The organism is Cedecea sp. (genome assembly GCF_036500665.1).
In the GTDB taxonomy this organism is placed as follows: domain Bacteria; phylum Pseudomonadota; class Gammaproteobacteria; order Enterobacterales; family Enterobacteriaceae; genus Cedecea.
The window spans coordinates 114,745-170,769 of record NZ_DASYBS010000065.1; the positions used below are offsets into that span (position 1 = coordinate 114,745).

General features: G+C 54.2%; 60 protein-coding genes (2 of these 60 cut by a window edge). 48 read left to right on the top strand and 12 right to left on the bottom strand.

Annotated features, from left to right (window positions below; translation table 11 throughout):
* The 4 genes from VGM55_RS11135 to VGM55_RS11150 form a co-directional block, all read left to right on the top strand.
* Positions 1–55: the final stretch of an amino acid ABC transporter substrate-binding protein gene (locus VGM55_RS11135; protein ID WP_331635477.1), read on the top strand. 851 nt of this gene lie to the left of the window's left edge; 55 of the gene's 906 nt are visible here — the last part of the coding sequence; its start codon lies off the left edge, out of view; its stop codon occupies positions 53–55.
* A 200-nt stretch (positions 56–255) separates the two neighbouring features.
* Positions 256–996: an amino acid ABC transporter permease gene (locus VGM55_RS11140; RefSeq protein ID WP_008456073.1), complete on the top strand. Its 741-nt coding sequence runs from the start codon at positions 256–258 to the stop codon at positions 994–996.
* The gene (gene gltK / locus VGM55_RS11145; RefSeq protein WP_154185187.1) at positions 996–1,670 is read left to right on the top strand and encodes a glutamate/aspartate ABC transporter permease GltK; all 675 of its coding nucleotides are present in this window, start codon (positions 996–998) and stop codon (positions 1,668–1,670) included. Before VGM55_RS11140 ends, gltK begins: the two co-directional genes overlap by 1 nt.
* Positions 1,670–2,395, top strand: a complete 726-nt coding sequence (locus VGM55_RS11150) for an amino acid ABC transporter ATP-binding protein (RefSeq protein ID WP_038474702.1) — start codon at positions 1,670–1,672, stop codon at positions 2,393–2,395. Before gltK ends, VGM55_RS11150 begins: the two co-directional genes overlap by 1 nt.
* A gap of 44 nt (positions 2,396–2,439) precedes the next feature.
* Here the strand turns inward: VGM55_RS11150 and VGM55_RS11155 are convergent, their stop codons facing one another.
* Positions 2,440–2,922 (bottom strand): zinc ribbon-containing protein, encoded by a 483-nt coding sequence (locus VGM55_RS11155; protein ID WP_154185188.1) that lies wholly within the window; start codon positions 2,920–2,922, stop codon positions 2,440–2,442.
* 262 nt (positions 2,923–3,184) lie between these two features.
* Here VGM55_RS11155 and leuS point away from each other — a divergent pair, with 262 nt between their 5' ends.
* The 16 genes from leuS (at position 3,185) to lipA (ending at position 20,369) form a co-directional block, all read left to right on the top strand.
* Entirely contained in the window at positions 3,185–5,767 is a 2,583-nt protein-coding gene (leuS, locus tag VGM55_RS11160; RefSeq protein WP_331635478.1) for a leucine--tRNA ligase, read from the top strand.
* A gap of 14 nt (positions 5,768–5,781) precedes the next feature.
* Positions 5,782–6,399: an LPS assembly lipoprotein LptE gene (gene lptE / locus VGM55_RS11165; RefSeq protein ID WP_331635479.1), complete on the top strand. Its 618-nt coding sequence runs from the start codon at positions 5,782–5,784 to the stop codon at positions 6,397–6,399.
* Positions 6,396–7,427 carry a DNA polymerase III subunit delta gene (holA, locus tag VGM55_RS11170; protein ID WP_154185190.1) on the top strand — a complete coding sequence of 344 codons (1,032 nt, stop codon included), beginning with the start codon at positions 6,396–6,398 and terminating at the stop codon, positions 7,425–7,427. The genes lptE and holA overlap by 4 nt, the downstream gene beginning before the upstream one ends.
* Entirely contained in the window at positions 7,420–8,067 is a 648-nt protein-coding gene (gene nadD / locus VGM55_RS11175; protein ID WP_154185191.1) for a nicotinate-nucleotide adenylyltransferase, read from the top strand. The genes holA and nadD overlap by 8 nt, the downstream gene beginning before the upstream one ends.
* A gap of 317 nt (positions 8,068–8,384) precedes the next feature.
* The gene (gene rsfS / locus VGM55_RS11180; RefSeq protein WP_038474720.1) at positions 8,385–8,702 is read left to right on the top strand and encodes a ribosome silencing factor; all 318 of its coding nucleotides are present in this window, start codon (positions 8,385–8,387) and stop codon (positions 8,700–8,702) included.
* A gap of 3 nt (positions 8,703–8,705) precedes the next feature.
* On the top strand, positions 8,706–9,176 hold the full coding sequence (gene rlmH / locus VGM55_RS11185) for a 23S rRNA (pseudouridine(1915)-N(3))-methyltransferase RlmH (protein WP_008456055.1): 471 nt from the start codon (positions 8,706–8,708) through the stop codon (positions 9,174–9,176).
* A 27-nt stretch (positions 9,177–9,203) separates the two neighbouring features.
* Positions 9,204–11,105 (top strand): peptidoglycan DD-transpeptidase MrdA, encoded by a 1,902-nt coding sequence (mrdA, locus tag VGM55_RS11190; RefSeq protein WP_154185192.1) that lies wholly within the window; start codon positions 9,204–9,206, stop codon positions 11,103–11,105.
* A 2-nt stretch (positions 11,106–11,107) separates the two neighbouring features.
* Positions 11,108–12,220, top strand: a complete 1,113-nt coding sequence (gene mrdB / locus VGM55_RS11195) for a peptidoglycan glycosyltransferase MrdB (protein WP_154185193.1) — start codon at positions 11,108–11,110, stop codon at positions 12,218–12,220.
* Positions 12,221–12,236: 16 nt separating this feature from the next.
* Positions 12,237–13,454 carry an endolytic peptidoglycan transglycosylase RlpA gene (gene rlpA / locus VGM55_RS11200; RefSeq protein ID WP_331635480.1) on the top strand — a complete coding sequence of 406 codons (1,218 nt, stop codon included), beginning with the start codon at positions 12,237–12,239 and terminating at the stop codon, positions 13,452–13,454.
* 222 nt (positions 13,455–13,676) lie between these two features.
* Entirely contained in the window at positions 13,677–14,459 is a 783-nt protein-coding gene (modA, locus tag VGM55_RS11205; RefSeq protein WP_154185195.1) for a molybdate ABC transporter substrate-binding protein, read from the top strand.
* 1 nt (position 14,460) lies between these two features.
* A complete protein-coding gene (locus tag VGM55_RS11210) occupies positions 14,461–15,237 on the top strand; it encodes an ABC transporter permease (RefSeq protein ID WP_331635481.1) in 777 nt (258 codons plus the stop codon).
* A 113-nt stretch (positions 15,238–15,350) separates the two neighbouring features.
* Positions 15,351–16,562, top strand: coding sequence for a D-alanyl-D-alanine carboxypeptidase DacA (dacA, locus tag VGM55_RS11215; protein WP_154185196.1), 1,212 nt, complete (start codon positions 15,351–15,353; stop codon positions 16,560–16,562).
* Positions 16,563–16,822: 260 nt separating this feature from the next.
* Positions 16,823–17,086, top strand: a complete 264-nt coding sequence (gene ybeD / locus VGM55_RS11220; protein ID WP_008456041.1) for a DUF493 family protein YbeD — start codon at positions 16,823–16,825, stop codon at positions 17,084–17,086.
* Between the two features lie 223 nt (positions 17,087–17,309).
* Positions 17,310–17,954, top strand: a complete 645-nt coding sequence (gene lipB / locus VGM55_RS11225; RefSeq protein WP_154185197.1) for a lipoyl(octanoyl) transferase LipB — start codon at positions 17,310–17,312, stop codon at positions 17,952–17,954.
* Positions 17,955–18,207: 253 nt separating this feature from the next.
* The gene (locus VGM55_RS11230) at positions 18,208–19,164 is read left to right on the top strand and encodes a YbeF family transcriptional regulator (RefSeq protein ID WP_154185198.1); all 957 of its coding nucleotides are present in this window, start codon (positions 18,208–18,210) and stop codon (positions 19,162–19,164) included.
* A gap of 239 nt (positions 19,165–19,403) precedes the next feature.
* Positions 19,404–20,369, top strand: coding sequence for a lipoyl synthase (gene lipA / locus VGM55_RS11235; protein ID WP_331635482.1), 966 nt, complete (start codon positions 19,404–19,406; stop codon positions 20,367–20,369).
* An 86-nt stretch (positions 20,370–20,455) separates the two neighbouring features.
* On the opposite strand, the gene tatE is transcribed toward lipA, so the two are convergent.
* Complete coding sequence (gene tatE, locus VGM55_RS11240; RefSeq protein WP_154185200.1) at positions 20,456–20,653, bottom strand: twin-arginine translocase subunit TatE; 198 nt, start codon at positions 20,651–20,653, stop codon at positions 20,456–20,458.
* Between the two features lie 129 nt (positions 20,654–20,782).
* Positions 20,783–21,571: a deaminated glutathione amidase gene (locus VGM55_RS11245; RefSeq protein WP_154185201.1), complete on the bottom strand. Its 789-nt coding sequence runs from the start codon at positions 21,569–21,571 to the stop codon at positions 20,783–20,785.
* Positions 21,572–21,674: 103 nt separating this feature from the next.
* Between VGM55_RS11245 and crcB the strand changes: the two genes are divergently transcribed.
* Positions 21,675–22,058: a fluoride efflux transporter CrcB gene (gene crcB, locus VGM55_RS11250; protein ID WP_331635483.1), complete on the top strand. Its 384-nt coding sequence runs from the start codon at positions 21,675–21,677 to the stop codon at positions 22,056–22,058.
* A 217-nt stretch (positions 22,059–22,275) separates the two neighbouring features.
* Here the strand turns inward: crcB and cspE are convergent, their stop codons facing one another.
* The 7 genes from cspE to VGM55_RS11285 all read right to left on the bottom strand — a co-directional run bounded on the left by cspE (position 22,276) and on the right by VGM55_RS11285 (position 29,965).
* The gene (gene cspE / locus VGM55_RS11255; RefSeq protein ID WP_004100146.1) at positions 22,276–22,485 is read right to left on the bottom strand and encodes a transcription antiterminator/RNA stability regulator CspE; all 210 of its coding nucleotides are present in this window, start codon (positions 22,483–22,485) and stop codon (positions 22,276–22,278) included.
* A 197-nt stretch (positions 22,486–22,682) separates the two neighbouring features.
* Positions 22,683–23,258, bottom strand: coding sequence for a lipid IV(A) palmitoyltransferase PagP (pagP, locus tag VGM55_RS11260; protein ID WP_331635484.1), 576 nt, complete (start codon positions 23,256–23,258; stop codon positions 22,683–22,685).
* 199 nt (positions 23,259–23,457) lie between these two features.
* Entirely contained in the window at positions 23,458–26,577 is a 3,120-nt protein-coding gene (locus VGM55_RS11265) for an efflux RND transporter permease subunit (protein ID WP_331635485.1), read from the bottom strand.
* Positions 26,574–28,016 carry an efflux RND transporter periplasmic adaptor subunit gene (locus tag VGM55_RS11270; protein ID WP_331635486.1) on the bottom strand — a complete coding sequence of 481 codons (1,443 nt, stop codon included), beginning with the start codon at positions 28,014–28,016 and terminating at the stop codon, positions 26,574–26,576. Before VGM55_RS11270 ends, VGM55_RS11265 begins: the two co-directional genes overlap by 4 nt.
* The gene (locus VGM55_RS11275) at positions 28,016–29,269 is read right to left on the bottom strand and encodes a TolC family protein (protein WP_154185204.1); all 1,254 of its coding nucleotides are present in this window, start codon (positions 29,267–29,269) and stop codon (positions 28,016–28,018) included. Before VGM55_RS11275 ends, VGM55_RS11270 begins: the two co-directional genes overlap by 1 nt.
* An 11-nt stretch (positions 29,270–29,280) precedes the next feature.
* Complete coding sequence (locus tag VGM55_RS11280) at positions 29,281–29,658, bottom strand: copper-binding protein (RefSeq protein WP_154185205.1); 378 nt, start codon at positions 29,656–29,658, stop codon at positions 29,281–29,283.
* 67 nt (positions 29,659–29,725) lie between these two features.
* Positions 29,726–29,965 carry a hypothetical protein gene (locus tag VGM55_RS11285; protein WP_331635487.1) on the bottom strand — a complete coding sequence of 80 codons (240 nt, stop codon included), beginning with the start codon at positions 29,963–29,965 and terminating at the stop codon, positions 29,726–29,728.
* Between the two features lie 579 nt (positions 29,966–30,544).
* On the opposite strand from VGM55_RS11285, the gene dcuC reads away from it, so the two are divergent.
* The gene (gene dcuC / locus VGM55_RS11290; protein ID WP_331635488.1) at positions 30,545–31,924 is read left to right on the top strand and encodes an anaerobic C4-dicarboxylate transporter DcuC; all 1,380 of its coding nucleotides are present in this window, start codon (positions 30,545–30,547) and stop codon (positions 31,922–31,924) included.
* Positions 31,925–31,963: 39 nt separating this feature from the next.
* Here dcuC and dpiA read toward each other — a convergent pair whose 3' ends face one another.
* Positions 31,964–32,650, bottom strand: coding sequence for a two-component response regulator DpiA (dpiA, locus tag VGM55_RS11295; protein WP_331635489.1), 687 nt, complete (start codon positions 32,648–32,650; stop codon positions 31,964–31,966).
* A gap of 585 nt (positions 32,651–33,235) precedes the next feature.
* Here dpiA and citC point away from each other — a divergent pair.
* From citC to VGM55_RS11340, 9 genes are all read left to right on the top strand, one after another.
* The gene (gene citC / locus VGM55_RS11300) at positions 33,236–34,309 is read left to right on the top strand and encodes a [citrate (pro-3S)-lyase] ligase (protein WP_154185208.1); all 1,074 of its coding nucleotides are present in this window, start codon (positions 33,236–33,238) and stop codon (positions 34,307–34,309) included.
* On the top strand, positions 34,306–34,602 hold the full coding sequence (gene citD / locus VGM55_RS11305) for a citrate lyase acyl carrier protein (RefSeq protein WP_154185209.1): 297 nt from the start codon (positions 34,306–34,308) through the stop codon (positions 34,600–34,602). Before citC ends, citD begins: the two co-directional genes overlap by 4 nt.
* The gene (locus VGM55_RS11310; RefSeq protein ID WP_154185210.1) at positions 34,599–35,507 is read left to right on the top strand and encodes an aldolase/citrate lyase family protein; all 909 of its coding nucleotides are present in this window, start codon (positions 34,599–34,601) and stop codon (positions 35,505–35,507) included. Before citD ends, VGM55_RS11310 begins: the two co-directional genes overlap by 4 nt.
* A 9-nt stretch (positions 35,508–35,516) precedes the next feature.
* Positions 35,517–37,037 carry a citrate lyase subunit alpha gene (citF, locus tag VGM55_RS11315; protein WP_331635490.1) on the top strand — a complete coding sequence of 507 codons (1,521 nt, stop codon included), beginning with the start codon at positions 35,517–35,519 and terminating at the stop codon, positions 37,035–37,037.
* Positions 37,038–37,040: 3 nt separating this feature from the next.
* Positions 37,041–37,592 (top strand): citrate lyase holo-[acyl-carrier protein] synthase, encoded by a 552-nt coding sequence (gene citX / locus VGM55_RS11320; protein ID WP_331635491.1) that lies wholly within the window; start codon positions 37,041–37,043, stop codon positions 37,590–37,592.
* Positions 37,564–38,475, top strand: a complete 912-nt coding sequence (citG, locus tag VGM55_RS11325; protein ID WP_414648247.1) for a triphosphoribosyl-dephospho-CoA synthase CitG — start codon at positions 37,564–37,566, stop codon at positions 38,473–38,475. Before citX ends, citG begins: the two co-directional genes overlap by 29 nt.
* A gap of 21 nt (positions 38,476–38,496) precedes the next feature.
* On the top strand, positions 38,497–39,960 hold the full coding sequence (locus VGM55_RS11330) for an anion permease (RefSeq protein ID WP_154185214.1): 1,464 nt from the start codon (positions 38,497–38,499) through the stop codon (positions 39,958–39,960).
* 130 nt (positions 39,961–40,090) lie between these two features.
* Complete coding sequence (rna, locus tag VGM55_RS11335; protein WP_154185215.1) at positions 40,091–40,897, top strand: ribonuclease I; 807 nt, start codon at positions 40,091–40,093, stop codon at positions 40,895–40,897.
* Positions 40,898–40,990: 93 nt separating this feature from the next.
* Positions 40,991–41,149 carry a hypothetical protein gene (locus VGM55_RS11340; protein ID WP_154185216.1) on the top strand — a complete coding sequence of 53 codons (159 nt, stop codon included), beginning with the start codon at positions 40,991–40,993 and terminating at the stop codon, positions 41,147–41,149.
* Between the two features lie 96 nt (positions 41,150–41,245).
* Here the strand turns inward: VGM55_RS11340 and VGM55_RS11345 are convergent, their stop codons facing one another.
* Positions 41,246–41,407, bottom strand: a complete 162-nt coding sequence (locus tag VGM55_RS11345; RefSeq protein WP_167549831.1) for a hypothetical protein — start codon at positions 41,405–41,407, stop codon at positions 41,246–41,248.
* 496 nt (positions 41,408–41,903) lie between these two features.
* On the opposite strand from VGM55_RS11345, the gene VGM55_RS11350 reads away from it, so the two are divergent.
* The 17 genes from VGM55_RS11350 to VGM55_RS11430 form a co-directional block, all read left to right on the top strand.
* Positions 41,904–43,280, top strand: coding sequence for a GntP family permease (locus VGM55_RS11350; protein WP_331635492.1), 1,377 nt, complete (start codon positions 41,904–41,906; stop codon positions 43,278–43,280).
* Positions 43,281–43,440: 160 nt separating this feature from the next.
* Positions 43,441–43,851 (top strand): nucleoside diphosphate kinase regulator, encoded by a 411-nt coding sequence (rnk, locus tag VGM55_RS11355; protein WP_154185218.1) that lies wholly within the window; start codon positions 43,441–43,443, stop codon positions 43,849–43,851.
* A gap of 311 nt (positions 43,852–44,162) precedes the next feature.
* Positions 44,163–44,549 (top strand): hypothetical protein, encoded by a 387-nt coding sequence (locus VGM55_RS11360; protein ID WP_154185219.1) that lies wholly within the window; start codon positions 44,163–44,165, stop codon positions 44,547–44,549.
* A gap of 73 nt (positions 44,550–44,622) precedes the next feature.
* Entirely contained in the window at positions 44,623–45,684 is a 1,062-nt protein-coding gene (locus tag VGM55_RS11365; protein ID WP_154185220.1) for a methyltransferase, read from the top strand.
* 70 nt (positions 45,685–45,754) lie between these two features.
* A complete protein-coding gene (locus VGM55_RS11370; RefSeq protein WP_331635493.1) occupies positions 45,755–46,477 on the top strand; it encodes a beta-ketoacyl synthase chain length factor in 723 nt (240 codons plus the stop codon).
* Positions 46,456–47,289 (top strand): lysophospholipid acyltransferase family protein, encoded by an 834-nt coding sequence (locus tag VGM55_RS11375; RefSeq protein ID WP_331635494.1) that lies wholly within the window; start codon positions 46,456–46,458, stop codon positions 47,287–47,289. The genes VGM55_RS11370 and VGM55_RS11375 overlap by 22 nt, the downstream gene beginning before the upstream one ends.
* Complete coding sequence (locus VGM55_RS11380; RefSeq protein WP_038474790.1) at positions 47,270–47,527, top strand: phosphopantetheine-binding protein; 258 nt, start codon at positions 47,270–47,272, stop codon at positions 47,525–47,527. Before VGM55_RS11375 ends, VGM55_RS11380 begins: the two co-directional genes overlap by 20 nt.
* A 12-nt stretch (positions 47,528–47,539) precedes the next feature.
* Positions 47,540–47,791, top strand: coding sequence for an acyl carrier protein (locus tag VGM55_RS11385; RefSeq protein ID WP_154185223.1), 252 nt, complete (start codon positions 47,540–47,542; stop codon positions 47,789–47,791).
* A gap of 6 nt (positions 47,792–47,797) precedes the next feature.
* Positions 47,798–48,379: a hypothetical protein gene (locus tag VGM55_RS11390; protein ID WP_154185224.1), complete on the top strand. Its 582-nt coding sequence runs from the start codon at positions 47,798–47,800 to the stop codon at positions 48,377–48,379.
* Complete coding sequence (locus VGM55_RS11395; RefSeq protein ID WP_154185225.1) at positions 48,376–49,737, top strand: AMP-binding protein; 1,362 nt, start codon at positions 48,376–48,378, stop codon at positions 49,735–49,737. Before VGM55_RS11390 ends, VGM55_RS11395 begins: the two co-directional genes overlap by 4 nt.
* A complete protein-coding gene (locus tag VGM55_RS11400; protein WP_154185226.1) occupies positions 49,724–50,077 on the top strand; it encodes a hydroxymyristoyl-ACP dehydratase in 354 nt (117 codons plus the stop codon). The genes VGM55_RS11395 and VGM55_RS11400 overlap by 14 nt, the downstream gene beginning before the upstream one ends.
* Positions 50,068–51,759 (top strand): glycosyltransferase family 2 protein, encoded by a 1,692-nt coding sequence (locus tag VGM55_RS11405; protein WP_154185227.1) that lies wholly within the window; start codon positions 50,068–50,070, stop codon positions 51,757–51,759. Before VGM55_RS11400 ends, VGM55_RS11405 begins: the two co-directional genes overlap by 10 nt.
* Before the next feature lie 3 nt (positions 51,760–51,762).
* The gene (locus VGM55_RS11410; RefSeq protein WP_331635495.1) at positions 51,763–52,185 is read left to right on the top strand and encodes a thioesterase family protein; all 423 of its coding nucleotides are present in this window, start codon (positions 51,763–51,765) and stop codon (positions 52,183–52,185) included.
* Entirely contained in the window at positions 52,182–52,787 is a 606-nt protein-coding gene (locus tag VGM55_RS11415; RefSeq protein WP_331635496.1) for an outer membrane lipoprotein carrier protein LolA, read from the top strand. Before VGM55_RS11410 ends, VGM55_RS11415 begins: the two co-directional genes overlap by 4 nt.
* On the top strand, positions 52,756–55,080 hold the full coding sequence (locus VGM55_RS11420; protein ID WP_331635497.1) for an MMPL family transporter: 2,325 nt from the start codon (positions 52,756–52,758) through the stop codon (positions 55,078–55,080). The genes VGM55_RS11415 and VGM55_RS11420 overlap by 32 nt, the downstream gene beginning before the upstream one ends.
* Positions 55,077–55,661 carry a DUF3261 domain-containing protein gene (locus VGM55_RS11425; RefSeq protein WP_154185230.1) on the top strand — a complete coding sequence of 195 codons (585 nt, stop codon included), beginning with the start codon at positions 55,077–55,079 and terminating at the stop codon, positions 55,659–55,661. Before VGM55_RS11420 ends, VGM55_RS11425 begins: the two co-directional genes overlap by 4 nt.
* 1 nt (position 55,662) lies before the next feature.
* Positions 55,663–56,025, top strand: the beginning of a protein-coding gene (locus VGM55_RS11430; RefSeq protein WP_154185231.1) for a beta-ketoacyl-[acyl-carrier-protein] synthase family protein. Its footprint extends 807 nt past the window's final position; only the first 363 of its 1,170 coding nucleotides appear in the window; the start codon lies at positions 55,663–55,665; the stop codon falls past the right edge of the window.

Below are 56,025 nucleotides of genomic sequence, written 5' to 3' on the forward strand. Positions count from 1 at the left end.
TTCTGACGAAATGAAAGCGCTGTTCAAGGAACCAAACGACAAAGCTCTCAACTAATTAGAAACACAGGGGCCGGAAAAATCCGCCCTCCCGATTGACGAACTGAAGCCAGGACAGACTATGCGTCGGATGGTCGTTCCCCATCCGGCGTGAAGGTGCCCAAAAACGCAGGCAAAGATCTGCTTAAAGGCACCGGCTTCTCATCAATCTTCGAGGGTAGCAAGCGCTACCCTCTTTTTTTTATCTCGGAGTAAGTTATGTCTATAGACTGGAACTGGGGAATTTTTTTACAGCCCGCCCCGTTCGGCAACACAACCTATCTGGGCTGGATTTGGAATGGCTTCCAGGTCACGGTCGCCCTGTCAATTACCGCATGGATCATTGCTTTTCTGGTGGGGTCTCTGTTTGGTATTTTGCGTACAGTGCCTAACAAATTCCTGTCCGGACTCGGTACGCTATACGTTGAACTGTTTCGCAACGTTCCCCTGATAGTCCAATTCTTTACCTGGTATCTGGTGGTGCCTGAACTGCTGCCGGAAAACATCGGTATGTGGTTTAAGTCAGAGCTGGATCCCAATATTCAGTTCTTCCTCTCCTCGATGATTTGCCTTGGGCTGTTTACCGCCGCTCGCGTTTGCGAACAGGTTCGTGCAGCGATTCAGTCGCTGCCCCGTGGGCAAAAAAACGCAGCATTGGCTATGGGGCTAACCCTGCCACAGGCCTATCGCTATGTGCTGCTGCCTAACGCCTATCGCGTCATCGTGCCGCCAATGACGTCAGAAATGATGAACCTGGTGAAAAACTCGGCCATCGCTTCAACCATTGGTCTGGTGGATATGGCTGCACAGGCAGGCAAGCTGCTGGATTACTCGGCGCACGCCTATGAATCCTTTACGGCGATTACCCTTGCCTATGTCCTGATCAACGCCGTCATCATGGGCGTGATGTACGTAGTTGAACGTAAAATTCGCCTGCCTGGCAATATGGGGGGCAAATAATGCTCGATCTTGACTGGAGTTCTATTTTACCGGCCCTGCCTTACTTAATGCAGGGGCTGGTCATTACGCTCAAAATCACCGTTACCGCAGTGGTGATTGGTATTGTCTGGGGCACGCTGCTGGCAGTCATGCGTCTGTCGAGCTTCAAGCCGATTTCGTGGTTCGCTACCGCCTACGTCAACGTTTTCCGTTCCGTGCCGCTGGTGATGGTGCTGTTGTGGTTCTACCTCGTCGTGCCGGGTTTCCTGCAATCGGTACTTGGCCTGTCGCCGAAGACCGATATTCGCCTGATTTCCGCGATGGTCGCCTTCTCTATGTTTGAAGCCGCCTACTACTCAGAAATCATTCGCGCCGGTATTCAGAGTATTTCCAGAGGGCAGTCAAATGCCGCCCTGGCGCTCGGCATGACCCAGTGGCAGTCGATGAAACTTATTATTCTGCCGCAGGCCTTCCGCGCGATGGTGCCCCTGCTGTTAACCCAGGGCATCGTTTTGTTTCAGGATACCTCGCTGGTGTACGTCTTAAGCCTGGCAGACTTCTTCCGTACCGCTTCCACCATCGGTGAGCGCGACGGAACCCAGGTCGAGATGATCCTGTTTGCCGGTCTGGTTTATTTTGTGATTAGCCTTAGCGCATCGCTGTTGGTCAGCTACTTGAAGAAAAGGACTGTTTAATGATTACCCTGAAAAATGTTTCTAAATGGTATGGTCACTTTCAGGTGCTGACCGAGTGCTCAACCGAAGTGAAGAAAGGCGAAGTGGTGGTGGTTTGTGGGCCTTCTGGCTCCGGTAAGTCCACGCTCATCAAAACCGTTAACGGCCTGGAGCCGGTGCAAAAAGGCGAGATCCTGGTAAACGGCACCCAGGTGAATGATAAAAAAACCAATCTGGCGCAGCTCCGCTCCCACGTTGGCATGGTGTTCCAGCACTTTGAGCTGTTCCCGCACCTGTCGATTATCGAAAACCTGACGCTTGCCCAGGTCAAAGTGCTGAAGCGCGATAAAGCGGCTTCCCGTGCGAAAGGGTTAAAGCTACTGGAGCGTGTAGGGCTTTCCGCACATGCCGATAAATATCCGGCCCAGCTCTCCGGCGGCCAGCAGCAGCGCGTCGCCATTGCTCGTGCCCTGTGCATGGATCCTATTGCAATGCTGTTCGACGAACCCACCTCCGCGCTCGATCCGGAAATGATCAACGAAGTGCTGGACGTGATGGTTGAGCTGGCAAACGAAGGTATGACGATGATGGTTGTGACCCATGAAATGGGCTTTGCCCGCAAAGTGGCGAACCGTGTGATCTTTATGGATGAGGGGAAAATTGTAGAAGACTCTAACAAAGATGATTTCTTCAATAATCCGCAGTCTGAGCGCGCCAAAGACTTCCTGGCGAAGATCCTGCACTAACCCACTGAAAAGTAAAAAGGCCTTCCTGTGAGAAGGCCTTTTTTTCAGGGTTCGAATGGGCGCCTGTGGAATTGATTATGGCCGCATTTCGGGCAAACCGGTAACACTTCTGGCGTGTAAATCGCAATGTGATAATGGCAATTCTCGCAGACCAGATTACCCAGCCCAACGACCTCGCCGCTGTGATATACGCCGTGGTGGCTAAGATCTTTAAAGACTTCACGCCACTCAAGCTGGGTTTTATCGGTAATGTCCGCCAGCTCCTGCCACAGGCTCTCTTTAATCACCCGCATAAAGACGCTATCGGTAAATTCCTCATGGCTTTCACCGTAGCTGCGGGCAAACTCCTCCAGATCGCGGCGCACTGCCCGCGTCACCTCTTCTATCTCCGTTCGGGTCAGTTCGCCGGTATCGCTCATCTGTTTGCGCGCGCTTGCAACCAGCGAGTCGATATCACGCTCCCCCTTGCGCAGCCGCTCGCTCAGCGACTCAATCAGTTCCCGGTAAAATTGAGCAACCTTGTTCATCGTTAGCCTGCCTCCTTGAAGGATTCCTGCATTCGCGGTGTGGTAACTAACTCTAAGAGTAGACGTTAATCCGCCAACGCTTTGTTAGATTAACCACACCCTGGGTAAAAAACTGCAAGTTACTTAGAACAGTGAAATGGTCACCGAGGGCGTCGAAAGGCTGTTTTGCCGCGGTCTAATCGGCTATGCTATGCCTGTCTGAACTCAAATCACTAAAGGCTACTTTCGTAGCTGTCTTTCATTAACAGGACTACTGGCTGCCATGCAAGAGCAATACCGCCCGGAAGAGATAGAATCCAACGTCCAGCAACACTGGCAAGAGAACCGTACTTTTGAAGTGACCGAAGACGAAGGCAAAGAAAAATACTACTGCCTCTCAATGCTGCCCTATCCTTCCGGCCGACTACATATGGGCCACGTCCGTAACTACACCATCGGCGACGTTATCGCACGCTATCAACGCATGCTGGGTAAAAATGTCCTGCAGCCGATTGGCTGGGATGCGTTCGGCCTGCCGGCGGAAGGGGCTGCGGTAAAAAACAACACCGCACCTGCTCCGTGGACCTACGACAACATCAACTACATGAAGAACCAGCTGAAAACGCTGGGCTTTGGCTACGACTGGAGCCGTGAGCTGGCAACGTGCACTCCTGAGTACTACTGCTGGGAACAGCAGTTCTTTACTCAGCTGTATAACAAAGGCCTGGTTTATAAGAAAACCTCCGCGGTTAACTGGTGCCCGAACGACCAGACCGTACTGGCTAACGAGCAGGTTATCGACGGCTGCTGCTGGCGCTGCGATACCAAGGTTGAGCGTAAAGAGATCCCGCAGTGGTTCATTAAAATCACCGCCTACGCTGACGAACTGTTGAACGACCTGGATACGCTGGATCACTGGCCGGATCAGGTCAAAACCATGCAGCGCAACTGGATTGGCCGCTCTGAAGGCGTAGAAATCACCTTCGACGTTGAAAACAGCGCCGAGAAGCTGACCGTTTACACGACCCGCCCTGATACCTTTATGGGCGTGACCTACCTGGCCGTTGCCGCCGGTCACCCTCTGGCGCAGCAGGCTGCGATAAACAACCCAGAGCTTGCCGCCTTTATTGAAGAGTGCCGTAACACCAAAGTGGCCGAAGCCGACATGGCAACCATGGAGAAGAAAGGCGTCGCGACCGGCATTAACGCCATTCATCCACTGACCGGTGAAAGCGTTCCGGTTTGGGTGGCCAACTTCGTGCTGATGGAATACGGCACCGGTGCCGTGATGGCCGTTCCGGGGCACGATCAGCGCGACTGGGAATTCGCCACTAAATACAGCCTGCAAATCAAACCAGTAATCCTGAACGCCGACGGTAGCGAGCCGGATCTTTCCACCTCCGCAATGACCGAAAAAGGCGCGCTGTTTAACTCTGGCGAGTTCGACGGACTGGACTTCCAGCAGGCGTTTAACGCCATTGCCGATAAGCTGGCCGCTAAAGGCGTGGGCGAGCGTAAAGTGAACTTCCGTCTGCGCGACTGGGGCGTTTCCCGTCAGCGTTACTGGGGCGCACCAATCCCAATGGTTACCCTGGAAGACGGCACCGTGATGCCAACCCCGGAAGATCAGCTGCCGGTTATTCTGCCGGAAGACGTGGTTATGGACGGCATCACCAGCCCAATTAAAGCCGATCCTGAGTGGGCAAAAACCACCGTAAACGGGATGCCTGCGCTGCGTGAAACCGACACCTTCGACACCTTTATGGAATCCTCCTGGTACTACGCGCGCTATACCTGCCCGCAGTACGACAAAGGCATGCTGGACTCTAAAGCCGCTAACTACTGGCTGCCGGTAGATATCTACATCGGCGGGATTGAACACGCCATCATGCACCTGCTCTACTTCCGCTTCTTCCACAAGCTGATGCGCGATGCGGGCATGGTAACCTCCGACGAACCGGCTAAACAGCTGCTGTGCCAGGGCATGGTGCTGGCGGACGCCTTCTATTACACCGGCGTTAACGGTGAGCGTAACTGGGTTTCTCCGGTAGACGCTATCGTTGAGCGCGATGATAAAGGCCGCATCGTCAAAGCCCGTGACGCAGAAGGCCGTGAACTGGTCTATGCTGGCATGAGCAAAATGTCGAAGTCGAAAAACAACGGCATCGACCCGCAGGTGATGGTTGAGCGCTATGGTGCTGATACCGTACGCCTGTTTATGATGTTTGCTTCCCCGGCGGATATGACGCTTGAGTGGCAAGAATCCGGCGTAGAAGGGGCAAACCGCTTCCTTAAACGCGTCTGGAAACTGGTCTACGAACACACCAACCGTGGCGGGGCACCAGCGCTGGACGTTGCCGCCCTGAGCGAAGATCAGAAAGCGCTGCGCCGCGACGTGCATAAAACGATTGCCAAAGTGACCGACGATATCGGCCGCCGTCAGACCTTTAACACCGCCATCGCTGCCATCATGGAGCTGATGAACAAACTGGCAAAAGCTCCGCAGGACGGCGAGCAGGATCGTGCGCTGCTGAACGAAGCGCTGCTGGCCGTTGTGCGCATGCTGTATCCGTTCACCCCGCACGTTTGCTTCGACATGTGGCAGTCGCTGGGCGGTGAAGGCGATGTGGACAACGCACCGTGGCCACAGGCTGACGAGCAGGCAATGGTTGAAGACTCTCGTCTGGTCGTGGTTCAGGTTAACGGCAAAGTGCGCGGTAAAGTGACCGTGCCTGCTGATGCCACTGAAGCACAGGTGCGCGAGCGCGCCGGTCAGGAACACCTGGTCGCGAAATATCTTGAGGGTGTAACCGTGCGTAAAGTGATTTACGTCCCGGGTAAACTGCTCAACCTGGTTGTGGGCTAAGCGCAGGAGGAAGCGTGCGACATCCCTTTGTCACCCTGTTAGTAACCCTGGCGGTGCTGGTCACCGCCGGATGTGGTTTTCACCTGCGTGGCAACACGCAGGTTCCCTCAGAGATGAAGACGCTGATCCTCAACTCTGGCGATCCTAACGGTCCGCTAACGCGTGAAATCCGTAAACAGCTGCGCTTAAATGGCGTCACGATTGTGGACGATACCGGCACGGGCGTCCGCAAGGATATTCCGTCCCTGCGTGTGGGTGCTTTAGGCCTCAGCCAGGATACCGCTTCGGTGTTCCAGAACGGCCAGACTGCGGAATACCAGATGGTGATGACCGTCAACGCCCAGGTCCTGATCCCGGGTCACGACATTTATCCGATCAGCGCGAAGACCTACCGTTCATTCTTTGACAACCCGCTGACTGCGCTGGCGAAAGATGCCGAGCAGGATCTGATCATCAAAGAGATGTACACCAACGTTGCCCAACAGCTGATCCGCAAACTGCTGGCCGTTCATGCAGCCGATGTGGAAGCAACGAAAGATGAGGAAAAACCGGTTAACGTATCAAAACCGGCCGCTCCAGCGCCTGCAGGCCGTGTATCCACTACGCTACCGGCAACCTCTGTTAGCCAATGATCCGAGTGTATCCGGAACAACTCCACGCGCAGCTCAATGAAGGGCTGCGCGCGGCGTATTTGCTGGTAGGTAACGATCCTCTGCTGCTGCAGGAGAGTCAGGATGCCGTACGCAAGACCGCGCAACAGCACGGTTTTGAAGAACATCACACCGTTCAGATTGACGCCTCCACAGACTGGCAGGCGCTATTTTCCATTTGCCAGGCCCTGAGCCTGTTTGCCAGCCGCCAAACGCTTCTGCTACTGCTGCCGGAAAACGGTCCGAATGCCGCGATTAACGCTCAGCTAGAAACGCTGGTGAGCCTGCTCCATGACGACATTCTGCTGCTGGTTCGCGGCAACAAACTGACGAAAGCACAAGAGAATGCCGCCTGGTTTACCCAGCTTGCGAACCGTTCTGTGCTTGTCACCTGCCAGACACCTGAGCAGGCAAACCTGCCTCGCTGGGTATCACAGCGTGCAAAACAGATGAACCTGACGCTGGATGACGCAGCTAATCAGCTACTTTGTTACTGCTATGAGGGCAATCTGCTGGCGCTTTCTCAGGCGCTGGAAAGACTGTCCCTTATTTGGACAGATGGCAAACTGACGTTACCTCGCGTTGAGCAAGCGGTGAATGATGCCGCCCACTTTACCCCCTTTCATTGGGTAGACGCCCTGCTAGCCGGTAAGAGCAAACGGGCGCTGCATATCCTGCAGCAGCTCCGCCTTGAGGCCAGCGAGCCGGTTATTCTGCTACGTACGCTACAGCGCGAGTTATTGCAGTTGGTCAATCTTAAACGCCAATCTGCGACCACCCCATTACGTACACTCTTCGATCAGCAGCGAGTGTGGCAAAACCGCCGCCCACTGGTGACCGAGGCGCTAAACCGTGTTTCGGCTGAACAACTCTACCAGGCCGTGCGTTTGCTGACGCGCATAGAATTAACGCTGAAACAGGATTATGGGCAGTCGGTGTGGGACGATCTCGAAGGTCTCTCGCTGCTGATTTGCCATAAAGCTTTACCGGAAATCTTTATTGATGCCTGATTCTTCTCTACTGGCGCTGTACGGCGGTACCTTTGATCCTATCCATTACGGTCATCTGAAATCGGTTGAGGCGCTGGCACGACTGGCGAAGCTGAAAAGCGTCACTATCATGCCAAATAATGTGCCGCCGCACCGCCCGCAGCCGGAGGCCAGCAGTGAACAGCGTAAAGCGATGATTGAGCTGGCGATCGCCGCTAATCCGCTGTTCACCCTGGATGACCGTGAGCTGGCACGCTCAACGCCGTCCTGGACGGTTGAAACCCTGGAACAACTTAGGGCCGAGCTTGGCCCACACCAACCACTGGCGTTTATTATCGGCCAGGACTCTTTACTCAGTTTGCACCGCTGGCACCGCTGGGAAACGCTGCTCACGCAGTGCCATCTTCTGGTTACCCAGAGGCCGGGCTACCCGCTAACGATGGAAACGCCCGAGCAGCAGAAATGGCTCGCGCAAAACGTCACTGATTCGGTTGAAACGTTACATCGGCAACCTGCGGGAAAAGTGTTCCTTGCGCAAACTCCGCTCTATGACATCTCCGCCACTACCATTCGCCAGCGTCTTGAAAAAAAACTGCCCTGTGACGACCTCCTGCCACCCGAAGTGCTGGCATTTATTCTTCAGCACCGACTGTATCGCTGAGCATTAAGCCTGGTCTGAATCATCGGTATCGCAGCAGTGAAATGCGCAGGTTTACGCTATTATGTTTTACCGGAAGCGCCAGCCATTGACACCACTCCTCAGGCTGTTATGCTCCGCTGCCATAATTTCCTGCCCGTAAATCCGGCTTATCTGAAATAGTTTTACAAAAATGGCGATGCAAACGTCGGCGTGCAATGGGATGATAGCCCGCGATTCGCGCTGGACGGCCAATTTTTCAGCCAAAGCCGCCTGCCCTGTTGGGTATAATGGTTATTTACGGGCCAAACCACACACTCTCATTCTCTCAGGGGGAACACTTGCAGGGTAAAGCACTTCAGGATTTCATCGTCGATAAAATCGACGATCTCAAAGGCCAGGATATCATCGCTATCGATGTTAAAGGCAAATCAAGCATCACGGATTGCATGGTTATCTGTACCGGGACCTCAAACCGCCATGTCATGTCTATCGCTGAACACGTTGTTCAATCCTCCCGCGAAGTTGGCCTGTCGCCGATGGGCGTGAAAGGCATTAACGCGTCCGACTGGGTTGTTGTCGATCTGGGCGAAATTATCGTTCACGTCATGCAGGAAGAGAGTCGCCAGCTGTACGAACTGGAAAAACTCTGGAGCTAACGGGTGAAGCTGCAACTGGTGGCCGTTGGAACCAAAATGCCTGACTGGGTGCAGACCGGCTTCACCGAGTACCTGCGTCGTTTTCCAAAAGATATGCCTTTTGAGCTGGTAGAAATTCCGGCTGGAAAACGCGGCAAAAATGCCGATATCAAACGTATCCTCGAAAAAGAGGGTGAAATGATGCTGGCCGCCGCGGGCAAAGGTAACCGGATCGTGACGCTGGATATTCCCGGTCAGCCGTGGGATACGCCGCAGCTTGCCACGCAGCTCGAACGCTGGAAGCAGGATGGCCGAGATGTCAGCCTGTTGATTGGTGGCCCGGAAGGCTTAGCACCAGCCTGCAAGGCCGCGGCCGAGCAAAGCTGGTCGCTCTCCACGCTAACAATGCCTCACCCGCTGGTCAGGGTGCTGGTGGCAGAAAGCCTTTATCGGGCGTGGAGCATTACCACCAACCACCCTTATCATCGTGAGTAAATCTGAGCGGGTAAAACTAAGCAGCGAATGAAATTACAGAATTCTTTTCGCGACTACACTGCTGAGTCTGCGCTCTTTGTGCGCCGGGCGCTGGTCGCTTTTATCGGCATTTTGCTGCTTACCGGCGTGCTGATCGCCAATCTTTATAATCTGCAGATCCTTCGCTTTAACGACTACCAGACGCGGTCCAACGAAAACCGCATCAAGCTGGTCCCTATTCCGCCCAGCCGCGGTATTATCTACGATCGTAACGGCACGCCGCTGGCGCTGAACCGCACCATCTACCAAATTGAGATGATGCCGGAGAAAGTCGATAACGTTCAGGAAACGCTGGAGGCCCTTCGGCCGGTGGTGGACCTGACCGACGATGATATTGCCAACTTCAAAAAAGAGCGCTCACGCTCGCACCGCTTTACCTCTATTGCGGTAAAAACCAACCTCACCGAAGTTCAGGTTGCTCGCTTTGCCGTGAACCAGTATCGCTTCCCCGGCGTTGAGGTAAAAGGCTATAAGCGACGCTACTATCCTTATGGCTCCGCGCTGACTCACGTCATCGGCTACGTATCGAAAATTAACGATAAAGACGTCGAACGCCTGGATAAAGAAGGCAAGCTTGCCAACTATGCTTCAACGCATGACATCGGCAAGCTGGGCATTGAACGCTATTACGAAGATGTGCTGCACGGGCAAACGGGCTATGAAGAGGTTGAAGTGAACAACCGTGGCCGCGTTATCCGTCAGCTAAAAGAAGTCCCGCCACAGGCCGGGCACGACATTTATCTGACGCTGGATTTGAAGCTTCAGACCTATATCGAAACCCTGCTGGCGGGCAGCCGTGCTGCTGTGGTTGTTACCGACCCGCGCACCGGCGGTATTCTGGCGCTGGTTTCCATGCCTAGCTACAACCCAAACCTGTTTGTTGATGGTATCTCAAGCAAAGATTACTCAGGCTTGTTGAGTGACCCTAATACGCCGCTGATCAACCGTGCCACCCAGGGCGTGTATCCTCCAGCGTCTACCGTGAAGCCTTATATGGCGGTATCCGCACTGAGCGCCGGTGTCATCACCCGCAATACGTCGCTGTTTGATCCAGGCTGGTGGCAATTGCCAGGCTCCGAAAAACGCTACCGTGACTGGAAAAAATGGGGCCACGGTCGCCTGAACGTCACCAAATCACTGGAAGAATCGGCGGATACTTTCTTCTATCAGGTTGCCTATGACATGGGTATCGACCGCATTGGCGAATGGATGAGCAAGTTTGGCTACGGCCATTTAACCGGCATCGATCTTTCCGAAGAGCGTGCGGGCAACATGCCAACGCGTGAATGGAAGCTGAAGCGCTTTAAAAAACCGTGGTATCAGGGTGACACCATTCCGGTCGGTATCGGCCAGGGCTACTGGACAGCAACGCCAATCCAGATGAGTAAGGCGATGATGATCCTGATAAACGACGGTATTGTTCGCGTGCCGCACCTGCTGATGAGCACCACAGAAAACGGCAAACAGGTTCCCTGGCAGCAGCCAACCGAAGCCCCCGTGGGCGACATTCACTCAGGCTATTGGGAAATCGCAAAAGACGGGATGTATGGCGTAGCTAACCGACCAAACGGCACCGCACACAAATACTTCGCTAATGCCCCTTACAAAGTGGCGGCGAAATCCGGTACTGCGCAGGTCTTCGGCCTGAAAGCCAACGAGACCTATAACGCGCACAAAATTGCTGAACGCCTGCGTGACCACAAGCTGATGACGGCGTTCGCGCCTTATGATAACCCGCAGTACACCGTGACGATGATTCTTGAGAACGGTGGTGCCGGCCCAGCAGTAGGCAGCATCATGCGCCAAATCCTCGACCACGTGATGTTGGGGGATAACAATACGGTTCTGCCAGCAGAAGCGCCGGCCGCCTCGGCCACAGAGGATCAATGAGCATGACTGACAATCCAAATAAAAAGACGATTTGGGATAAAATCCATCTGGATCCCACATTCCTCGTAACTATCCTCGCGCTGCTGGTATTCAGTGCCCTGGTGGTATGGAGCGCCAGCGGTCAGGATATGGGGATGATGGAGCGAAAAGTCGGCCAGATCCTGATGGGACTAGTGATAATGGTCGTCATGGCGCAAATCCCGCCTCGCGTTTATGAAGGCTGGGCGCCCTATCTCTATATTTTCTGTATTATTTTGCTGGTGGCGGTTGACGCCTTCGGCGCTATTTCTAAAGGAGCACAGCGCTGGCTGGACTTAGGCTTTGTGCGTTTTCAGCCTTCGGAAATCGCCAAAATTGCCGTCCCGCTGATGGTCGCCCGTTTTATTAACCGCGACGTTTGCCCGCCTACGCTGAAAAATACCGGCATTGCGCTCGTCCTGATTTTCATGCCTACCCTGCTGGTCGCCGCACAGCCTGACCTCGGCACCTCTATTTTGGTCGCCGCATCAGGCCTGTTTGTGCTGTTCCTCTCCGGTATGAGCTGGCGTCTCATTCTGGTTGCCGTGCTGTTGGTTGCGGCCTTCGTGCCTATCCTGTGGTTCTTCCTGATGCACGACTACCAGCGCGCCCGCGTAATGATGCTGCTGGATCCGGAAAGCGATCCGCTGGGCGCGGGCTATCATATTATTCAGTCCAAAATCGCGATTGGCTCCGGTGGCCTGCGCGGCAAGGGCTGGCTGCACGGTACACAGTCTCAGCTTGAATTCCTGCCCGAACGCCATACGGACTTTATCTTCGCGGTGCTCGCGGAAGAGCTAGGATTAGTGGGTATTCTGGTGCTGCTGGCGCTTTACCTGCTGCTGATTATGCGCGGCCTGTTTATCGCCGCCCGGGCGCAAACCACCTTTGGGCGCGTGATGGCCGGCGGGCTGATGCTGATATTATTCGTCTATGTATTTGTAAATATTGGCATGGTTAGTGGTATCTTACCGGTGGTCGGTGTGCCTTTACCGCTCGTCAGCTACGGGGGATCGGCGCTCATCGTTCTGATGGCCGGGTTCGGTATCGTCATGTCGATACACACACACAGAAAAATGTTATCAAAAAGCGTGTAACTGGATGAGGTGCGCAATGGGTAAGCAAAAACGGTGGGTTGGCGTCTGCATCGCAGCAGCGTTACTGGCAGCATGTTCGTCGAATGATGAGAGTCAGCAGCCGGTTAATCAGCCGCCGCAGCCGGTAGTGTGCAACGGCCCGGTCGTGGAAATCAGCGGTGCTGAGCCACGCTACGAGCCACTCAATCCGTCGGTAAACCAGGATTACCAGAATAACGGCAAAATCTACAAAATTGTTCAGAATCCGGCAAACTTCAGCCAATCCGGTTTTGCGGCAATCTATGACGCCGAGCCGGGAAGCAACCTGACCGCCTCTGGTGAAGCGTTTGATCTCAACGCACTCACCGCCGCGCACCCTACCCTACCGATCCCAAGCTACGCGCGAATCACTAACCTCGCGAATGGCCGCATGATTGTGGTACGCATCAACGATCGTGGCCCCTATGGCAACGACCGCGTGATATCGCTTTCCCGCGCGGCAGCAGACAGGCTGAACACCTCGAACAATACCAAAGTTCGTATTGACCCAATTATTGTCGCGCAGGATGGCACAATGTCCGGCCCGGGCACCGCCTGTACGACTATCGCTAAACAGACCTATGCCCTGCCGGCCCGCCCGGACCTGAGCGGCGGCATGGGAAGCGTTTCCTCCCCGGCACAGCCTGCGGCACCTCAGGGTGACGTACGCGCTATCAGCAACGCCACGCTGCAAAGCGCGGATTCTACCGGCGCGCCGGTTCAGAGCAGCGGTTTTCTCGGTGCGCCAACGCCGCTTGCGGCAGGCGTGATAGAAACGCCTGATACTCCGGCTACTGCTACAACACAGCAGCCCGTCGCAGCGGCAGCCCCGGCAGCGACGACGGCCACTCCGCCAGTAGCTCCACAGCCAGCACCTATCGTTGAACAACCTGCGCCTGCCGTTGCCGCCCCCGTCACGGCACCGGGTTCTGTGCAAGGCCACGTGCAGCGTAGCGCGGCGGCAACCAGCGCCCCTGCCAGCAGCGGGCGTTATGTTGTTCAGGTTGGCGCCGTGAGCGACGGCACACGAGCCAGCCAGTGGCAGCAAAAGCTGAGTCAGCAGTTTGGCGTTCCGGGAGCGGTTTCCCATAACGGTGCGGTTTATCGCGTACAGCTTGGCCCGTTTAGCAGCCGCAATGAAGCCACCGCCCTGCAGCAACGCCTGATGTCAGAAGCGCAACAGCAGTCCTTCGTGACGAACGCACCGGCAAACTAATGCTCTCCGCCACGCGACTCTTTGGGTTACGTGGCGGCATTGTCCTGTATTTCCAGCTTTTATCCCCGCTTTCAAAACCCCATTCGCTTGATTAACCTCAAGGTTACTTTTTGTTCAGCACGCTAGTCTTCAACCGTCCAGCAATCAGGGAAGCGTCACAAGTTTGCTGCGAGGACATTTTCGCTGGCACTGTCCAGCAAAACCCGTAATGGAGCTACCGGTATGATCTCCTTTTTCCACTCACTGCCTACTCTCGTTAAGGCCCTTTTATTAACGCTTCTTCTGAGCCCGCTTACGGTTGGCTATGCAAGCGAAGCGGGGCTGCATATCTATTCTGGTGCCGGGCTGCGCAACGCCGTCGAAGAAGTTGCTCGTCTGTACCGCACAAATACAGGTAACCCCGTCACCATTGAATACGGTGGTTCTGGCCAAATGATGGCGCGTATTCAGCTGACACATTCCGGTGACCTTTTTATTTCGGGTGCCATGCCTTACATCGACCAGCTTAATCACGGCGGTGAAGTGCTCTCCAGCCATCCCATCGCACTGCACGGTGCGGTACTGGCTATCAATAAATCAGCAGCAGAGAAGATAAAAAGCTTCGACGACCTGGCAAAACCGGGCATCCGTATCGCGCTGGGCGATGCAAAAGCGATGGCGTTGGGGCGCACAGCCGATGACATTCTCAGCCATAGCGACAAGCAACAGGCCATACGCGCAAACGTAGTGGTACACGCGCTCACAATGAGTCAGCTGGCGATTTACGTTTCCAGCGGGGACGTAGATGCCGCCATTATCGGCCATCACGATATGATAAAGTATGCTGATAAGCTGACCAGCCTGCCGATCCCGGAAAACTACTTCAAACCAGAAGTAGTTGGCGTTGCCGTATTAAAAAGCACCACTCATCGCCAGGACGCAGAGAAGTTTGTTGCTCTGCTAACCTCCACACAGGGGAAAAACGCCTTCAGCGAGGCAGGATTCCCGCCAGTCGGCCATCACTAACATGCGTTTGCCCGGCGCACTGGCCGCGGTAGCCCTTTTTATCGTGGCCTCAACTATCTGCGGCGTCATTGTCGCCTTAGGAATGCGCCTGACGCCTGAACTCCTGCGCACAACGCTCGCCTCACAGGAAATTCGCTTTGCCGTAGCGCTCTCCCTAAAGTGCTCGCTTATCGCACTCTTGATAGCCCTGCTATTGGGTATTCCCACTGCATGGTTGCTGGCAAAGCATCAGTTGCCGGGCAAGGTAGCACTATCTGCATTACTTGAACTGCCCCTGGTGATGCCACCGCTGGTTGCGGGGCTGGGGTTGTTGCTTCTATTTTCACACAGTATGCCGGGGAACCTGCTTGCCGCAGGCGGGCTGAATCTCTTGTTCTCTCAAGTTGGGATTGTTGTAGCGCAGGCCTTTGTCGGTACGCCCGTAATCATCCAAACCGCCAGAGCCGCATTTTCTTCCGTAGATGAGCGTTATGGTAAAGCAGCTGCAACGCTTGGTGCATCGTCAACACGAATCTGGTTTACCATTGAGTTGCCGCTAGCCTCTGCCGGCCTTGCCGCCGGTGTAGTTATGGCCTGGTCACGGGCGCTGGGGGAATTTGGTGTTACGTTGCTGCTTGCGGGAGCAACACACATGCGAACAGAAACGTTGCCGATGGCTATCTATCTTAATCTTGCCACCGGTGATACGGACCTGGCTATCGCCTGTGCGGTGATATTATTGCTGCTGGCGGCGCTTATGCTGTTTTTCATTCGCCTGCTTGCTCAACGTTATTGGTAATTTTGTGTAAAGACCATTAACAAACTCACGTGCAAAGTCAGATGCCAGTCAAAAATGCTTTTGCTATAGTAAGACACTTTTTTTAATTCCATCACGGACGTCGTAGTTCCATCATGAATACAGCTCCTTCTGCACGTTTTATTAAGCGCCTGGCGCTCACCTCGGCTCTCGCCTTCGCGGCCATGGCCTCTGCTCAAGCTGACGACCTCAACATTAAAACCATGATACCTGGCGTCCCGCAGATTGATGCAGAAGCGTATATCCTGATTGACTACAACTCAGGCAAAGTGCTGGCCGAATCCAACGCCGATGCGCGCCGTGACCCGGCAAGCCTGACCAAGATGATGACCAGCTACGTTATCGGCCAGGCGATGAAAGCAGGTAAGTTCGATGACAATGCCATGGTCACCATCGGCAAAGATGCCTGGGCCACCGGCAACCCGGTGTTTAAAGGTTCATCCTTAATGTTCCTGCAGCCAGGTATGCAGGTTCCGGTGAATAAACTGGTTCGCGGCATTAACCTACAGTCCGGCAACGATGCCTGCGTCGCGATGGCTGACTTTGTCGCCGGTAGCCAGGATGCTTTCGTTAGCCTGATGAACAGCTATGTCTCCGCGCTGGGTCTTAAAAATACCCATTTCCAGACCGTGCACGGCCTGGATGCGGAAGGTCAGTACAGCTCCGCACGTGATATGGCGCTGATCGGCCAGGCGCTGATCCGCGACGTACCAAACGAATACGCTATCTACAAAGAGAAAGAGTTCACCTTCAATAACATCCGCCAGACCAACCGTAACGGTCTGCTGTGGGATACCAGCCTCAACGTAGACGGCATCAAAACCGGCCACACCGACGCCGCAGGCTACAACCTGGTGGCGTCCGCGACCGAAGGTCAGATGCGCCTCATTTCTGCAGTGCTCGGCGGTCATACCTATAAAGGGCGTGAAACCGAAAGCAAAAAACTGCTGACCTGGGGCTTCCGCTTCTTTGAAACCGTTTCTCCGCTAAAAGCAGGGAAAGAGTTCGCCTCCGAGCCAGCCTGGTTTGGTGATAACGATCGTGCGTCTCTCGGCGTAGACAAAGACGTTTACCTGACCATTCCACGCGGGCGCATGAAAGATCTTAAAGCCAGCTACGTGCTCACCACGCCTGAACTGCACGCGCCGCTGCAGAAAAACCAGGTTGTCGGTACCATTAACTTCCAGCTGGATGGCAAGACTATCGAGCAGCGTCCGTTAGTTGTGCTGCAAGAAATGCCGGAAGGGAATTTCTTCAGCCGAATCATCGATTACATCAAACTGATGTTCCACCACTGGTTCGGTTAATTATTGAACACTTGAAAGTGTCAAAGTTGCCCCCATATACTATGCATCAAAGCAACCCCCGCCCGCCGGCGGGGGTTATTATTGATGACAAACGGACGAAAAACGTGGTTTTCGCCCGTTTGGGGCAAGCCAGAGAACCCGATTCTTTGTTCCTGTAAGACCGGTTTTCAGACGCTATACCACGATGAGTTCACCCGTAATCTCTACTCCCGCCCGTCGGCGGGAGTTATCATTTTTATTGCCGTAACGCTGGAGCTACCATGAAAACCAAACTGAACGAACTGCTCGAATTCCCAACCTCTTTTACTTATAAAGTAATGGGCCTGGCGAAACCGGAGCTGGTTGATCTGGTCGTTGAGGTGGTGCAGCGCCACGCCCCTGGTGACTACACGCCGCAGGTTAAACCGAGCAGCAAAGGTAACTACCACTCGGTTTCTATTACCATCAATGCAACGCATATTGAGCAGGTTGAAACTCTGTACGAAGAATTAGGCAACATCGAAATCGTTCGTATGGTGCTGTAATCCTATAGCCCGGCTCAGGCCGGGTTTTAGCTTGATGACAAACAGCCGAAAATCGTGGTTTTCGACTGTTTGGGGCAAACCAGAGCACAGCATTCATTGCTTTTATTAGATCAAGGCTCGAGCTTTTAAATCAATTAACTTTGTTTGCAGCCTCTAACCCGGCTCAGGCCGGTTTTTTGCTGTGATATACTTCCAACCACCCTTTTCTCCCGGAGACGCTGTTTTGTCTCAAGACACTATCCTGATCCGCACCCTCGGCCTGCAGCCGTATGAACCCGTGTCGCAGGCAATGCATGACTTTACCGATACTCGTGACGAAACAACTGCCGACGAAATCTGGTTGGTGGAACACCCTCAGGTTTTCACCCAGGGCCAGGCAGGCAAAGCCGAGCACGTACTGATGCCGGGTGACATCCCGGTAGTACAGAGCGACCGCGGGGGACAGGTGACCTTCCACGGGCCAGGCCAGCAGGTTATGTACCTGCTGCTGAATTTAAAACGACGTAAGCTTGGCGTACGTGAACTGGTCACCCTGCTGGAGCAAACCGTGGTTAACACCCTGGCCGAGCTTGGTATTGAGGCTTATCCACGAGCAGATGCTCCAGGCGTGTATGTCGAAGGACGAAAGATTTGTTCTCTGGGGCTGCGCATCCGCAAAGGTTGCTCCTTCCACGGCCTGGCGCTGAACATCAATATGGATCTCTCGCCCTTCCTGCGCATCAACCCGTGCGGCTACGCAGGGTTGGAGATGACTCAGGTCAGCCACTTTGTCGAAGGGATTACCGTCGCCGATGTTCACCCGCGACTGGTCGAAAATTTTATTGCCCTGTTAAACTATCCACCTCACGAATATCGCGCCGCTGATTAAACGGAACAGGCCAGCAATGCTTTCCGCTGGCCTGTGAGTACCTTCTGTCAAAGCGCATTTACCCAGCAGTTATAATCACCAATTGGATAATTCAGCACTGTCATTATTTAAATAAATGACAGCATCGTACACTTTCGTCGGCTTAATTTTTCTCATTCGTGCTTGGGTTGGCAAAATAACTACGCCAATTCCCCCAATCTCTCTATTTGTATCTATAAATATAATATTCTTTATTTTTTAGCGGAGACCTGACATGGGGCAAAACCCACTGTCTGAGAAAAAAATCGTGGATCGCGATGGCGAAAACAACTATCCCGTATTCAAGACGTTACGCAACATAGATTTAAACTTGCTGACTATTTTTGAGGCTGTCTACATTCATAAAGGCATCGTCAATGCAGCCAGAGTGCTTAACCTCACGCCCTCGGCTATCAGCCAGTCTATCCAAAAGTTGCGCTATATTTTTCCCGACCCATTATTCATTCGAAAAGGACAGGGCGTAACACCGACGGCGTATGCGGCACATCTGCATGAATATATCAGCCAGGGTCTGGAATCCATTCTTGGGGCCCTGGATTTTAACAGCAGTAATGACCAGCAACGAACCATTACTATCGCAACCCAGCCGTCGATTGGGGCTTTAGTTATTCCTAAAGTCTATTCTGCGATCCGCAAAGTTAATCCAAACCTGCTTATTCGTAACGTGCCGATTAACGACGGTGAGTCTCAGCTAAGTCAGTTTCAGACCGATTTAATTATAGATACCAGCCGCCACTACGCGCGCACCATCACCAGCGTGCCTCTTTACCAGGAAAGCATTGCCGTGGTCTGCCGGGAAGGTCATCCCTGCCTTGAGCAGCGTTTGACTCTCGAAGATATGCAGAGCATGGAACACACCTTCCTGATCATGCAGGATGATTTGCTGCGTGACCTGCGCCAGCAGATCAGTGAGCGCCTGCCGAACCGGCAAATAGCCTTTAGCAGCTACAATTATGTCACGCTATCCTCACTGCTTGGCAGCAGCGATCTGCTGGGCTTCATGCCGTGGCGGTTATATGAGATGTTCAAAGAGACCTGGAACCTGCGAGCCGTCGACTGCGACCTGTTTGCCGATAAGACGATGGAAACCAGCATGCATTTCAATAAACTCAGCATCCGGGATACGGTTTTGCAGGAGATAATCAAGGCCATTCACCACGAGTTTGCATGAGCAGTAGTGGTTTTCACCTCTTGCAGGTTGTTTCAGAGGTGAACACCATCCCTGTTAACCTGGTATTTAGCACAAAACAACAACCCATTTACAATTCTTTCTCCATTTCATGTTGGGGTATACTGATTCTCCCTGGCCGTGATGATATACTCCCGGCCATTAATTCAAAAATAGTTGATAGATCCTAACTTAGCTTGAATTAGCCTGACTACATTATCCGCAACTGGAATACGCACCCTATGAGCAAACCCATTGTGATGGAACGCGGCGTTAAATACCGCGACGCCGATAAAATGGCGCTGATCCCGGTAAAAAACGTGGTGACAGAGCGCCAGGAGCTGTTGAGAAAGCCAGAATGGATGAAAATCAAGCTTCCGTCTGACTCAACCCGTATCCAGGGCATTAAAGCGGCGATGCGCAAAAATGGTCTGCACTCCGTTTGCGAAGAAGCCTCCTGCCCTAACCTTGCTGAATGTTTTAACCACGGTACCGCGACCTTTATGATTCTGGGCGCCATTTGTACCCGTCGTTGCCCATTCTGTGACGTCGCGCATGGCCGCCCGGTTGCGCCAGACGCCAACGAGCCTGAAAAACTGGCTCAAACCATTGCAGACATAGGTTTGCGCTATGTGGTGATTACTTCCGTGGACCGTGACGATCTGCGCGATGGTGGCGCACAACACTTTGCTGACTGTATCAGCGCCATTCGCGAGAAAAATCCGACCATTAAAATTGAAACGCTGGTTCCGGACTTCAGAGGCCGTATGGATCGCGCACTGGATATACTGACCGCAACGCCGCCGGATGTGTTCAACCACAACCTGGAAAACGTACCGCGCGTCTACCGCAACGTCCGTCCAGGCGCAGACTACAACTGGTCACTTAAGCTACTTGAACGCTTTAAAGAAGCCCATCCGGATATCCCTACCAAGTCCGGCCTGATGGTAGGCCTGGGCGAAACCAACGAAGAAATCATCGAAGTGATGCGCGACCTGCGCCGTCACGGCGTGACCATGCTGACGCTGGGCCAGTATCTCCAGCCAAGCCGTCACCACTTGCCGGTGCAGCGCTATGTTAGCCCGGATGAGTTTGAAGAGATGAAAGCCGAAGCGCTGGCAATGGGCTTCACCCACGCCGCCTGTGGCCCGTTTGTTCGCTCTTCCTACCACGCCGATCTGCAGGCAAAAGGGATGGAAGTGAAGTAACAAGAGTTACATATTGTTACGCTTAAACTGACACACATAAAAAAAACCGGCCATTATGAGCCGGTTTTTTATTTTGCAGTCGTCATTCAGTCTTTGTGAACGATGCGCTCTGCAGGTGCTTCGGTATCGGGCTTCTTGCCGTTGTCATCTTCGGCCATCGCTTTCTTAAAACCCTTGATGGCAGAACCGAGATCGCCGCCCAGCGTGCGCAGCTTCTTGGTACCAAACAGCAATACGATCAGCGCGCCGACAACCAGCAGCTTAGTAATACTAATCTCTCCCATACCTACCTTCTTTTGTGATGCATGCCGTGACAACGGCGAATAAAAAACCTGATTGCATTAACGGATATTTGCCCGCGCAACACAATAGCAATCTGTAACAAGGCGAATCAAGGTTTGATTAAAAAAACATCATAACATTTGAGGTACCGCAAACCGTCGATTGGCCAGCACCGGCAGCATTTGTCTTACCGCCGCGACTCTGTCCGCGCCGATCTCGGCAAAGATTAGGTCGGGCACTTCTGCGGCGGCCGCAATCGTCACCCCTAGCGGATCGATGACCCGGCTCTGGCCGATATTTTTACTGCCGCATTCTCCAGCGGCCACGACATAGCACGTAGAATCCAGCGCGCGCGCAGCCAGTAAGGTTGCCCAATGAGCCTCTTTATGAGGGCCTTTTAGCCATGCAGCCGGGAGGACCAGAACCTCTGCCCCACTCAGCGCAAGACTCAGCGCCATGTCCGGAAAGCGCAGGTCGTAGCAGGTCATCAGCCCAACGTTCATTCCGGCAACGTCAATCACGGGCGCTAAACGCGCTCCCGCGTCCACCAGCCGGGACTCCTGCACGCTGAAAGCATCGTACAAATGAACTTTCTGGTAGCTCGCCACAATCTCACCGCTGCGGATTGCCAGTAAGGTGTTTGCCGCCCGCCCGGGGTAGGTTGGTACATGCAGCGTGACTATTGTGGTCATGCCGTTCTTTCGGCTTTCTTCACGCAGCTGTTCAACATACTGACCATCCAGCGGCTGTGCTGACTTTACTGACATATCCGGGTCATTGTCATCTCTGGCCAAAACCGCCTCCGGCAACACCAACAAATCGGCCTCTTTCTCTGCTGCCTTTGCCATCAGACTGACGCAGGTGGCCGCATTTTCCTGCCAGAAGGGCCCCACTGCAAACTGACCTACAGCAACCTTCATACGTGCCTCACCGCTCAAATGATTAATTACAGTATATCGGGTGCAAATCTCTGTGTCTGAACGCTACACTTTGCCCATTGCTGATGTTTAATAAGGATTAATCGTGATTCAGATGCTATTCGCCGTTTTTATTGGCGGCGGGATCGGCAGCGTCGCGCGCTGGTTTCTGAGTATGAAGTTCAACCCCGTCCATATGGGGATCCCCATTGGAACGCTGATGGCCAACCTGATCGGCGCGTTTATTATCGGCCTTGGCCTGGCACTGTTCAGTCGTTTTAGCAACATCGATCCGGTATGGAAACTGCTTATTACCACCGGCTTCTGCGGCGGCCTGACAACATTCTCTACGTTCTCCGCGGAGGTGGTTATGCTGTTGCAGGACGGGCGACTCGCCTGGGCAGGTATGAACGTACTGCTAAACCTTGCAGGCTCGTTTATGATGACCGCGCTCGCATTTTGGCTGGTTTCTCTCTTCGTCACCCAATAAGCCGCACGGTATTAATGTTAGCTTAATTTTTCTCTGCCACTATCCCTGCCATATCGTTGGGGGAGAAGGCAATGAAAGAGCAGGTGACAGGCTGGGCGAGCGTGCTGATAAGCGTTGTTATCGTTGGGTTATTTTTGAAAGTGTATCTGTTTGCGTGAGAAATAGCAGGCAAAAAAAAACCCGCCTTGGCGGGTTTTTATATTCTACTGGTAATGACTTAGATAGGCATTACGTTTGCAGCAGAAGGGCCTTTGGCACCGTTAGTGATTTCAAACTCAACGCGCTGGCCTTCAGCCAGGGTTTTGAAACCATTGCTCTGGATTGCAGAGAAGTGTACGAACACGTCTTTGCTGCCATCTTCCGGAGTAATGAAGCCGAAGCCTTTGGATTCATTAAACCACTTAACGTTACCTTTAATCTTAGACATCAAAATTACCTTTACATGAAAAAACGACACAAATGCTGTGTCGGGCATCAGTACAACAATTGTGGTGGCTTTTGTCCAGTCCAGAATTGCTAAAAAGTGATAAAAGTCGCTAACTTTTTACCAGCTTGCGCATTACACCTTGTTTTTAAAGGGGTATAAAAACCCTCATTTTTTTGCCTGCTTCAGGTCGTACAAAATCAGAACTGGAACCGCAGCCAGGCAAAGTAGACGTTACCGTTATTGTAAGTCCCGGGAATGTAGGTCATCTGGAAGGTCGCCGGGCCATAACCAATAGAAGCCAGCGGCAGCACCAGCGGCACGGGAATGTATTTCCAGTTATCGCGCGCGGTCACACCAACGGTATAACCCAGCCCTACGTGGAAGTTATCATCGCGCAGCGGCCGCCAGGTTTTCTCCCAGCCATAACCCCCGATAGGCTCCCATTTGTTGAAAGAGTCTTTAAACGCCATCAGATAGAGGCCATTCCAGTTACCTTCTTCATCCCAGCGCGACTTGCCAAACCCCACACCCCATGGTCGCTCGTTATAGCGATCCGTTTTCTCTTTGTCATAGGCAAACCGGGCATGCCAGGTAATCGCCGGGACGTAAAGATCGTAATGTTGTGGTTCGTTCCAGGTTGTAGAAACCTGGCTTGAGAACGTCTCCCATGCGTTGCTGAAAAATCGCCCTTCTTCGGCAAATGCCGCCGGGGCGCTTAGCACCAGCGTGAAAACAAAAATCAGAATTGAGGACAGTTTATTCGTGTAAGTCACGTCGTTATTACCGTATTAAAATTCGACAGGTACCTTACTGAATTATATCTCAATGAAAGCTAAATCAGCACATGACTTAGAAAGAAAAGCAGCCATCCCCCCGTGTCAATACACTGGATTCTCAAATGCCATTCAGATAATTATGAATAAGAATGTAAGTAAGAGCGCATAACTTAATGCGCTCTTACGAAGTAACGAATTACCTTCGCTTCTTAATTAGCATATATACCGCAGGGATAACCAACATCGAAAGCAGCGGAGCGGTTACCATTCCCCCAATCATCGGTGCGGCAATACGACGCATCACTTCCGACCCGGTTCCATTTCCCCACATAATAGGCAACAGGCCCGCCATAATGGTGGCAACCGTCATCACCTTAGGTCTGACGCGCAGCACAGCGCCTTCGTGAATCGCTCGTCGCAGCATGCCCACATCCTGCACATCATCGGTTTTTAGATGTTTCTCAAGTGCCTGATTTAAATAAAGCACCATGATCACACCAAATTCCGCAGCTACGCCCGCCAGAGCAATAAAACCAACGGCACCAGCAACGGACAAGTTATATCCCAACAGATAGAGTAACCACACGCCGCCAATTAATGAGAAAGGTAAAGTCCCCATAATTAATAGTGCATCTTTTACTCGTGAGAAGGTGACATATAACAATACAAATATGATTAATAAGGTAAATGGCAGCACAATTTTTAATTTAGCCGTAGCACGTTCAAGATATTCAAACTGCCCAGACCATGAAAGCGAAACGCCTTCAGGCAGCTTCACCTGCCCGGCAACCGCACGCTGCATATCTTCCACGGCAGACTTTAAATCACGCCCGCGTAAATCAACATAGATCCAGTTAGACAGGCGCGCATTTTCACTTTTCAGCATCGGTGGCCCTTCGGTGATGGCAATGTTAGCCAATTCAGAGAGCGCCAGCTGGCTGCCGTTGGCGGTGATAACGGGCAAATCACGCAGTTTTTGCAGGTTGTCGCGCAGTTCGCGTGGATAACGCACGTTGATAGGGAAGCGTTCGCGCCCTTCAATGGTTTCACCGATGTTCTCGCCTCCAATAACCGTGGCCACCAGCGACTGCAATTCCTTAACCGAAACGCCGTAGCGCGCCGCTTTGCGACGATCGATGTCGATATCCACATAGCGCCCACCGCCCAAACGCTCGGCCAGCGCTGAGGTAACGCCAGGCACCTGCTTCACTACGCGTTCAATCTGTTCCGCGACTGACTCAATGGCGGCAATATTATTGCCGTTCACCTTTATTCCGACCGGGCTTTTGATCCCGGTGGCCAGCATATCCAGGCGGTTACGAATAGGCGGCACCCACACGTTGGCAATCCCCGGCACTTTGACCACGCTGTCCAGTTCGTTCACCAGCTTGTCCATGGTCATTCCCGGACGCCACTGGTCACGCGGCTTAAAGCGAATGGTGGTTTCAATCATCGTTAACGGCGCAGGATCGGTCGCCGTTTCGGCGCGCCCGGCTTTGCCAAAGACGGTCTCCACCTCCGGCACGGTTTTTATCAGGCGATCGGTCTGCTGCAGCAGTCGCCCTGCCTCGCGAGTCGAAATGCCCGGCAGCGTCGAAGGCATATACAGCAAATCGCCTTCGTCCAGCGGCGGCATAAACTCGCTGCCCAACTTGCTTAGCGGCCAAAGCGTAGCCACCAGCAGCACGCCAGCAACGGCCAATGTAGTTTTCGGCCTGTCGAGCACCTTTTCCAGCACGGGCTCGTAGGCCGCGATAAGCCAGCGGTTGATAGGGTTCGCTTTCTCGTCAGGGATCTTGCCGCGAATAAACCAGCCCATCAACACCGGCACTAGCGTGATTCCCAGCCCCGCGGCCACCGCCATGGAATAGGTTTTGGTGAAAGCCAGCGGTGAAAACATCCTGCCCTCCTGCGCCTCAAGAGAGAAAACAGGGATAAACGACAGGGTAATAATCAACAGGCTACAGAACAGCGCCGGCCCCACTTCGACCGCGGCCTGCTGGGAGATTTGCCAATAATCCGCGCTGCGAGGCTGCTCCCCCGGATGCTCGTGCCGCCACTGCTCAAGCACCTTGTGCATATTCTCAATCATCACTATCGCCGCATCGACCATCGCGCCAATGGCAATCGCAATCCCGCCGAGCGACATGATATTGGCATTCACGCCCTGGTAGTGCATGACGATAAACGCCCCCAAAATACCGAGCGGTAAAGTGATGATCGCCACCAGCGCAGAACGGAAATGAAACAAAAACAGCGAGCAAATAACGGCTACCACGATAAACTCTTCCAGCAATTTATGGGAGAGCGTTTCTATCGCATTTTCAATAAGATGAGAGCGGTCATAAACCGGCACTATTTCAACACCGGCGGGTAGGCTCTTCTGCAGCTGCGCCAGCTTTTCTTTTACCGCATTGATGGTTTCAAGGGCATTTTTGCCATAGCGCATAACGATAATACCGCCTGCAACCTCGCCTTCCCCGTTAAACTCGGCAACGCCCCGGCGGATTTCCGGCCCCAGCCTGACGGACGCAACGTCAGAAAGCAGCACCGGCACGCCGTCGCGGCTGGTGATGACCACCTGCTTAAAATCATCCAGATTTTTGAGGTAACCGGAGGTGCGAACCATATACTCGGCCTCCCCCATTTCGAGCACCGAACCGCCCCCTTCCTGATTGGCGCTTTTCACCGCATTAATGACCTGCTCGTGGGTAATATTCAGCGCCTTCATACGTTCCGGGTCGAGCACAATCTGGTACTGGCGCACCATGCCGCCCACGCTCGCGACTTCGGAAACGTTAGGCACGGTTTTCAGCTCAAATTTCAGCGTCCAGTCCTGCAGGGCTCGCAGGTCAGCAAGGCTGTGTTTCCCGGTTCTGTCCACCAGCGCATACTCGTACACCCAGCCTACCCCGGTAGCATCCGGTCCCAGCGAGGCTTTTGCTTCCGGCGGCAGCTGCGACTGCACCTGGCTCAGGTATTCCAGTACCCTGGAACGCGCCCAGTAAGGGTCGGTGCCATCGTCGAACAGAATGTAAACATAGGAATCGCCAAACATGGAGAACCCACGCACCGTTTTAGCGCCCGGTACCGACAACATAGTGGTGGTCAGCGGATATGTCACCTGATCCTCAACGATTTGCGGTGCTTTGCCCGGATAGCTGACCCGCACAATCACCTGCACATCAGAGAGATCCGGTAGAGCATCAAGCGGCGCACGCTGTAACGACCACAGCCCCCACGCCGCCATAATAATAGCGGCCAGCACCACCAGCAGGCGGTTTTTAAGCGACCAGCGGATAACGGCGGCAATCATTTGTGCGCCTCCGCCATCGGCATCAGATGAGTAATCACGGCCCCCTGCTCGTCATCCATCGTAAAGCTGAACATCACTGCGTCCCCCGGCTTCAGGTTAGTCGGTGACTTCAGCGCAAACGGCATCACCATCGCCCCCCAGTTCAGCGCGGGAATAGGATGATGAGAAATGGTAATGTCATCCGCGCTCACCGCTTTCACCACACCTTCTCCGTCGTAGGTTTTCACCGCTGGCTGGGCTTTTGGCTGCGCTTCTGACGCGGGTAAAGCGCTGCGCAGGCTTGCCTCTGAGTCGATAAGGAACTGGCCGGAAGTGACCACTTTCTCCCCTTCACTCAGCCCAGAACGAATCTCAACCCAGCCTTTATCGCTGATGCCGGGCACCACGTTCACCGGACGGAAATGCCCCCCCTCTTCGGCAACCAGCACCCGGCTTTGGCTCCCGGTTTCAATCAGCGACTCTTCCGGTACGGCCATAACAGCTGCGCGCGGCTGCTGGTTCGCCAGATGAACGCTCAGGTACATACCTGGCTTAAGCTTCATTTGTGGATTATCGAGGACAATGCGCGCTTTCAGGGTGCGGGTGGTTGTTTCAAGATTCGGCAACAGCTCGCCTGGCCAGCTATCGGCGGTAGCCACAATCTCGCTGCCCGGCTGTAATGCCTGAGCCTGCGACTGAGGGTAATCCACCACAATCCACACCGACTCGAGGCTTGCTACTTCGAACAGCGGCGCATTCGCGGTAACCTGCTGCCCCTCGCGAGCCTCAAGCTTATTCACGTAGCCGGCAAGCTTCGCGCGAACGGTAACGCGGGTTTGAGATTTGCCGCTGCGCTCAACCTGCCGAATCACCTCGGCGGGCATAAACTGCAGTTGTAATCGTTCTCTCACCGCCGCGGTTAAAGCGCTGTCTCCCAGCTTGCGCACGGCCAGATACTCCTGCTGCGCGGCGGTCCATTCCGGGAACCAAAGCTGTGCCAGCGGTTCTCCGGCTTTCACATACTGCTGCGGCGCTTTGACATACAGCGTTTCAACAATACCGTTGGCGCTGGCCGGGATAATTTGCACGCTACGTTCATCAAGCGTCACGGTCGCGAAGGCCGCAAACGGCACGCTCAGCGCCCTACGTTCAACGGCGGCCGTCTTAATGCCCAGGTTCTGCTGCTGACGATTACTGACCGTCACGCCGCCGTCGTTGGCCACTTCATCCGCATAGCGCGGCACCAGCGCCATATCCATAAACGGCGATTTGCCAGGCTTGTCGAACCGCTGCCCCGGCACCATAGGATCGTACCAGTAAAGCACTTTACGCCCGCTCTCCTGCTGGGCCTGAGATTCTGGGTGTTGGTGTGCGGTTTGTTGCTTCCCGGCGTAATAACCTGCGGCCAGCGCGGTCACAACCGCCACCGCCAGCAGGGAAAAAGTAAGTGATTTTTTCATTAGTTAACATCCTGAGGCGTAAGGTAGCGAATCGCGGCCCAGTTGGTGGCAACGGCTTTTTCAGCGCTGCTGGCGGTAAGTTCGCTGTCCAGAAGATCACGGCGAGCGGCAAGCAGTTCAGCCAGAGAAGACTGCCCGGCACGATACTGTGACTCCAGCAACGACAGACGCTGGCGCTGAAGCGGCAAAGCCTGTTCCTGCTGGCGCTGCCAGACGCTTTGCGCGGCCTGGTAATTCGCCACCAGAGAGTGAACAAGGGCAATACGCTCGCGGCGAGCAAGCGCTAACCGATCGTTCGCTTCCATCGCCCGCGAAACATCCGCAGAGTAGTCTTTGTCCTGCCGCTGAGGCTTAAATAGCGGAAGATCAACGGTAAACATTACGCCCGCCATATCGTCATAACCCTCGGCACGGCGCCCGTAATAAACCTCAACGCCTACGTCAGGTTTGGCAGCCACCGCAGACTGCGCTGATTTCGCACGCGCAACATCAGCTTCACGGGCGGCCTCAATCATCTCCGGATGCTGCATCACGCCCTCTTCAAGCACCTCAGGTGCGGCCGGTAAACGCTGGTAGCGCGGCAGCGCGCCGTTCACGCTATCCACGGTCTGCCCCGTCAACTGCAGCAGCCGCGTTTGCGCCAGCGTGACATCACGCTCGGCAAGCGTGACTTTGTCCTGCATGGTGAGCAGCGTCATGCGGATATCCACTACGCCGGAAGCAGGCGAACTGCCGCTGGCAACGGTGGCTTTCTGGACGCCAATCTGCCGCTCGGTTTCATTTACCAGCTTGCGGGCAGCGGTAAGCACTCGCTCAGACAGGGCGAGATCCAGCCAGGCCTGCGCGGTATCACGCTGAAGATTGGCGCGAATCACCTCGGCTTTCGCCTGGCTGCTGGCCGACTGCGCCAGAATGGTATCCGCCTTGCGGTCACGTTTTTCCTCGCTGACGTAATCCTGCATGATGCCGATGCGCTGCATCGTCATCCCCTCACGGCTAAAGCGATGGTTGTTACTGCCCTGCACCGGCACGTTTTCAATACCAAATTTCAGCTTAGGATCGGGCAATTGCCGGGCGGAGTCGGCCATCGCGTTTAGCGCATCGCTCTGATTACGGTTAGCGGACAGCGCCGCGGAATAGTGTTCGGCGGCCAGCAGAGTCTGTTGCAGGCTGAGCTCCGCCGCCTGAGCGACGGAGACAAACGTAGCCAACAGCACCCCGCCGAGCCAGAGGCTCAGGGTGTGTCGTTTCATGGCAACCTCGGTTATTTAAGCGGGGTGGCGGAAACCAACTGATACCCGGCTGCATGCTGGGCGAAAGAGAAAGCAATCTTCTCCCCTACCGTTAACGTCGGCAGCGTACCTTCTTTCGGCAACGTGAAGGTCATGGTCATAGCGGGCCAGCCAAGCTCGGTGACGGGATGGTGAGAAATGGACACCGTATCGGCAGTGATTTTCTTCACTACACCTTCGGTTTTGTAGACCTTAGAAGACGGTGTGGCGTCAGAAGACATCGACATGCCGGGCATATCGGACATCCCCTTCATTGAGGACATATCGTGAGCAGTTTCAGCGGAAAATGCAGGGAAAGAGGCAGCGGTAAGCAGCGCAAAGGCGGCGACAAAACGAATAGCGTTAAACATGATTAATCTCCAAAAACACAGTCAAAAAGAAATAGGGCAAAGCCCCGAGGCATTGACGGTGCTGGAGTTATTCTCTAAAACGGCAAAAACGGATGGTTGCCGGGGGGCCTGTTGCTGGAGGAGTAACGTAAGATGTGGATTCAACGGCCGTTGAGCACTGAGGCGCAATTAGCGCGAGCGAGTTGGTAACCGGTAAAGCAACCGGCGAACTGTGCCCGTTGTCTTTTTGCATGACGTCCGGAACGCAGTGCTTCTCGCACAGCGGGTTGCTGATTTTCGCCTGCATCGCCTTTTCAGGCATCTGCATGGCACCATTGTGCGGGGCCACCATTGGGCCGGGGTCATATCAACCGGACAATCGTAAGACGCTATCGCCACCTGACTGTTGACAAAAAACCAGCCCAACGCCAACAGCAGCATCAAAAGATGCTTTCTGATAAAGCGCCAGCGGCTTGTCGACCAGAGGGAGGTGTGCAGCATAAAAACCCCGACATAAAAGTGATCGGCAGTATAAGCAGCAGCATGCGGTGTTTTAAAGGTTTTTTTAAATGCTTTACGAAAAGCTTTTAAATTAACAATTCAGACAAATAATTACCGCCATTTCATAACGCATTGCCGTTTTAATCAGCAAAATCCGCGCGCCTTTTATTCCGCAGTTTAAGAAACGATGTGCATAACCGCTATGCACCCAGCAAAACCGTTGGCTAAAGTTGTTCCGTTGCAATGAAAGTTGACGCTCATCAGAAACTCTAAACGGGTTCTGAGGCAAATTCTTAGCCCTTACAGCTTCCTGTAAAAAATCACTATTCTTATTTTCTGAAAGAAGACAACTTTTAGCCGCAAGCGTAAGGACGCCGTAGAGCGCCTTAACGTACCGGGGGATATAATGCTTACAATTCTGGAACTTATTATTGGTGTAGTGGTGATTGTGGGCGTGGCCCGCTACATCATCAAGGGCTATTCCGCAACCGGCGTGCTGTTCGTCGGGGGGTTATTGTTGCTGATCGTCAGCGCGCTGATGGGGCATAAAGTCTTACCCGCCAGCGCGGAAAGTACCGGCTACACCGCTACGGATATCTTTGAATATGTCAAAATCCTGCTAATGAGCCGCGGTGGCGATCTCGGGATGATGATCATGATGCTGTGCGGTTTTGCAGCCTACATGACCCACATCGGTGCCAATGACGTGGTGGTTAAACTGGCGTCTAAGCCGCTGAAGTTTATCAATTCCCCCTATTTACTGATGATTGCCGCCTACTTTGTGGCCTGCCTGATGTCGCTGGCAGTCTCTTCCGCAACCGGCCTGGGCGTACTGTTGATGGCAACGCTGTTCCCGGTGATGGTCAACGTCGGCATCAGCCGCGGCGCGGCGGCAGCCATCTGCGCGTCTCCGGCAGCCATTATCCTGGCCCCGACCTCCGGCGATGTCGTGCTGGCTGCACAGGCTTCAGAAATGTCGCTGGTCGATTTCGCCTTTAAAACGACCATTCCTATTTCCATTGCCGCCATCATCAGCATGGCAATTGCGCACTTTTTCTGGCAACGCTATCTCGATAAAAAAGAACACATCAGCCATGAAATGCTCGACGTGAGTGAAATCCAGACGTCAGCACCTTCTTTCTATGCCATCCTGCCGTTTACCCCGATTATCGGCGTGCTGATTTTCGACGGCAAATGGGGCCCACAGCTGCATATCATTACTATTCTGGTCATTTGTATTCTGATTGCCGCCCTGATTGAGTTTTTCCGCAGCTTCAATACCCAGCACGTCTTCTCGGGTATGGAAGTGTGCTACCGCGGCATGGCGGATGCGTTCGCCAACGTGGTGATGCTGCTGGTTGCCGCTGGCGTATTTGCTCAAGGACTTAGCACCATCGGCTTTATTCAAAGCCTGATTTCCATTGCCACCTCGTTTGGCTCGGCGAGTATTATTTTGATGCTGGTGCTGGTCGTGCTGACCATGCTGGCGGCAATGACCACCGGCTCCGGTAACGCGCCGTTCTATGCCTTCGTCGAAATGATCCCGAAACTGGCCCACTCTTCCGGCATTAACCCGGCTTACCTGACCATTCCGATGCTGCAGGCCTCCAACCTTGGGCGCACCATTTCTCCGGTTTCCGGCGTCGTGGTTGCCGTTGCGGGGATGGCAAAAATCTCACCGTTCGAGGTGGTTAAGCGAACCTCTGTTCCGGTTGCCGTTGGCCTTATCGTGGTCATTATCGCCACCGAGATTCTGGTGCCCGCCGCCGCGGTTATCGGTAACTAATCCACCAGGTGTCATGCCGGGTAACAGGATTTACCCGGCTCACTTATCAGGTAAGCGATAGATACGCTGCGGCCTCCCCACTTTCCCATAGACAATCTCAGCGGTGATCGCCTGTCTGGCTGTCGCAAACTCTAAATAACGCCGGGCGGTGGTGCGGCTAAGTTTAAGTGCCAGAGCGACGGTTTCGGCCGTATGGCGTACCTGTCTGTCGGCGAATAATTGCCGTACCTTGGTCAGGGTTAGCGCATCAATACCCGCCGGAAGCGATTCTTTTGGCTCACCTCGGGCGTAAGCGTTAAACATTTCGTCAATCTGGCGCTGGCTGGCAATATCGTTCCCGGCAAGCATCGCCATACGCTGCCGATAGCGTTCCAGCGTCTGGCCAAGACGTTCATAAGCAACAGGCTTCACCAAATAGTCAAATACGCCGCACCGTACCGCATCCGCTACCGTTTCCATGTCGCTGGCCGCCGTAAGAAAAACAACCCCTCCCGGATAACGGGCTTCGGTAAGCTCATGTAAAAGCGTTGTCCCTTCACCGTCCGGCAAATAGTTATCCAGTAATATGAGTTCAGGCTGAAAACGATCGATCATGATTCTTGCCTGCGCTAAGTTACCGGCCAGCCATACCGTCCCACGGCCGTAAAATTCCTGCATAAACTCGGCATGCATTTCAGCCAGTGATGTTTCATCCTCTACTATCAGAACCGTAAGTTTTTGTGCCATAAATCATTTTCACTTTCGATCGTTAACCAAAACGCCGAACAACTTTTTGCCGGGGGAGTGCTTTCAGGCATCACCCTTTCCTTTAAAAATTGTCCACAGGCACACTGATAAGAAGAGAAACAATGCTGCCGGGAGAAAAAGCATGTGGAAAACGGGGTATTAGAAGAATGTGAAATTCATTAACAATAATGCTACTTAACATCGCCAATTCCTTTTTTTGCGCTGTTTTAAATCCAGTAAAAATGAAAAGATGTCATTAATTTGTTTCAAAGCCATCCTTCAATTCATTCACGAATCGTCACAGATTATACAAATTAAATCAATTAAACATATAAAAACCACGACCCTCAGCACGGAGGGGTTAATTAAAAAAATAAAAACCATTAAACCCATATAAACCACTCAACCCTTTGTGAAACAAATCAAAAATTTCCCTTCAAATAGTTCGTACGATCGTTCGCATTCATCCTAAAGGGGTAATTACAGACTTATCCCTGATTGAAAACAAAACGTTAACCATTTGCTAAATGTGAAATAAACCGCCCCAACTCGTAACCAAAAAAACATTACAGGAATTTTCAACTCATGCCAGGAAATATCGTATTCGATAGGATCAAGCGTTCAGAGAATAGGAAGATTGCGGAAGTCACGCGCTTCCTGCGTGCGAACGATTTGAGTATCGATACTACGGTAGAGATATTTATTACCGTCAGCCGCAACCAGCAGCTGATCGCCTGCGGTGGCATCGCCGGCAATATCATTAAATGTGTGGCGATTGACGAATCCGCCCGTGGCGAAGGACTGGCGCTGACGCTCGCCACCGAACTGATCAACCTGGCCTATGAAAGGCAATGCACCCAGCTATTCATCTACACAAAAAGTGAAAACGAAGCGTTGTTCAAACAATGCGGTTTTTATCCGCTGGCGCGCGTCCCCAACATCATGGTGCTGATGGAAAACAGTGCCACCCGGCTTCAACAATACGCAAGCTACCTGACGACACTGCGGCGCAGCGGCAAAAAAATTGGCTGCATTGTGATGAACGCCAATCCTTTCACTCTTGGCCACCGCCACCTCATACAAACGGCCGCCTCACAATGTGACTGGCTACATGTCTTTATGGTTAAAGAGGATACGTCACGATTTCCGTATGAAGATCGTCTCACGCTGGTTCGCGCCGGCGCCAGGGACATCGACAGGATCACCGTGCACCGTGGCTCTGAATACATGATTTCACGCGCCACTTTCCCCTGCTATTTCATAAAAGAACAAAGCGTCATCAACCACTGTTACACAGAAATTGATCTCCAGATTTTTCGTCAGCATCTCGCGCCTGCGCTGGGGATAACTCACCGCTTTGTGGGTACCGAACCGTTCTGCAAAGTTACGGCAGACTACAACCGGGATATGCGTACCCGGCTTGCGGATACCTCCTCAAACGCCCCTGCCATTGAACTGGTGGAAATTGAGCGCCTGGCGTATCGGGAAAAATACATTTCAGCTTCATGGGTACGCCAGCTGTTAGTCAAACACGATCTCGCCACCCTTGAGCATCTGGTCCCGGAAGCGACCAGAGATTACTTACAACACATGATCGCCGCGCAAAAAAACCGTCCGACCATCCCCCCGGAATCCGCATTAATCACAGGTGAAAAATGAAAATTATCCGCTCTGCCGTTGTCGGCACCCTTGAGTCGGGAGATGTGATGATCCGCATCGCCCCACTCGATACACCGGAGATCGATCTGCAACTCAACAGCAGCGTTGAAAAGCAATTCGGCAAGATTATCCGCACCACGCTGCTGGAGATACTTGAGCGCTATAAGGTCTTCGGCGTTCAGCTCATCGTCGACGATAAGGGAGCGCTTGACTGCATTTTGCGTGCCCGGCTTGAAACGCTTCTGGTCCGCGCAAGCGACGTAAATGCCCTGCCCTGGGAGGAGAATCAATGATTTCCGCAGCCGCTTTACAACGAAAAGATCGCACCCGGCGAAGCATGCTATTCGTTCCCGGCGCCAACGCCGCGATGGTCAGCAATGCGTTTATTTACCGCGCGGATGCGCTGATGTTTGACCTTGAAGATTCCGTCATCCTGCGTGAGAAAGATGCCGCTCGCCGGTTGGTTTATCACGCGCTGCAGCACCCTTTCTATCGGGAAACTGAAACCATTGTGCGGGTCAATGGCCTGGAGTCCGAGTACGGACTTGCCGATCTGGAAGCCGTGGTGCGCGGCGGGGCGGACATTGTCCGTCTGCCAAAAACCGATACGGCTAAAGACGTCACCGATATCGAAACCGAAATTGCCCGTATAGAAAAAGCATGCGGGCGTGAACCCGGCAGCACGGGACTGCTGGCAGCGATTGAATCCCCTCAGGGGATCACCCAGGCCGTGGCTATTGCCCACGCCTCCCCGCGCCTAATCGGCATTGCTTTGGGTGCGGAAGATTATGTTCGCAACCTACGTACGGAACGCTCGCCGGAAGGCGTAGAGCTTCTGTTTGCCCGCTGTTCGATTCTTCAGGCCGCCCGCTCAGCGGGCATTCAGGCTTTTGATACCGTTTATTCCGACGCCAACAACGAAGAAGGGTTTCTTCACGAAGCGGCCCACATAAAACAGCTGGGTTTCGACGGTAAGTCGCTGATTAACCCCCGTCAAATAGAGTTGCTACATAACCTCTACGCGCCAAGCCAAAAAGAAGTCGAGCATGCTATCAGGGTCATTGAGGCAGCCGAATCCTCCGCGCAGGAAGGTCGCGGCGTCGTCTCGCTGAACGGCAAAATGGTGGATAGCCCGGTGATAGAACGGGCACGCCTGGTACTCTCCCGTGCCCGACTTTCGGGCATTCGTGAAGAATAAGGACGAACCATGACTCAGAATCAACGACAGCAGCGCATCCTCAGCTGGCAGCAGGTTGCCGGGGAAGGTATTTCCGCTTATCAGAACGCCTCCAAACTGAATCTACAATCGCATAAACCAAGAGATAAAAAACTCTGCGCCACGCTCGAAGATGCAATACGACGCTCGGGCCTGCGGGATGGCATGACTATCTCTTTCCACCACGCGTTTCGCAACGGCGACCTGACGCTGAATCGGGTGATGGAAGCCATAGCCGGCATGGGCTTTAAAAACCTGACGCTGGCCTCCAGTTCGCTGAGTGAATGCCACTCTCCCCTCATTGAACATATCCGCAATAACGTGGTGAGCCGCATTTATACTTCGGGCCTGCGCGGGCCGCTGGCTGAGGAAATTTCTCGGGGATTATTGCAGGAACCCGTACAAATCCACTCTCACGGCGGGCGCGTGCATCTGGTCAACAGCGGTGAACTCACCATTGACGTCGCGTTTCTCGGCGTCCCCGCCTGCGATCCCTTCGGTAACGCTAATGGCTACACGGGCAAAGCCTGCTGCGGCTCCTTAGGCTATGCGAAAGTCGATGCCGAATGCGCACGACAGGTGGTCCTACTGACGGAGGCGCTTCTGCCCTATCCACACAGCCCTTCCAGCCTCCATCAGGACCAGGTCGACTGGATTGTCCAGGTCGATAACGTCGGTGATGCCGATAAGATTGGCGCGGACGCCACCCGCATGACCTCTAATCCCCGGGAGCTACTGATTGCACGCAGCGCCGCAGAAGTAGTGGTGCATTCAGGCTATTTCAAAGAGGGCTTCTCTTTGCAAACCGGTACCGGTGGCGCCTCGCTGGCCGTCACCCGTTTTCTGGAAGACAAAATGCGGAGCCGGGGGATTACCGCAGGTTTCGCGCTGGGCGGCATTACCGCCACGATGGTGGACCTGCACGAAAAGGGCTTGATTAAAAAGCTCCTCGACGTCCAGAGTTTTGACCGAATCGCAGCAGGCTCACTGGCGCGCAATCCTAACCATATTGAGATCGATGCTAATCAGTACGCCAACTGGGGGTCAAAAGGCGCCTCGGTAGACAGGCTTGATGTGGTGGTGCTGAGCGCGCTGGAAATCGATACCCGCTTTAATGTCAACGTCCTTACCGGTTCCGATGGCGTACTGCGAGGCGCTTCGGGCGGCCACTGCGATACCGCCGTCGCCGCCGCGCTTTCGATCATCGTTGCCCCGCTAGTGCGCGGGCGGATCCCGACGCTGGTCGATGAGGTCACAACCTGCGTCACGCCGGGTTCAAGCATCGACATCCTGGTGACCGATCACGGCATTGCCGTTAACCCGGCGCGCCCGGAGCTGGCCGAACGTCTCAAGGAGGCAGGATTATCCCTTGTCTCTATCGAGTGGCTGCGTGAGCGGGCCGCAATCCTCACGGGCCCACCTCAGGCCATCGAATTTACTGACAAAGTCATTGCCGTGGTGCGTTATCGCGACGGTTCGGTGATCGACCTCGTTCACCAGATAAAGGAGTAAAGGATGCCTCTTTATGTCACCTCGGCCACCCATCGGGTGATCGCGTTGCCGGAACTTCTTGCCGGCCGGGACGCTCGTCAGGCAAAACAGCAGGCGTGGCTTGCCCGCCATTCAGCCCCCCTGATTTCCTTTACCGTCGTTTCGCCGGGGCCGATTAAAGACAGCGAGCTAACGCGGCGGATCTTTAACCACGGGATCCGGGCGCTGCGTCTGCTTGCTGAAGCGTCCGGTTGGGAAATCAGGCAGCAGACCTGTTTTCCGGTGATAACCGGCCCTGAAGGACTGCTGGTTATTGATGCCCCGGCGAGTCAGGTCAAGCAGGCCGCTATCGAACTTGAACAGTCGCATCCGCTGGGCAGACTCTGGGATATTGATGTTCTTACTCCCCAGGGCAACATCCTGTCACGCAAGGATTTTTCTCTACCGCCAAGAGGATGTCTGCTATGCCAGCAGGATGCGGCGTACTGTGCCCGCGAACAAACGCATTCGCTTCAGGATCTTACCGCCAGGATGGAGTCTCTGCTAAATGATGCCGACCACGCAACCCAACGGTAAAAAAACGCTTATCCCCCGGCAAATTGTGGCCAGGTATAGTGAAAAGGCATACCAGGCCATGCTCGCGGAGGTCAATCTTTCGCCGAAACCCGGTCTGGTCGATCGCTTCAATTGTGGGGCGCACCGGGATATGACGATCGAGGATTTTTACCGCAGCGCCCGGGTTATTTACCCGTGGCTATCACGGTTTATAGAACAGGGCGCGTCGAGCATCCATCTCGAGGAAAGTGACGTAATCTGCACGCTGCGCCCGGTTGGTCTGGCTTGTGAGGAGGCCATGTTTCGTGCAACAGCGGGGGTTAATACCCATAAAGGCACCATTTTTTCCCTCGGTTTGATGTTCGCCGCTATTGGCCGCCTGTACGCCCAACGCCAACACCTTTCGCCCGACAATATTTGCAAAACCGTCGCCGCTTTTTGCCGCGGGTTAACCGAACGTGAATTGTCAAAACACAATGAGATGGAGACCGCTGGGAAGCGTCTGTACCGGCGGTTTGGTCTGACTGGCGCACGAGGCCAGGCAGAAGCGGGCTACCCGCTGGTGATAGCGCTGGCTCTGCCGCACTACAAAGCGCAGCTGGCGGCAGGCGTAAATCCAGACCTTGCCCTGCTCGATACTCTGCTGCTGTTAATCGCCAGAAATGACGACACCAACGTCGCCTCACGAGGCGGAATTGAAGGCCTTGAATGGATAAAGTGCGAGGCGAAACGCTTGCTGTGCCAGGGGGGGATGCGCCTGGCCGCGAACCTTCCCCGCTTACAGAAATTCGATCGATTGTGTATCGCACGCAACCTCAGCCCCGGCGGCAGTGCCGATCTGCTGATCATCACCTGGTTTTTAGCCGAGATCTCATCTTTCACCCCCAATCCAACATCACTATAAAACCGCCCTGGAGAATCAGTTATGTCTGTTTCAAAAGATAAAATATGGAAGTTATTGGCCCCGCTGCTGGTCATGGCCGTGATGCTGCTCATTCCGGTTCCTGACGGCATGCCTCCTCAAGCCTGGCACTTTTTTGCCGTCTTTGTTGCCATGATAGTCGGGATGATCCTGGAGCCTATCCCGGCAACAGCAATCAGTTTTATCGCGGTGACCATCTGCGTCATTGGCAGTAATTACTTGCTGTTTGATGCCACGGAGCTGGCGGACCCCGCCTTTAAAGCGGGTAAGCAGGCACTAAAATGGGGGCTGGCCGGTTTCTCGAGCACCACCGTCTGGCTGGTGTTTGGCGCGTTCATTTTTGCTCTGGGCTATGAAGTTACCGGCCTGGGCCGTCGCATCGCCCTGTTTATGGTTAAGTTTATGGGGAAACGCACGCTGACGTTAGGCTATGCGATTGTCATTATCGACATCCTTCTTGCCCCTTTCACACCCTCAAATACCGCGCGCACAGGCGGGACCGTTTTCCCGGTCATTAAAAATCTGCCGCCGCTGTTCAAATCCTTCCCTAACGATCCTTCCTCACGCCGCATCGGCGGCTACCTGATGTGGATGATGGTCATCAGTACCAGCCTCAGTTCTTCCATGTTCGTCACCGGTGCCGCACCTAACGTGCTGGGCCTGGAGTTCGTGAATAAGATCGCAGGCATACAAATAGGCTGGTTACAGTGGTTCCTGAGCTTCCTGCCTGTCGGTCTCATTTTACTGATCGTGGCTCCCTGGCTTTCTTACGTACTGTATAAACCCGAAATCACCCATAGCGAGGAGGTTTCTAACTGGGCGGGTGAAGCGCTAAAAGAAATGGGCGCCCTTACGCGCAAAGAATTTACGCTGATTGCCCTGGTTTTACTTAGCCTCGGCCTCTGGGTGTTTGGCGGAAAAATAATTGATGCCACCGCCGTCGGCCTACTTGCGGTATCCTTGATGCTGGCGCTGCACGTCGTTCCATGGAAAGAGATAACCAAATATCACAGCGCCTGGAATACGCTGGTGAACCTGTCAACGCTGGTTGTCATGGCCAGTGGCCTAACCCGCTCAGGTTTTATCGACTGGTTCGCCAACACGATGAGTACCCACCTGGAAGGCTTTGCGCCGAATACCACCGTGATAGTACTGGTGCTGGTGTTTTACTTTGCCCATTATCTGTTCGCCAGCCTGTCGGCGCATACAGCCACCATGCTGCCGGTGATCCTTGCCGTGGGAAAAGGCATTCCAGGCGTCCCAATGGAGCACCTGTGCATCCTGCTGGTGCTTTCTATTGGTATCATGGGCTGCCTGACGCCTTATGCCACCGGACCGGGCGTCATTATCTACGGCTGTGGCTACGTTAAGTCAAAAGATTACTGGCGGCTGGGAGCCATTTTCGGGGTCATTTATATTGCCATGCTGCTGCTTGTCGGCTGGCCGATTCTGGCGCTCTGGAGCTAACGGCGCGGGTTCGCTGGACGCCAGATTTTTGCTTTTCCAGATAAGCGAAGAGCCGGTCAGTTAAAGCTGAGCGGCTTTTTTTATGGTTTAATAAAAACATCGAAAAATAATTAGCACTCGGGATCCCCGCATGAAATCACCGTGGAAAGAAGTCTTACTTCTCACCGCCTCACTGCTCCCTGCTGTCGCAGCCCATGCCGACCCGCTGCAGCCCAGCCAGTACGGGGACTTTGACCGCTACGTGCTGGCACTCTCCTGGCAAACCGGCTTCTGTCAGAGCATGCATGACCGCAACCGTAATGAGCCAGCGGAGTGCAAGACTCAGCAGGAACAAGCAGATAAAAGCGCATTCCTTACCGTTCACGGCCTCTGGCCCGGATTGCCAAAATCCGTCTCTTCCCGTGGTGTAGATGAAAAACGCTGGATGCGCTATGGCTGTGCGACTCGCCCCATCCCGAATATGGCCGAAGCCAGAGCCTCAAACAAATGCGCTGCGCCGGATACCGGGCTTTCCGTTGAAATGGCGTCAAAACTGGCGGGTGTGATGCCCGGTGCTGGAGGCCAGTCCTGCCTTGAGCGCTACGAATACGCCAAACATGGCGTTTGCTTTGGTTTTAACCCGGACGATTACTTCGGCACCATGGTGCGGCTTAACGGCGAAGTGAAGCAGAGCGAGTTTGGTAAATTTCTAGCCCAGAACTACGGCCAGGTGGTAACGCGTAAGGCGTTCAACAAGGCCGTGAAGAACACCTGGGGCAGCGACGCCGTAGAAGCCATAAAGCTAACCTGCGACGGCAATCCAGCCTTTCTCACGGAAATGCAGATCTCACTGCTGGCAGATAAGATCAACCAGCCGCTGCAAAGCGCCTCGTTTGCACCGCAAAAACATCCCGGTAACTGCGGGAAAAGCTTCCGCCTGGATGCGGTTGGCTACTGAGCAAAGATAAATACTGAAGTCAAAAATTAATCGCATCACTATTTGTTCAGGTTTTTTGGTTATAGCCTTCAGGTATCGGAACTGGAGGTCATCATGAGCAGAACAAAACGGTATTTACTGCAGTTAAAAGCGCAGTTTGAAAGCGAAGGTAAAAAGCAAAAGCTACTGGGCTTTATTTGGCTCTCGCCACAGCAGCGCTACGAGATCCTCAAAGAGCTTCTGCTGCCGATTGCAGAACACAATGTTCGTTAAAATCATGCGGACCAGCGAATAAATCGCTGGCCCGCTCGTTCAATAATTCGAAAATACATCTCTTCTGCTACGGAATTACCGAACTGAAAGCCTGAATTAATAACCTGCGGCTTTATTAGCAGCCTTAATTCTTTCATTTCTCATATTTTTATCATGCGAGTCTTTGGCATTTAATATTTCACCCGTCGCGCTGATAAAATCCGAGGCCGTACAGCCGGTTAGCAGTAGCGCCGTAGAGAAAAAAACCGCTTTAAGCATAGAACCATCCATGATGAAATTAATACTAACAATATCAACCAACTAGATTAAAAACACAAAGAAACTGCATTTCCCAATGATATTCAACGGGCGTGGATTTTAGCCAGCGTGAAAATAAATAAAAGAATTTTCCGCCCCGTTGAAATAAATTACCCATAAAGGATTACTGCCAGAAAAACATAATAAAAACACAGTCGTTCTACTGTCTGCCGACAACTGGATATCCCTTGGGGTAAATTCTATCCCCCATATCCTCTGCCTGCGAGCCAAACCCGACACAGGTGCGTGTCAGATTTTCCCTGGCCAAACAATTCTCTCGTACAGGTTTCACCCTGATTATTTTGATTGTTTGAACTTCATCCCAAAATGTAAACGAACATGACAGAGTTCGTTTACAGCCGCCCCAATGTTACCGATATCATGTTACCGGTATCAGCTGTATCTGATGGCACACCATTGGTGCATTCATCTAAAAATTCGGCTCTGGGGAAATAATATGACTGAAATAACAACAAGTTTAGGCGCAGGAACCCTGTTGGGAATTGCCGCCAGTTCCGTCGTGCTCCTGCTCGTGTTGATCATGCGTTTTCGCGTGCATGCCTTCCTGGCGCTGACCCTGGTAAGCGTCGTGGTGGCACTCGTGACCGGCGTTCCCTTCGATAAAATCGTCCCGACGATTCTGGGCTGTTTCGGCAGCACGCTGGCGGGAGTAGCTTTGCTGGTTGGTCTCGGCGCCATGATTGGCCGACTGCTGGAGATTTCCGGCGGGGCAAAGGTGCTGGCCGACACTCTGGTGGGCACCTTCGGCTCGCACCGGGCCCCCTTCGCGCTGGGCGTCGCGTCCCTGCTGTTCGGCTTCCCTATCTTCTTCGACGCGGGCCTGGTGGTGATGCTGCCGATTATTTTCAGCGTGGCGAAGCAGTTTGGTGGCTCCACGCTGAAATATGCCCTCCCGGCGGCCGGCGCCTTTGCCGTTATGCATGCCCTGTTGCCGCCTCATCCAGGGCCGGTTGCCGCCAGCGAGCTGCTGGGGGCAAACATCGGGCTGCTGGTCGTCGTGGGGCTGATTATCGCCATCCCGACCTGGTACATCGGTGCCTATCTGTTTGGGCTGTATGCCGGGAAGAAATTCGATATTCCGCTGCCTGGCTCCTTCCTTGGTAAAATTGAGGCTGACGAAAACCACCAGCCACCGTCGTTCGGCATGGTCATGACGATTCTGCTCATGCCGCTGGTGCTGATTTTCCTGGATACCGGCCTTAACACCGCCACGGTACTCGGCTGGGTCAGCGCCGACAACACGCTGGTTAACTTCTTACGTATGCTGGGCAAAACGCCAATTGCGTTGCTGATCACCGTGCTGTTTGCGCTGGCGATATTCAGCGGTAAACACAGTCGCCAGCATCTGGAAAAAGTCTGTGACGGCGCCCTCGGCCCTATTTGCGGCATTATTCTGGTCACCGGCGCGGGCGGCATGTTCGGCGGCGTACTGCGTGCAAGCGGCATTGGTGATGCGCTGGCTGGCGTACTCTCGGATACCGGAATGCCGGTTATCGTTGCCGCATTCGTTATATCAACCGCGCTCCGCGTCGCTCAGGGATCTGCAACCGTCGCGCTGACGACCACCGCCGCGCTGGTCTCGCCGATGGTCGAAGCCACCACCGGCCTCAGCCAGTTTGACTTGTGCTTTATCGTTATCGCCATCGCAGGCGGCGCAACCGTCCTGTCTCACGTGAATGACTCGGGCTTTTGGCTGGTGGGGCGCTTCCTGGAAATGGACGAGAAAACGACGCTGAAAACCTGGACGGTCATGGAAACGTTGATCGGGACCATTGCCTTCCTGCTGGCAGCGTTGGGCAGCGTGATTTTGTAAGCGGCGAAGGCAAAGCCAAAATGTGAGTTATCTCGCTTTCAACTGTACGCTAAGCTCAGTATCATCATTCTTACATGAACAACCCTCGCCGGTTTCGGTGAGGGTTTTTCTTTGTAAGCTTTCAGCACATGAGTGCCCTGTTTTTTACACGGAGAGAATAATGTCCAGACCTGCCATCATCATTAACGAACTAGACGCCGAACGCCTTGACCGCCTGCTGGAACAGCCGCAGTACGCCAAAGCCCCGGTGGCAGAGGCGCTAAACGCCGAGCTGGATCGCGCTGAGATGTGCAGCCCGGAAAAGATGCCACCGGATGTTGTATCCATGAACAGCCGCGTAGAGTTTCGCGATTTAAGCACCCGGGAAGTCCACGTTCGTACGCTGGTCTACCCGGCAAACCTGACCGACAGCGACAGCCAGCTGTCCGTTATGGCACCGGTTGGTGCCGCGCTGCTGGGCCTGCGGGTGGGAGATGCGATCAACTGGATCTTACCAAACGGCAGCCAGACGAACCTCGAAGTTCTGGCGCTGCAATACCAGCCGGAAGCCGCCGGTGAATTCCATCGCTAATCCTGTCCCCCCTCTGTCTCTACAGGGGGGAATCTGCCACAGCGATTATTTTTTACTTCCATTACCCGCTTATATCGCTTAATTTCAACTACCAATAGTTATAGTTTCTGTACAAAAAGAAGATTTATCTTTGTTTAATTAATTGACAAAGCTGATATCATTCATGCCAGTGCATTTTATTTTGCTGAAATGTAAATATCCGTACCAGATAAATAACATATCACCCCTCACTCATTGACGTAGATTATCTATTAATGTTATTCACGGCGGTGCCGATATATTTCCGATGGTTATTTATAAATGGAGAAGTTATGAAAAAGGTTGCAAAGTTATTCGGTATGTTTGTGATTTTAGGGGTTCTCGCTGGCTGTGCGCGTACGGCACCTATCGCGAATATTCAAACAACCGTTAGCGCGGGTCACACTGACGCGCAGGTTAAAAATGCGATTCTTAAAGCCGGTATTCAGCGCCAGTGGATAATGAACGAAGTTAGCCCTGGGGTTATCAAAGCCCGCCAACAGGCTCGTGATTTCACTGCAGACGTGCGCATTAATTACACCGCGAATGGCTATTCTATTAATTATGAAAACAGTCTGAACCTGCGCGCTTCCGACGGCAAAATCCACAAAAACTACAACCGCTGGGTTCGCAATCTCGACAAAGATATTCAGGTCAATCTCGCCTCTTCGGGTCTGTAATTATGCTTAACGCTGGGCCTGGCGGCTCAGCGTTTTCTTATTGTTATTGCTACGTTAACAGGTTACGCAACGCATGTACGAACAGGACAGTCTTAGCGCACTGGATGCTATCACGGAAGCCCAGCGAATCGCTTTTGCCCCCATGCTATTTCAAACGGCGCTCTGCCTGCGCAATGCTGGCGTACTCGCTTACCTCGATCGGCAAGGTAAACGTGGTGCAACTCTCGAAGAAATAACAGAACACTGTGACGTTAACGAATATGCTGCCAGCGTTTTACTGGATATGGGCCTAAGCGGGCGTATTATTTTCCGGCAAAATACGCATTATTTCCTGGCTAAAATAGGTCATTTCCTGGTGCACGACACCATGACGCGTGTGAATATGGATTTTACCCAGGACGTTTGCTATCAGGGGCTGTTCTTCCTGGAAGACGCGCTAAAAGAGGGCAAGCCTTCGGGCCTGAAAGTTTTTGGCAACTGGCCAACCATTTACCCGGCGCTCTCGCAGTTACCAGATTCAGCCCGTGAAAGCTGGTTTGCTTTCGATCATTACTATTCCGATGCGGCTTTTGAAGCAGCCTTACCACATGTTTTCGCCAGCCAACCGGCTCGTCTTTATGACGTTGGTGGAAATACGGGGAAATGGGCATTACGCTGCTGCAAATATGATGAAAAAGTGGCGGTTACCCTCCTGGATTTACCGCAACAAATTGCACTCGCGCGTGAAAATATAGAGAATGCAGGGCTTTCCAGACGTATTGATTTCCACAGCGTAGATATGCTGAGCGATTCCCCCCTGCCCGGAGAGGCAGATATCTGGTGGATGAGCCAGTTCCTGGACTGCTTCTCGCCGGAGCAAATCATTACGCTTCTCAGCAACGTTGCCCGGGTGATGAAGCCGGGCGCAAGGCTCTGCGTGATGGAACTGTTTTGGGACGCACAAAAATTTGAAGCGGCTTCGTTTAGTCTTAACGCCTCTTCGCTTTACTTTACCTGCATGGCCAACGGCAACAGCCGTTTTTACAGCGTAGAGAAGTTTTATCGTTATCTGGAAATGGCTGGGTTCCAGGTTTCAGAACGCCACGATAACTTAGGCGTGGGTCATACCTTGCTGGTATGCCAGAAAATCTCCTGACCCAGCGCGCTCAGCGCTGGTGCTTAGTGTAACCGTAATATAATCATTGAATTATCGCAGAATCACGCGGATGAAATTTACACTTAACATTATTGACTGGCAGGCGAAAGCGCCGGGCCTCAGCAACGCGACAGAGTGGCAACAGTGGTCACAGCGCGGGCAGGCTATCGACCCCACGCTCCCCCTGGGTGCATTAAGCGAGCTTCCGATGATGACGGCCCGCCGCCTCAGCTCAGGTAGCAAACTGGCCGTTGACTGCGGGCTGGCAATGCTGCGTCGCCATCAAATTGATGCGGTGCTGTATACCAGCCGCCACGGAGAACTCGAGCGTAATTACCGCATTTTGCACGCGCTGGCGACGGAACAACCGCTCTCTCCGACGGATTTCGCACTTTCGGTTCATAATTCATCCGTTGGTAACCTCACGATTGCCGCGAAAAAACCGATTACGTCAGCCTCACTGTCCGCCGGTAAAGACACCTTCCAGCAGGGGCTGTGCGAAGTCATCTGCCTGCTGCAGGCGGGTTACCAGAAAGTCCTGATGGTTGACTTTGACGGCCAGCTGCCGACGTTTTACCACCCGCATATCGCGCCGCAGATGCCCACCTGGCCGTACGCCGTTGCGCTGGTCTTTGAGGCGGGAAGCAGCCTACGGTGCAGCACGCAAAAAAGCGAGGCCACCGGCGAACCCACATTGCCGCAAAGCCTGCTGTTTTTACAGCACTATTTGAATGACTGTTCGGCCTTTACCCTACCGGGCGAGCGTGTTGAATGGCAATGGAGTCGCGCATGAGCGGCGTTGCGGCACGGCTAAACTGGCTATGGCGACTGGTCATGACGGGCTTCTGTTTTGCGCTGTTTGGCCTCGGCGGGCTACTGCTCTCTACCGTTTGGTTTAACTTACTGTTGGTGTTTATCAGGGATACTGCAACACGTCGCCGCATCGCGCGCCGCAGTATTGCCGCAAGCTTTCGCCTTTTTCTGACGATCGCAAAAACCATCAGGGTGCTGGACTACCATATTGAGGGGCGGGACATTCTTCACGCCGAGCGCGGCTGCCTGGTGGTGGCCAACCACCCAACGCTGATTGACTACGTTCTGCTCGCATCCGTCATGCCCGAGACAGATTGCCTGGTTAAAGATGCGCTGCTTAAAAACCCGTTTGTCAGCGGCGTCATTCGTGCCGCGGACTATCTGGTTAACAGTCAGGCCGACGCGCTATTACCCGCCAGCCGCCAGCGGCTGCAGCAAGGTGACACAATTTTGATCTTTCCCGAGGGCACGCGAACGCAGCCCGGCGGTAAAATGACGCTTCAGCGCGGTGCGGCCAATATCGCCGTGCGCTGCGGCAGCGACTTACGCGTTGCGACGATCCACTGCAGTGAGAACCTGCTGGACAAGCAAAGCAAATGGTACAATGTCCCGCCAGCAAAACCCTTATTTACCGTCAGGGTGCGCGAACGGATAAGCATTGACCAGTTTCACCAGGCAAATTCACAAGAACCGGCGCTGGCGGCAAGGCAGCTAAACCGGCATCTTTTGCTTCAATTACAACAGGGGACAAACCCTCTTTCGGGTATTAATGATGCAAGCGCTCTATCTTGAAATTAAAAATCTCATCATAAACACACTCAATCTGGATGAAATGTCGAGCGACGACATTGACACCGATGCAGCACTCTTTGGCGAGGGTTTAGGCCTGGACTCGATTGATGCTCTGGAACTGGGGCTGGCGGTGAAAAACCAGTATGGCGTGGTGCTTTCCGCTGAGAGCGAAGAGATGCGCCAGCACTTCTTTTCCGTTGCCACGCTGGCATCTTTCATTCACGCTCAACGAGCCTGAGGAGAGTCCGTTATGACCGATCCACACGCTATTTATGAAGAAGTTTCCGCGCTGCTGGTGAAGCTGTTTGAAATCGATCCTCAGGACATCAAACCTGAAGCTCGCCTGTACGAAGATCTGGAATTAGACAGCATCGATGCTGTGGATATGATTGTCCATCTGCAAAAGAAAACCGGCAAAAAAATCAAACCGGAAGAGTTCAAAGCCGTTCGCACCATACAGGATGTGGTCGACGCGGTAGAACGTCTGTTACAAGAAGCGTAACGCGCTATGCCGTGCGCTCGCGCTTTTCCGGGTGTACAGCTGCTGACGGGACTGCTGCTGCTGGCCTGGCCAGGCATTATTTGGCTGGGTCTGGCACATAACAGCCTGCACTGGCTGCTACCGCTCATGGCTCTGCTGCTGTTTGTCCGCTTTCGCCAAACCCGACGACAGGCTGGTCCTTTGCGGATCGTCACCCAGGTTGTGGCCGTCGCTGGGATAGTGCTGTGCGCGGCCAGTTATCTGCTGAAAACGCACCAGCTGCTGCTGTTTTACCCGGTGGTGGTAAACAGCGTGATGCTTGCCGTCTTCGGCGGATCACTCTGGTCCGCTATGCCGATTGTCGAACGTCTGGCACGACTGCGTGACCCCGAACTTCCTGAGACGGCGGTGCGTTATACCCGCCGCGTCACACAAATCTGGTGCCTGTTTTTTATTGCCAACGGGAGCATTGCGCTGTTCACCGCGCTGTATGGTGATATGGCACTGTGGACGGCCTGGAACGGCATGATTGCCTATCTGCTGATGGGGACGTTAATGGCAGGAGAGTGGCTGGTACGCCGTCGGGTGATAAAAAGAGAATCACAATGAAGCAACCTCTTTCTCTGGCGAGGTGGTTAACCGCTCCGCGCCCTTCCTCCACGATTGTTGCCTGGCTTGGCAACCAGGAGTGGACGCTGGAACATTTGCGCCACGACGTCGCACAGCTGATGCAGCACATGGCCCATCGCCCTGGCCAGCGCTGGGCGCTGTGCTTTGAAAACAGCTACCTGTTTCTTGTGGCAATGCTGGCGACGCTTCACGCCGGAAGAACGCCGGTTATCCCAGGGCACTGCCGGGTCGCGCTGCTTAATGAGCAATGCAGCCTGTTCGACGGCGTATTGAGCGACAAAGACCTTGCCTGGCAGGGGCCACTCTGTATTGTGCGTTCAGAGCAAAAAATAGCAGAAGAAGCCGTCTTTTTCCCCGATATTGCTGACGATGCTTTCGTGGAACTGTTCACCTCGGGTTCAACCGGCACGCCTAAGCGTGTGATCAAATCCATCACCCATCTCGACCACGAGGCCGCGCTGCTGACGGCGCATTTTGCCGAACGGTTTGAAGGGTGCAGAATCGTCGCCTCGGTGGTGCCGCAGCACCTCTATGGGCTCACCTTCCGCATCTTTTTACCGATGGCGCTTGGGCAACCACTTCACGCGGCGATGCTTTACTACGCCGAACAGCTTGCCGCGCTGAGCCCCAGGCACCGCTATGCGTTTATTAGCAGCCCGGCTTTCCTGAAACGTCTTGATCTCCAGCTTTCACCACCACCGGTAGACATTATTCTCTCGGCGGGCGGCCAGCTCCCCTGGCAAGATGTTGCGCAGGCATCTCGCTGGCTGGGCGTATTCCCGGATGAAATTTATGGCAGTACCGAAACCGGCGTACTCGCCTGGCGCTACCGCGAGCGAGATGACATTCCCTGGTGGCCGTTCCCAGGCATAAACATCGCCGCTGAGGGTGAATCTTTCCGTGCCCGTTCACCGCTCATTGCCGCACAAGATGGCCTGCTGCTGGACGACATCCTGCACTTTGATGCTGACGGAACATTTCGCCTGATGGGGCGCCGCGGGCGCGTCGTCAAAATTGAAGAAAAACGCATTTCACTGACCGAAATTGAGCAGCGCTTGCTGACGCTGGAGGGCATCTGTGAGGCCGCCGCCCTGCCGGTTTCACGCGGCGGGCGTCAGGGAATTGGCGTCTTACTGGTTCTCAATGAATCAGCACGCCAGCGCTGGCAGCAGCGCAGCGGTAAAGCCCAGGAAATGGCATGGCGAAGGTCGCTTCAGCCCTGGCTTGAACCCGTCGCCATGCCGCGCTACTGGCGCGTGGTGGACGAAATTCCGGTCAATAACATGAACAAGCGTGTCTATGCGCAATTACAGGAGTTATTTCATGAAACCTCATGAAATTGAGCGCCATCAGGCACGGCCAGAAACGCTGGAAGTTGTGCTTTATCTCGACCCTTCCCTGTTTTGGTTCAAAGGCCACTTTGCCGTACAGCCTCTGCTGCCGGGCGTTGCCCAACTGGACTGGGTGATGCTGTATGCCCGCGAGCTGCTGGCATCGGACTACCGTTTCCACAGCATTCAGAACGTGAAGTTCCAGGCTCCGCTGCTGCCGGAATCCACCGTCACATTAATGCTGGAATGGCAGGAAGCCCGGCAGATCCTGAGCTTTAGCTTTAAGCGCCACGACGGCGAGGAACGCCATACCGCCAGCAGCGGGAAGATTCGTTTATGTCGCTGACTTTTCGCCCCTGCGTACTCATCCCCTGCTACAACCACGGGGCGATGATGCCACGCGTTCTTACGCGTCTGGCCCCCTTTGGTTTACCCTGCATCGTGGTGGACGACGGCAGCGACGAGGTCACCCGCCAGACTCTTGAACAACTGGATGCTCAACATGCAAACCTGACGCTGATTCGCCTGCCGGCGAATGCCGGAAAAGGTGAAGCCGTCATTCAGGGGCTGAAAATTGCCGCCGAAAAGGGCTATACCCACGCCGTACAGGTCGATGCCGACGGGCAGCACGCCGTTGAAGATATCCCGAAATTGCTTGCGCTGGCACAGCTGCACCCGGACGCGCTCATCTCCGGGCAACCCATTTATGACGATTCCATTCCTCGCTCACGCTTGTATGGCCGCTGGGTAACCCACGTGTGGGTGTGGATAGAAACGCTGTCGCTGCAGCTTAAAGACAGCATGTGCGGGTTCCGCGTTTATCCGGTAGCCCCTACGCTGCAGCTGGCTAAACGCGTTCCCCTGGGCAAACGGATGGACTTCGACACCGAAGTCATGGTGCGCCTCTACTGGCAGGGCAACACCAGCTATTTCGTGCCAACCCGCGTCACCTATCCGCAGGACGGCCTGTCGCACTTTGACGCGCTGAAAGATAACTGCCGTATTTCGCTGATGCACACCCGCCTGTTCTTCGGCATGCTGCCGCGCATCCCTTCCCTGCTGTTCCGCCGTAAAAAACAACACTGGGCAAAACAGAAAGAGGTTAAAGGCTTGTGGGGAATGCGCCTGATGCTGCTGGTCTGGCGCCTGCTGGGACGAAGGGCATTTTCGCTGCTGCTTTATCCGGTCGTGGGCGTTTACTGGCTCACCGCACACCGCGCTCGTAAAGCCTCACAAAGCTGGATTTCACGCGTACGCACGCAGCTGGCGGCCCGCAGCATGCCGATACCGGAAAACCTGACCAGCTTCCGCCACTTCCTGCGCTTTGGCGATGCCATGCTGGATAAAGTCGCTGGCTGGCGTGGCGAACTGCAGCTGGGTCGTGATGTTTTGTTCGCCTCAGGCGCGGAACAAACGCTCAACACCAGCAGCACCGCGGGAAAACTGCTTCTGGCGTCGCATCTTGGTGACGTTGAAGCCTGCCGCTCGCTGGCTCAACTTGAGGGCAGCAAAACCATCAATGCCCTGGTGTTCAACGATAACGCCCAGCGCTTTAAGCAAATTATGCAGGAGATGGCGCCCGAAGCCGGATTAAACCTGATACCGGTGGCCGACATTGGGCCGGAGACCGCCATGCTGCTCAAAGACAAGCTGGATCGCGGCGAGTGGATTGCCATCGTTGGCGATCGCGTCGCGGTTAATCCCCAGCGCGGCAACGAATGGCGCGTTTGCTGGAGCCCGTTTATGGGCCAGGTGGCCCCGTTCCCGCAGGGCCCGTTTATTCTGGCTTCGATTTTGCGCTGCCCGGTCGAGCTGATTTTTGCACTCCGTCAGGACGGCAAGTTACGCATTCATTGTGAACCCTTTGCCGACCCGCTGCTGCTGCCACGTGCGGAGCGCCAGGCCGCACTGCAACGCACCATCGACCGCTACGCGGAGCGCCTTGAACACTATGCTCTGCAATCGCCGCTCGACTGGTTTAATTTTTTCGATTTCTGGCAACTGCCGGACATCAAAGACAAGGAGTAAAGGGTGCACAACGATCCCCGTTTTACCGCTGAAGTCGAGTTGACCATCCCTTTTCATGACGTCGATATGATGGGTGTTGCCTGGCACGGCAACTATTTTCGCTACTTCGAAATCGCCCGTGAGGCGCTGCTTAATCAGTTCAACTACGGCTACCGCCAGATGAAAGAGTCGGGGTATTTGTGGCCGGTGGTCGATACCCGCGTGAAATACCGCAACGCGCTGACCTTTGAACAGCGTATTCGCGTTCGGGCGCGCATTGAGGAATACGAAAACCGCCTGCGCATCGGCTATGAAATTTTTGATGCGGAAACCGGAAAGCGAGCCACCACCGGCTATACCATCCAGGTTGCGGTCGAAGAAAAAAGCCATGAATTGTGCTTTGTCTGCCCGGATATTCTGTTTGAACGTATGGGAGTAACTCCATGAAATACTGGCCAATGCTGGCACTGCTGATCAGCCCCTTCGTCAACGCTCTGACGCTTGACGCTCTACAACAGCGTTTTACCGAACAGCCGGTTATCCGCGCCCATTTTGAGCAGAGCCGCACTATCAAAGATCTGCCTCAGCCGCTGAAATCATCCGGCGAGATGCTGATAGCCAGGGATAAAGGTCTGCTGTGGGACCAGACCAGCCCTTTCTCCATGAAGCTGCTGCTGGATGACACCCGAATGGTCCAGGCCATCAACGGCCAGCCACCTCAAACAATCACCGCGGAAAATAACCCGCAGATGTTTCAGTTTAACCACCTGCTGCGGGCGCTGTTCCAGGCCGACCGCAAAGTCCTGGAGCAAAACTTCCGCGTGGAGTTTACCGATAAAGGCGAAGGCCGCTGGACGCTGCGCCTGATGCCAATCGTCACGCCGCTGGATAAGATCTTCGCCACCATAGACCTGGCAGGCGGCCAGTATCTGGACAGCATTCAGCTGAATGACAAACAAGGCGATCGCACGGATATCGCACTCTCTCAACATCAACTGACCCCGGCCAAGCTCACCGATGAAGAACGCCAACGCTTTGCCAGTCAGTAACCGCAAAACCCCTGCCGTGCTGTGGGGAATCGCCTGCCTGATCATGCTGGCGGCTTTACTCACGCTATTGCCCGGTTCGAGGATGAACAGCAGCGTGCTGGCCATGCTGCCAAAACAGGCGCTGGGCGCTATTCCTCCCGCCCTGAACGATGGCTTTATGCAGCGTCTGGACAAGCAGCTGGTCTGGCTGGTCAGCCCGGGGAAAAAAGCCGACCCGACGGTGGCGCAGGCCTGGCTTGCTCTCCTGCAGCGCTCTCATGCGCTTGCGGAAGTCAAAGGCCCGATGGACGCCGCCACCCAGCAACAATGGGGGGCTTTTTTCTGGCAACATCGCAACGGCATGCTCGACGGCGACACGCGAGCACGCCTGCAAAACGGCGGTAATGCTCAGGCGCAGTGGATTCTCTCTCAGCTTTACTCCGCCTTTTCCGGCGTTAGCGGTAAAGAGCTGCAAAACGATCCGCTGATGCTGATGCGTGGCTCACAGCTTGCCATGGCCAAAAATGGCCAGCGCCTCAGGCTAATGGACGGCTGGCTGGTGACGCAGGATGAGCACGGCAATTACTGGTATTTACTGCACGGTGAACTGGCAGGTTCCTCCTTTGATATGCAGCAAACGCACGCTCTGGTTACCACCCTGGACTCGCTGAAACAGCAAGTAACAGGGCGCTACCCACAGGCGCAAATTCTGTCGCGCGGCACGGTATTTTACAGCGACTATGCCAGCCAGCAGGCGAAGAAGGATATTTCAACGCTGGGTGTAGCCACCCTTCTCGGCGTGGTGCTGCTGATTGTGGCGGTCTTCCGCTCGCTGCGTCCGCTGCTGCTGTGCGTTATTTCCATCGGTATCGGCGCGCTTGCCGGTACCGTTGTCACCCTGCTTATCTTCGGCGAACTACACCTGATGACGCTGGTGATGAGTATGAGCATCATCGGTATTTCCGCCGACTATACGCTTTACTACCTGACCGAGCGCATGGTGCACGGCGGCGAAGTCACGCCGTGGCAAAGCCTGGCGAAAGTGCGTAACGCGCTGCTTTTGGCGCTGTTCACCACCGTCGCCGCCTACCTGATAATGATGCTCGCCCCGTTTCCAGGCATTCGGCAAATGGCGGTTTTCGCCGCCGTGGGGTTAAGCGCTTCCTGCTTTACGGTCATTTTTTGGCACCCGTGGCTTTGCCACGGCCTACCGGTTCGCCCGGTTCCAGCCATGGTCCTTATGCTGCGCTGGCTGGCCGCCTGGCGACGGAATAAAAAACTCGCCGTTGGGCTGCCTGTTGCGCTGGCAATCTTCTCGCTGGCGGGCATTTCGACACTCAAAGTCGATGACGATATCTCTCAGCTACAGGCGCTGCCACAGCATTTGCTCGCCCAGGAGAAAGCCATTACCGCCCTGACCGGGCAAAGCGTCGACCAGAAATGGTTCGTGGTCTATGGCAATTCCCCGCAGCAAACGCTGGAGCGGCTTGAGGCCTTTACGCCCGCGCTGGAGCAGGCAAAGCACAGTGGCCTGATCGGGGGCTACCGTACGCTACCGATCAACTCGCTTGTTCGTCAACGGCAGGATTTAACGCTTTTACAGCGTGCTACCCCGGCCGTTGCGCAGGCACTGCAGCAGGCCGGGCTACAAACGGTTACGCCAGATCTTAGCCCGATGCCGGTATCGGTAGCCGACTGGCTAAAAAGCCCGGCAAGCGAAGGATGGCGCCTGCTGTGGATCACGCTGAGCAATGACGAAAGCGGCGTGCTGGTGCCGGTTGATGGCGTTAAGCAAACCGACGCATTAAACGGACTTGCAGCAAAACAGCCGGGCGTGGCCTGGGTAGACAGGAAAGACACTTTTGACGCGCTGTTCGCGCTTTATCGGCATATTCTGACCGGCCTGTTGCTGGTGGCATTAGCCGTCATCGCCTGCGGTGCCATGCTCCGTCTTGGCTGGCGCAAAGGGCTTATCAGCCTGGTGCCTTCTATTCTGTCACTGGGCTGCGGCCTGGCCGCTTTATCGCTGAGCGGTCACGCCGTGAACCTGTTTTCGCTGCTGGCCCTCGTCCTTGTGCTCGGCATCGGCATTAACTACACGCTGTTTTTCAGCAACCCGCGCGGCACGCCGCTGACCTCCCTGCTCGCCATCACGCTGGCAATGGCCACAACGTTACTGACGCTCGGCATGCTGGTCTTTAGCGCCACGCAGGCAATAAGCAGTTTTGGCATCGTTCTGGTCAGCGGGATTTTTACCGCCTTCCTGCTGTCGCCGCTGGCCATGCCCGCTAAAAAAGGGAAAAGAAGAAAATGATGAAGCTTAACTTTTGGCACGCCGTACCGCTTGTTGCCGCGCTGATGCTTACCGGCTGTAGCCACTCGCAAAAAGACCAGCAAGGTCGCCCGCAGGCCTGGCTGGAGCCTGGCGCGCGCGTCACGCTCCCGGCTCCGGGGATCTCCCCGGCGGTGAACGCCCAGCAACTGCTAACCGGCAGCTTCAACGGACAAACCCAATCGCTTTTGGTGATGCTTAGCGCTGACGATAAAAAGCTGACGCTGGCCGGTTTGTCTTCGGTAGGTATCCGCCTGTTTCTCGTCACCTACGATGAGAAGGGGCTGCATACAGAACAATCGATCGTCGTCCCACAGATGCCTCCGGCAAGCCAGGTTTTGGCCGATGTGATGCTAAGCCACTGGCCGATTTCCGCCTGGCAGCCACAGTTGCCGAAGGGCTGGACGCTCACCGACAAAGGCGATAAGCGCGAGCTACGCAATGCCAGCGGCAAGCTAGTGACCGAAATCACCTACCTGATGCGTAAGGGCCAGCGCGAGCCGATAAGCATTCAGCAGCATGTCTTTAAGTACCACATCACCATTCAATATCTGGGTGACTGAGATGATTTATATTTCCGCCGTCGGGATGATAAACGCGCTGGGCAATAACCTCGATGACATCGCCGCCAATCTGACTCAGGGCTGCGCGCCCGGTATGCGGCCACGCAGCGGCTGGCTGCAGGGGCACTCAGAGGCCGTTTTGGGTGGCGTTGACGGTGAGCTACCGGCCATTCCGGATACCTTCGCCGCCCACCGCTCCCGTAACAACCAGCTGCTTTTAGCGGCGCTGGCGCAAATTCAGCCGCAGGTGGATGATGCGATTAAAAAGTATGGCCACGACCGCGTTGCGGTGGTCCTCGGCACCAGCACCTCCGGGTTGGATGAAGGCGATAGCCATGTCAACCTGACGCTTAACGGCAAAGAG

What these genes read in the sequence shown, in the direction of transcription:
- VGM55_RS11140 (WP_008456073.1), top strand. Translation starts at nt 256, where the DNA reads ATGTCTATAGACTGGAACTGGGGAATTTTTTTACAGCCCGCCCCGTTC.
- gltK (WP_154185187.1), top strand. Translation starts at nt 996, where the DNA reads ATGCTCGATCTTGACTGGAGTTCTATTTTACCGGCCCTGCCTTACTTA.
- VGM55_RS11150 (WP_038474702.1), top strand. Translation starts at nt 1,670, where the DNA reads ATGATTACCCTGAAAAATGTTTCTAAATGGTATGGTCACTTTCAGGTG.
- VGM55_RS11155 (WP_154185188.1), bottom strand. Translation starts at nt 2,922, where the DNA reads ATGAACAAGGTTGCTCAATTTTACCGGGAACTGATTGAGTCGCTGAGC.
- leuS (WP_331635478.1), top strand. Translation starts at nt 3,185, where the DNA reads ATGCAAGAGCAATACCGCCCGGAAGAGATAGAATCCAACGTCCAGCAA.
- holA (WP_154185190.1), top strand. Translation starts at nt 6,396, where the DNA reads ATGATCCGAGTGTATCCGGAACAACTCCACGCGCAGCTCAATGAAGGG.
- nadD (WP_154185191.1), top strand. Translation starts at nt 7,420, where the DNA reads ATGCCTGATTCTTCTCTACTGGCGCTGTACGGCGGTACCTTTGATCCT.
- mrdA (WP_154185192.1), top strand. Translation starts at nt 9,204, where the DNA reads ATGAAATTACAGAATTCTTTTCGCGACTACACTGCTGAGTCTGCGCTC.
- mrdB (WP_154185193.1), top strand. Translation starts at nt 11,108, where the DNA reads ATGACTGACAATCCAAATAAAAAGACGATTTGGGATAAAATCCATCTG.
- rlpA (WP_331635480.1), top strand. Translation starts at nt 12,237, where the DNA reads ATGGGTAAGCAAAAACGGTGGGTTGGCGTCTGCATCGCAGCAGCGTTA.
- modA (WP_154185195.1), top strand. Translation starts at nt 13,677, where the DNA reads ATGATCTCCTTTTTCCACTCACTGCCTACTCTCGTTAAGGCCCTTTTA.
- VGM55_RS11210 (WP_331635481.1), top strand. Translation starts at nt 14,461, where the DNA reads ATGCGTTTGCCCGGCGCACTGGCCGCGGTAGCCCTTTTTATCGTGGCC.
- dacA (WP_154185196.1), top strand. Translation starts at nt 15,351, where the DNA reads ATGAATACAGCTCCTTCTGCACGTTTTATTAAGCGCCTGGCGCTCACC.
- ybeD (WP_008456041.1), top strand. Translation starts at nt 16,823, where the DNA reads ATGAAAACCAAACTGAACGAACTGCTCGAATTCCCAACCTCTTTTACT.
- VGM55_RS11230 (WP_154185198.1), top strand. Translation starts at nt 18,208, where the DNA reads ATGGGGCAAAACCCACTGTCTGAGAAAAAAATCGTGGATCGCGATGGC.
- lipA (WP_331635482.1), top strand. Translation starts at nt 19,404, where the DNA reads ATGAGCAAACCCATTGTGATGGAACGCGGCGTTAAATACCGCGACGCC.
- tatE (WP_154185200.1), bottom strand. Translation starts at nt 20,653, where the DNA reads ATGGGAGAGATTAGTATTACTAAGCTGCTGGTTGTCGGCGCGCTGATC.
- VGM55_RS11245 (WP_154185201.1), bottom strand. Translation starts at nt 21,571, where the DNA reads ATGAAGGTTGCTGTAGGTCAGTTTGCAGTGGGGCCCTTCTGGCAGGAA.
- cspE (WP_004100146.1), bottom strand. Translation starts at nt 22,485, where the DNA reads ATGTCTAAGATTAAAGGTAACGTTAAGTGGTTTAATGAATCCAAAGGC.
- VGM55_RS11265 (WP_331635485.1), bottom strand. Translation starts at nt 26,577, where the DNA reads ATGATTGCCGCCGTTATCCGCTGGTCGCTTAAAAACCGCCTGCTGGTG.
- VGM55_RS11270 (WP_331635486.1), bottom strand. Translation starts at nt 28,016, where the DNA reads ATGAAAAAATCACTTACTTTTTCCCTGCTGGCGGTGGCGGTTGTGACC.
- VGM55_RS11275 (WP_154185204.1), bottom strand. Translation starts at nt 29,269, where the DNA reads ATGAAACGACACACCCTGAGCCTCTGGCTCGGCGGGGTGCTGTTGGCT.
- VGM55_RS11280 (WP_154185205.1), bottom strand. Translation starts at nt 29,658, where the DNA reads ATGTTTAACGCTATTCGTTTTGTCGCCGCCTTTGCGCTGCTTACCGCT.
- VGM55_RS11285 (WP_331635487.1), bottom strand. Translation starts at nt 29,965, where the DNA reads ATGCAGATGCCTGAAAAGGCGATGCAGGCGAAAATCAGCAACCCGCTG.
- dcuC (WP_331635488.1), top strand. Translation starts at nt 30,545, where the DNA reads ATGCTTACAATTCTGGAACTTATTATTGGTGTAGTGGTGATTGTGGGC.
- dpiA (WP_331635489.1), bottom strand. Translation starts at nt 32,650, where the DNA reads ATGGCACAAAAACTTACGGTTCTGATAGTAGAGGATGAAACATCACTG.
- citC (WP_154185208.1), top strand. Translation starts at nt 33,236, where the DNA reads ATGCCAGGAAATATCGTATTCGATAGGATCAAGCGTTCAGAGAATAGG.
- citD (WP_154185209.1), top strand. Translation starts at nt 34,306, where the DNA reads ATGAAAATTATCCGCTCTGCCGTTGTCGGCACCCTTGAGTCGGGAGAT.
- VGM55_RS11310 (WP_154185210.1), top strand. Translation starts at nt 34,599, where the DNA reads ATGATTTCCGCAGCCGCTTTACAACGAAAAGATCGCACCCGGCGAAGC.
- citF (WP_331635490.1), top strand. Translation starts at nt 35,517, where the DNA reads ATGACTCAGAATCAACGACAGCAGCGCATCCTCAGCTGGCAGCAGGTT.
- citX (WP_331635491.1), top strand. Translation starts at nt 37,041, where the DNA reads ATGCCTCTTTATGTCACCTCGGCCACCCATCGGGTGATCGCGTTGCCG.
- citG (WP_414648247.1), top strand. Translation starts at nt 37,564, where the DNA reads ATGATGCCGACCACGCAACCCAACGGTAAAAAAACGCTTATCCCCCGG.
- VGM55_RS11330 (WP_154185214.1), top strand. Translation starts at nt 38,497, where the DNA reads ATGTCTGTTTCAAAAGATAAAATATGGAAGTTATTGGCCCCGCTGCTG.
- rna (WP_154185215.1), top strand. Translation starts at nt 40,091, where the DNA reads ATGAAATCACCGTGGAAAGAAGTCTTACTTCTCACCGCCTCACTGCTC.
- VGM55_RS11340 (WP_154185216.1), top strand. Translation starts at nt 40,991, where the DNA reads ATGAGCAGAACAAAACGGTATTTACTGCAGTTAAAAGCGCAGTTTGAA.
- VGM55_RS11345 (WP_167549831.1), bottom strand. Translation starts at nt 41,407, where the DNA reads ATGCTTAAAGCGGTTTTTTTCTCTACGGCGCTACTGCTAACCGGCTGT.
- VGM55_RS11350 (WP_331635492.1), top strand. Translation starts at nt 41,904, where the DNA reads ATGACTGAAATAACAACAAGTTTAGGCGCAGGAACCCTGTTGGGAATT.
- rnk (WP_154185218.1), top strand. Translation starts at nt 43,441, where the DNA reads ATGTCCAGACCTGCCATCATCATTAACGAACTAGACGCCGAACGCCTT.
- VGM55_RS11360 (WP_154185219.1), top strand. Translation starts at nt 44,163, where the DNA reads ATGAAAAAGGTTGCAAAGTTATTCGGTATGTTTGTGATTTTAGGGGTT.
- VGM55_RS11365 (WP_154185220.1), top strand. Translation starts at nt 44,623, where the DNA reads ATGTACGAACAGGACAGTCTTAGCGCACTGGATGCTATCACGGAAGCC.
- VGM55_RS11370 (WP_331635493.1), top strand. Translation starts at nt 45,755, where the DNA reads ATGAAATTTACACTTAACATTATTGACTGGCAGGCGAAAGCGCCGGGC.
- VGM55_RS11375 (WP_331635494.1), top strand. Translation starts at nt 46,456, where the DNA reads ATGGCAATGGAGTCGCGCATGAGCGGCGTTGCGGCACGGCTAAACTGG.
- VGM55_RS11380 (WP_038474790.1), top strand. Translation starts at nt 47,270, where the DNA reads ATGCAAGCGCTCTATCTTGAAATTAAAAATCTCATCATAAACACACTC.
- VGM55_RS11385 (WP_154185223.1), top strand. Translation starts at nt 47,540, where the DNA reads ATGACCGATCCACACGCTATTTATGAAGAAGTTTCCGCGCTGCTGGTG.
- VGM55_RS11390 (WP_154185224.1), top strand. Translation starts at nt 47,798, where the DNA reads ATGCCGTGCGCTCGCGCTTTTCCGGGTGTACAGCTGCTGACGGGACTG.
- VGM55_RS11395 (WP_154185225.1), top strand. Translation starts at nt 48,376, where the DNA reads ATGAAGCAACCTCTTTCTCTGGCGAGGTGGTTAACCGCTCCGCGCCCT.
- VGM55_RS11400 (WP_154185226.1), top strand. Translation starts at nt 49,724, where the DNA reads ATGAAACCTCATGAAATTGAGCGCCATCAGGCACGGCCAGAAACGCTG.
- VGM55_RS11405 (WP_154185227.1), top strand. Translation starts at nt 50,068, where the DNA reads ATGTCGCTGACTTTTCGCCCCTGCGTACTCATCCCCTGCTACAACCAC.
- VGM55_RS11415 (WP_331635496.1), top strand. Translation starts at nt 52,182, where the DNA reads ATGAAATACTGGCCAATGCTGGCACTGCTGATCAGCCCCTTCGTCAAC.
- VGM55_RS11420 (WP_331635497.1), top strand. Translation starts at nt 52,756, where the DNA reads ATGAAGAACGCCAACGCTTTGCCAGTCAGTAACCGCAAAACCCCTGCC.
- VGM55_RS11425 (WP_154185230.1), top strand. Translation starts at nt 55,077, where the DNA reads ATGATGAAGCTTAACTTTTGGCACGCCGTACCGCTTGTTGCCGCGCTG.